Origin of the sequence: Mycobacterium paraense (assembly GCF_002101815.1) — a bacterium.
Lineage (GTDB): Bacteria > Actinomycetota > Actinomycetes > Mycobacteriales > Mycobacteriaceae > Mycobacterium > Mycobacterium paraense.
In genome coordinates this window covers 224,146-272,745 of record NZ_LQPM01000024.1, presented here as the reverse complement: position 1 = coordinate 272,745, position 48,600 = coordinate 224,146, and the positions used below count along the sequence as shown (strand labels likewise).

The window sequence follows — 48,600 nt, the reverse complement described above, 5'->3', positions numbered from 1 at the left end:
CGTTGAAGGAGCCTCCGACGGCGCCTCCGCCGCCCCCGCCGCCGCCGGCACCGCCGCGACCGCCGAGGGCAGCCGCCCCGGACGCACCCTCGCCGCCCGCACCGGGCCAGCCGCCCTGAGCGCTGGCCCCACCGATCCCATTCGTGTCGACCAGCCCTCCGAAGCCGCCGGGACCGCCGAGACCGCCCTGACCGCCGGTGCCGCCGGTCCCGGTGCCGGAACCGGCAGCGCCGCCGGACCCGCCTGCGCCACCGCCGCCGCCACCACCGCCGTAGATGAAGTTTTGCGACGTCACCGGCGTGGAATTTTGACCGCCGTTACCGCCATCCCCGCCGTCGCCGCCCTGGCCGCCGGCACCATTGACGCCGCCTTGGGGCGTGCCGCCCCCCGCACCGCCGTCCCCGCCCCGGCCGCCGGTGCCCCCGTGGCCGCCGGCGCTGAACTGCGCGCCGGAGCCTAGCGCGCCGTTGTCGGCGAAACCGCCTGCACCGCCGTTGCCCCCGGTGCCGCCGTGGCCTGCCTGGCCGGCGAAACCGCTGCCGGCGCCGGCCGCCCCGGCGTCGCCGCCAACCCCGCCCTGGCCGCCGGCGCCGCCGCTGAGGCCGGTGCCGGTGTTGGAGAGGTAGCTGTAACCGGTGCCGCCCTGGCCGCCGTGCCCGCCGTCACCGCCGCTGCCGTTGGTGCCACCGGGACCCGCACTGCCGCCCTGTCCGCCGGCGCCACCGGCGCCGCCACTGAAGCCGGTCCCGCCGGCGGTCACCGCCGCGGTGCCGGCACTACCCGCCCCGCCGGTTCCCCCGGTGCCGCCGACGCCGCCGGGGGCATCGGCGCCGCGGGATCCGAACAACCCGCCGGATCCGCCGGATCCACCCACGCCGGGGCTACCGCCGGTGCCGCCGGTGCCGCCGGAATGACCGTCGCCGCCGAGGACCGAAGTGGTACCGATGCCGCCGGCGCCACCCGTCCCGCCGTGACCACCTGCGCCACCGGCGCCGCCGTTACTGAAGAGCGCCGAACTCGACCCGCCGGCCCCGCCGGCGCCCCCGACCCCGCCGGCGAAACCGGTCTGACCGGATCCCCCGATGACCGGGTTGCCCGACGCGCCGACGTCCCCGACACCACCGGTCCCGCCGGCCCCGCCCGGCCCGGCCGCCCAGCCCAGCAACGCGCCATTGGCGCCACCGACACCACCGTTTCCTCCGTGGCCGCCCGCGATGCCCAGGCCGGCTCCCGAACCGCCGGTGCCACCGACGCCGCCGGCCCCGCCGAATCCGCCCAACAGCCCGCCGACGCCGCCGGTTCCGCCCACCCCGCCGACCGCGCCGGCGCCCCCGGTCCCGCCGGTTCCGCCCACGCCGCCGCTACCGAACAGGCCCGCGGGCCCGCCCACACCACCGGGGCCGCCGGCCACGCCCGGCCCGCTGCCCGCAACCCCGGACCCGCCGTTGCCGCCGTTGCCCCACAGGATGCCGCCCGGCCCGCCGGCCTGCCCGGTTCCCGGCGCGCCATCAGCACCGTTACCGATCAGCGGGCGGCCCAGCAGCGCCTCGGTGGGCGCGTTGATCACGCCCAGCACGTCCTGTTCCAGGGTCTGCAGCGGCGAGGCGTTGGCCGCCTCGGCGAGGGAATACGCGCCCGCCCCGGCGTTCAGGGTCCGCACGAACTGCTCATGGAACGCCGCCGCCTGCGCGCCGAGCGCTTGATAGGCCTGACCGTGCCCGCTGAACAGCGCCGCGATCGCGCCCGAGACCTCGTCGGCGGCCGCCGCCAGCACCCCGGTCGTCGAGCCGGCCGCCGCCGTGTGGGCCGCAGTCAGCGCGGACCCGATGTTTTCCAAATCCGTTGCCGCGGAGGCCAACACCTCCGGCGCGGCCAGCAAGTACGACATTTCTTCCCTCCGCGAACTACGCCGTATTCGGCGCATCCGGGCCGCGTCATAGCCACGGCGGGCCACATCGTGGGGATGTCGCGGTCGGTGCTCGTGTCAGCCGCCCGGAGCGCTCGCCGTCTAGCGTGCGCCGCCGGGTCGGGCCGGTTTATCGGGAATTCTCCCTATTTTTGCCTCACGGCCGGGTGGTGTTGCCGGCCCGCGCCCGCGAGGGTGCAACCACCGACGCGTCCACTCGAGGACGCGTCGGCCGTTGCACCCTCGCGCGACGGTCAGACCGACTGCTGGGCCCCCGCGGCGGCCAGCGTCTCGAACTCCTCGTCGCTCAGCGTGATCTCGGCCGCGGCGACGTTCTCCTCGAGGTGCGCGACGCTGGACGTGCCGGGGATCGGCAGCATCACCGGCGAGCGCTTCAGCAGCCAGGCCAGCGCCAGCTGCGAGGGCGTCGCGTCGTGTTCGGCGGCGATGCGCTGTAGCGGGCCGTCCGGCGCGGCCAGCGGGCCGGCGGCCAAGGGGAACCACGGGATGAAGCCGATGCCCTGGCTGGTCGCGGCGTCCAGCAGCGGTTCGGCCGCCCGCGACGCCAGGTTGTACATGTTCTGCACCGAGACGATCTCGGTGACCTGCTGGGCCTCGGTGAGCTGGTTGACGTCGATCTCGGACAGCCCGATGTGGCGGATCTTGCCCTCGTTCTTCAGCGTGAGCAGCTCCCCCACCTGGTCGGCCAGCGGGAAGTTGCGGTCGATGCGGTGTAGCTGGAACAGGTCGATGGTCTCGACGCCGAGGCGGCGCAGGCTCATCTCGCATTCCTGGCGCAGGTAGCTGGGGTTGCCCAGCGGGACCCACACGTCCGGGCCGGTGCGCAGCAGCCCCGCCTTGGTCGCGATCACCAGGCCGTCGTAGGGGTGCAGCGCCTCGTGGATGATCTCCTCGGAAACGTAGGGGCCGTAGGAATCGGCGGTGTCGATGAAGTTGACGCCGAGTTCGACGGCGCGCCGCAGGACCCGCACGCATTCGGCGCGGTCGGCCGGCGGGCCCCACACGCCCTTGCCGGTGATGCGCATGGCGCCGAAGCCGAGTCGGTGGACGGTCAGGTCGCCGCCGAGGGTGAACGTTCCGGATGCTTGGGCAACAGTCTGAGTGGTCACTCCTGCGACCGTACGCTGAACACGTGGACCTAGCAGCACTCGAAGAGCTTCCGCTGACCTACCGGGAGGTGGGCGCGACCGCGAACGGCGAGCTGCCCGCCGGTTACGACCATCAGCATGTGGAGCGCCAAATCGGCACGGGCCAAGAGCGTTTCGAGCGGGCCGCGGACGCGGTCATGCGCTGGGGCATGCAGCGCGGATCCGGGTTGCGGGTGCAGGCCAGCTCCGAGGTCGCCGTCGTCGACGCGGTGTTGGTGGTGCGGATGGGTTTTCTGCCCGCGCCCTGCCGCGTGGTTTACGTCATCGACGAACCCGACATGCGCGGCTTCGCCTACGGCACCCTGCCCGGGCACCCGGAGTCGGGCGAGGAGCGCTTCGTGGTGCGCCGGGACCCGAACACCTCCGCGGTGTACGCGGAGGTGTCGGCGTTCTCCAGGCCCGCGGCCTGGTGGAGCAAGGCCGGTGGGCCGCTGGTCAGGGCGGCCCAGCGCGTCATCGCCCGGCGCTACCTGCGGGCGGTGTAACCGAAGTCGCGCAGCGCGCTGTCGTAGAAGCCGGGCGTGGTGCTCAGGGCCGGTCCCGATCAGGCGCCCACGCGGTGAGCAAACGCTCCGCGCCGCTGCACATCTGCTCGATGACCTCCCCCACCGACGCGTCGTCGCGGATCATCCCGACGCCCTCGCCGGCGTCGACCGGGGCGACGCGGCGATCGTCGGCGGCGATCGCGGCGGACAGTTCGTCGCACGCCCGCGGATCGAGCGCGTCCTCGTGGCCCGTCCAGCGCTCGACGAATTCGTTGGCCAGCACGCGCGACGGGAACCGCGCCGGCCAGGGCAGCCCCTTGGCGACGTCGAAGGCGCGGGTGACGGCCGTGTCGGTGGCCTGGGCGGCGATCAGCGCGCGGCGGCTGCCGTCACCGGTGAGCGCCTCCGGGCAGGCGGCCAGGCGGGTGCCGACCCACGCCCCGCTGGCGCCGGCGGCCAGGACGGCGGCCAGGCTCCGCGGCGAGGCGATGCCGCCGCCGGCCAGCACCGGCACGGAGACCGCATCCAACACGGCGTCGAGCAACGGCAGCGTGCCGAGCCGCACCTCGCCGTGCCCGCCGCCCTCGGCTCCCCGGGCGACCAGGACGTCGACGCCCGCATCGGCGGCGGCGCGGGCGCCGACGGCGTCGTAAACCTGTGTGACGGTGGGGATTCCGGCGTCATGCGCCTTGGCGACCCACGACCAGTCGGTGCCGAAACTGACCGACAGCAGGGCGGGCCCGGCCGCCAGCGCGTCCTCGAGCAGCCCGTCCTCGTTGCGCATCACCCAGTCCACCAGGCCGATCCCGAACCTGCCGCGCACGTGCCGCAGCTGGGCCCGCAGCAAGTCGCGGCTGCCGTCGCTGCCCATGCCGACCATGCCCAGCCCGCCGGCGGCGGTGACCGCCGCGGCCAGCCGGCCGCCGGCGACCCCGCCCATCGGGGCGTTGAGGATCGGCACCCGCAGCCCGAAGCTCCTCGACCAGGGCGTGGACAGCATGGGATCTAGTGCGCCGCCCCGGGCTGGCTCTTCAGCACGGTCAGCATCACCACCGAGTCCTCGACCGCGTGCAGGGCGTGCCGCTCGGCCGGGATCGCGACATAGTCGCCCGCCTTGCCCTCCCAGGAGTCGCCCCCCGTCGTCAGGCGCACGTGGCCCTGCAACACCTGCAGCGTGGCCTCACCGGGGCTGTCGTGCTCGGAGAGGTCGTGGTCGGCGAGCAGGGCCAGCACGGTCTGCCGTAGCTCGTGGGTGTGGCCGCCGTGGATGGTGTGGGCGGCGCGTCCGCTGTGCGACTTCCCCGCCTCGGCCAGCTTCTCGGCGGCGAGCGCGGTCAACGAGATGGATTCCATAATCGGCCCCTTCGGTATCGAAAGCCCGCAATCAGGCGGTCAATAGCAGTATCCCCGCCACCAGCAGGGCCACGGTTTTGACCGCCTCGAAGCCGACGTAAACGTAGTGGGCATTCGATCGCGGCCCTTCCACCCCGGCGAGCACCTGGTCGGACCGGCGGGTCAACCGGGGACGCACCGCGACCAACTGGATGGCCAGCGCGGCGATGGCGACGGCGAACGCGACGGCGACGCGCGCGGGCGTTTGCCCCGCGGTGCCCACAGAACCCGACGCCACGATCGCCACGATGACGAGCGCGAAGGCCACCTCGACGGTGTTGAGCGCGCGAAAGACCAAGCGCCCGATGCCGAGTCCGATCTGCAGCGTCACGTTGGGCGCGCGGAACTTCAGCGGCGCTTCCACGAACGAGATGGCCAGCACCATGCCGAGCCAGACGAAGGTGAGCGCGACGGCGACGGCCGATCCCGCGCTCACCTGCCGGCCCCGACCGGCTTGAGGTGCGCCAGGCACAGGTCCGGTTCGACGAACGCATCGAGCCGGTCGACGGAAACCGGCGCCGCCATCGTCTCCAGCGCGCCCTGCATCAGCCCCAGGTGGATGGGACACACGACCGCGCCGCGCGTCTCGGCCAGCTCCAGAAACGGGCAGTGCCGCAGGCCGACCAGTTGCTGCCCGTCCGAGGTCCGGCGCTCCGGGGCGAATCCCAGCTCGTCGAGCACGCCGACCAGGTGGTCGATGGCCTCCTCGGCGCCGGTGGGCTTCGCCGACGGCTTCGGTGCCGGCTCCAGGCTGCGTCCCCACGCGCGGCCGGCGGCCATCGCCTTGCCGCGCGGATCGCGGTCGGCGGCCAGCGCCTCGGTCAGGATCTGGGCCAGCAGCTTGTAGTGGCGCGTCCCGCCGCGGTCCATCTGCCGGACCGCGGTAAACATCAGCGGCGGCCGCCCGGGCCCCTTGCGGCCGTGCTCGACCTGCTCCACCCGCCCGTCGGCGACCAGGCTGTCGAGGTGGAAACGCACGGTGTTGGGATGCACGCCGAGTTGCTCGGCGATCGCGACGATGCTCATCGGTCCCGGCGACGAACGCAATAACCGCAGCACCTCGCGGCGGCGGTGACCCGTGGGTTCTGGAACTGACGTAATCCCGCTCACGCTCCTTTGATCTCGTCGACCCTGGGCTGGGCGGCGACCAGCGGTGTGTCGACGCCGAGGGCGCCGACCTTGGCCGCCCCGCCCGGCGACCCCAGCGGCTCGTCCCGGCCGGGCAGCACTTCGGTGAAGAACGCCTCATTATCGGCCAGGTACGGCCTCAGCGCCTCGGGAAGGTCGTCCTCGTAGTAAATCGCCTCCACCGGGCACACCGGTTCGCACGCGCCGCAGTCGACGCATTCGTCGGGGTGAATGTAGAGCGCCCGGCCGCCCTCGTAGATGCAGTCCACCGGGCACTCGTCGACACAGGCCCGGTCCATCACGTCGATGCACGGCTTTCCGATCACGTACGTCATGCGCTACAGTTTACACAAATTTACTTGTAAAAACCAAGGTGTTACGGAGAACCAGTGCCAGACAACGAACTTGACGTGCGCGAGCTGCGCAAGCCGGACAAGCACCCGACGATCTTCTCGACCTTCGGCGCGCTGGCGGTCGGCGAGTCCTTCGTGCTGGTGAACAACCACGACCCCAAGCACCTGCGGGGCGAGTTCGACGCCGACTACCCGGGCAGCTACGGCTGGGAATACCTCGACAAAGGGCCGCGGGTGTGGCGGATCCGGATCACCAAGCTCACCTCCACCCCACTGCCCCGAATCCTGGCCGATACCAACGACTTCCGCGCCGACGCCGAGCCCGACGCGACCGGGGCGGTGTGGCGGCTCGAGGCCAGGGAGCGCGACCTGGATTCGAACGTCATCGCGCTGCCGGCCGGGGGCGGCATCGACGCCCACACCGGGCCGGACCTGGACGTCTTGATCCACGTGCTGTCCGGCGGCGGGAGCCTGAGCACCGAGGCGGGGACCGTCGAGCTCGGCCCCGGCGCCCTGCTCTGGTTGCCGCGGCGTTCCCGCCGGCGGTTCACCGCCGGGCCCGGCGGGCTGCGCTACCTCACCGTGCACCGGTGCCGCCAGGCGCTCGTCCTGGAGCCGGCCGCGAAAACCTCTGCGCCACGGGCGGTCTGACGCGGTTCGATGATCGGCTCGTTTGCGTGAACCACGGCTCGTTCGGCCGACGGCGATGCGCCCCGCGCGCTATCAGGGACTTTGGACCCTATCCGCAACCTGCGCGTGACGGAATAATGACCTCGTCTGACGTAACTTGGCTGCGGCGGTTGCGGCTGAACAAAGGAGCATGACGGTTATGGGTCCCATCCCACCGTTGTTACTGACCGATACTGACGTCGACGCGCTCGCGCGGGAATTCATGCTCTCGCAATACCTCGGCCAAATTTATGCCGACTGGTCACCCGACCGGCGGCTGGACACCTTCCTGCGCCGGCGTGGCCTTGCCCGCGTCGCCGACGACGGCGATCTGTCCATGACCGTGATGGAGCGCATCATGGCCCGCGTGAGCGCCGGCTCCTAGGACCACCCGGGATGAATTGGTCGATAAAAGAACCGTCGATATTAATCGACAATATTGTTGGTTGTAATCAACAATTTCGTTGACATATATCAACGCATCCATAAAGTAACTGACGTGTCCGACCCCAGGCAGGGCGAGTAAATGCACGCCTCCCGAGGCCGCCGCTCGTCGCACTATTCGGGCGACGACCGCGAACAAGCGATCCTCGCCACCGCGGAACGGCTATTGCAGGAACGGCCGCTGGCCGACTTCTCCGTCGACGACCTGGCCAAGGGCGCGGGCATCTCGCGTCCCACCTTCTACTTTTACTTCCAATCGAAGAACGCGGTGTTGCTGTCGCTGCTGGACCAGATGAACAGCAAGGCGCACGCGGCGCTCACGGCGCTGGGCGGCAAGCTGTTCGGCGACCCCGCGACGCATTGGCGGGCGCGCATCGAGGCGTTCTTCGAAGTGTCGGGATCGCACCGGGCCGTGGCGGTGGCCGGCGCCGCGGCGAAGGCCACCAACCCCGAGGTCCGCCAGCTGTGGGCGACGCTCATGCAGAAGTGGATCTCCCACACCACGGCGGCGATCAAGGCCGAACGCCGCCGCGGCGCGGCGCCCGAGACCTACCCGGCCGAGGATCTGTCGGTCGCGCTGAACATGTTGAGCGAGCGGGTGATGGCCGCGACGTTCACCACCGAGGAGCCGGCCATCCCGGAGGACCGGGTGATCGACACGCTGGTGCACATCTGGCTGGCCAGCATTTACGAGGCCGACGGCAGGGCGCTGGCGACTAGCGGTTCTTGAGGACCCGCTCGGCGCGGCCCAGGCTCGCGTCGATCAGGCGGTCGGCGGCGCCGAAGTAGGTCGCCGACGCTTCCTTGCCGGCCAGCTCGGCGATCGCCCGTTGCTCGCCGTAAACGTCCGTCGCACGCAGGTTTTCGGCCATTCGCGCGGAATGCACTTGTAACCCGCCCAACAGCTCGGCGCACTGCGACCCGGCGACGACGGTCCGCCGGACCAGCGTGCGCAGGGTGTCCCACTCGGCGTGCCACGGGCCGTCGGGCCGCTCGTCGTTGGCCAGCGCCGCGGCGGTGTGCAGGGTGGCCGCCAGCGGGGGCGCCGCGATGGCGGCGCGGCGAATCAGTATCGACAACACCGGGTTGCGCTTGTGCGGCATCGACGACGATCCGCCGCGGTGCTCGGCCGCCGGCTCGCCGAGCTCGCCGATCTCCGGGCGGACCAGGGTGACGACGTCCGAGGCGATGCGGCCCCAGGAGTCGGTGCACCCGACGAAGGCGTCGGCGGCCGCGGTGACCGGCGTGCGGGTCGTGTGCCACGGCGACCGGGCGGCCAGGCCCAAAGTGGTTGCGGCGCTGCGCATCAGCCGGTCGGAGACCGCCGGCGGATCGGCGGCTGCGCCGATGAGCGCCGCGAGTTCGGTGGCGGCGGCCCGCGTCCCGACGGCTCCGCCGATCTGAATCGGGGTGACCAGCCCGGCGAGCCGCTCGTAGGCGTCGACGACCCCGTCCAGCCACCCCGCCGCCTTGGCGCCGAACGTGGTGGGCGCCGCGTGCTGGGTGAGGGTGCGCGCCACCATCGGCGTGGCGCGGTGCGCCGCGGCGAGGTCGGAGAGCGTTGAAACCTGTTGCGCGAGTTTCGTTGTCAGGTCATCGACCGCCGAGCGCACGCCGAGCATCAGCGCGCTGTCCAGAACGTCCTGGCTGGTGAGGCCCCGGTGGATCCACGGCGCGACGACCGGGGCGGCTCGCCCGCGCAGCAGGTCGACCAGGCCGATGACGGGGTTGCCGCCGCCCTCGGCGCCGGCGGCGAGCGACTCGCGGTCGCCGTCACCCAGCAGGGCCGCCAGGTCGGCTTCGGCGCATTCGCCGGGCGCCAGGCCGGCGGCGGCCAGGGCCGCCAGCCAGGCGGATTCGACCGCGACCATCGCCTCCAGCAGCGCGGCGTCCGTCATGTGCGCGCCCGCCCGCTGGTCGCCGGGCCACAGCAGGTTGGTCATCGCCGATACTCCAGGAAGACGGTCTCGTGCGGGCCCTGCAGGTGGATGTCGAAACGGTATGCCGCGCAGTCGCTTTCGGGGACGCACACCAGGGCGCCCAGCGCCGGGTCGGCGCGCACCTCGTCGTGGGGCAGGTAGGCCCGGGTGAACAGCCGGTGCAGCAGTCCCCGGGCGAAGACGGCGAGCGCGAAGAACGGGGGCCGCCCGCCGGGGGCAACCGTGACGAACGAGTAACGCCCGCCGGCGTCGGTCGCGCACCTGCCCCAACCGGTGAACGTTCCGTCGCGTCGCAGGGAGCCGGGCCGTTGCGCGATGCGCCCGTCGCCGTCGCGCTGCCACAGTTCGACCAGCGCGTCGGGGACCGGCGCGCCGGCGCCGTCGTACACCGTGCCGTGCAACCGCACGGCGCCCGGGTACCCGTCGGCGACCAGGTCGCTGTCACCGGAATACGGCAGCCCGAGTCCGAGGAATGGGCCCACCGTTTGCCCTGGGGTGCAAGGCAACTCAGCCATCGTCTGCGGTCCAGGTGCGGTGGCCGCCGCATATCACGATGTCCCAGCGGTAGCCGGTCGCGAACTCCGGCTGGGTGAGGCCGTGGTCGTAGCGGGCGATCAGGCGCCCTCGGGCGGCGGGGTCGGGAATCGATTGGAAGATCGGGTCCAGGTCGAACAGCGGGTCGCCGGGGAAGTACATCTGGGTGACCAGCCGCTGCGTGAAAGCCGTTCCGAACACGGAGAAGTGGATGTGCGCCGGACGCCAGGCGTTGTGATGGTTGCGCCACGGATAGGGGCCCGGCTTGACGGTCAGGAAACGATAGGAGCCGTCGGGCCCGGTGAGGCAGCGGCCGGCGCCGACGAAGTTGGGATCCAGCGGGGCCGGGTGCTGGTCGCGTTGGTGCCGGTACCGCCCGCTCGCGTTGGCCTGCCAGATCTCGACCAGCTGACCGGCCACCGGCCGGCCGGCGTCGTCGAGCACCCGCCCGGTCACGATGATCCGCTCCCCCAGCGGCTCACCGGGATGACCGGCCGTCAGGTCGGCGTCGAGCGGGCCGACCTCGTGGCTACCGAAACACGGACCCTCGAGCTCGAGCTCGTCGGGGTCGACGACCAGCGGGGGCCGTTTCGGGTGGCGCAGGGCGGTGCCGCGGTAGGGCGGGTAGTCCAGCCGCGGCCGCGCCGGATCCCCGGCGGCCGCACCGCGCCCCAGGGCGGCCATCTCCGCCGTGATGTCCTCCTGGGACGCGACAACCTCGGCGTTCATCAGCCGTGAGGCTACTCCCGATCGCGCGGCTAACCCCCCGTTAGCCGCGTGATGTCGTCCGCTAAAGACCTCGTACCAAGGCCGCCCGGCCCTTGGTGCGCATCCGGTGCAGCGCGGAGCCGCGGTACTGCTCCATCTTCGCGGCCATCTGGTTGCCCAGCTCCTCGAGCTCGGCGTCGGTGATCTGCACCTCGGGCGGCGCGGGGATCAGGTCGCGTTCCTCCTCGTCGGCGTGGGCCTCCAGCACCGTCTTGAAGGAGTTCCATTCGTCTTCGTAGCCCGGCGAGCTCTGCGGCGTCTTGAGCAGCACGGAAAGCTGGTCGACCACCTGGCGATGTTCGGCGTGCGCGACCGCGATCAGCTTGGTGGCATCCTTGAGCGCCGGGTAGTACAGGTCGTCCTCGATGCGGAAGTGGATGTCGAGTTCGACGAGGAAGTCGTCGAAAAGGGCATGCCGCTCTTCGCTGTTCACCGGCGCCTCGCTGATCTTGCGGCCCAGCCCCTTGATCACGATGTGGTGCTCTTTCAACACGTCATAGGCGTTCACTTCGCTACCTCCTCGGCACGCACCTCAACCATTCCGTCGACCAACCTGGCCTGATAGCGCGGCAACGGGGCCGCCGCGGGGCCCCGCAGGACCTCGCCCGACTCGGCCGCGAACCACGAGCCGTGCCAGGGGCACACCACCCGGCCGCGGTCCACCCAGCCGTCGGCCATCGGCGCCGCCAGGTGCGGGCAGAACTCGCCGAAGGCCGACACCTGCCCCGGGTTGGTCTGGCACACAACCAATCCCACGCCGTCGACCTCGACGCGCACCGGCTTGCCGTTCAGCGAGCTTGCGGGCAGCACGGGCGTCCACTCCGTGGTGCGCAGCCGCTCACCCGACTGGTCGATGCCGATGCCGGACTCGAACACCAGGGCCCCGCCGAGGTAGCTGCCGCCCAGGGTGATGGCGTAGCCGAGCGCGGTCAGGGCGATGCCGCGGCCGTGCCGGCCGTGGCGGCGGTCCCACCACGACTGCGCGTAGAGCGCCGTGGCGGCCAGGTTCACCAGGCCGTGCACCAGCCCCACCCGGCGGTCCTCCTCGTGGGTGTGCTGCCAATCGGTGGTCCCGGTGATCGCCGAGCCGACGCTGGCCAGGATCCCCACCCCCAGCGCGCGGGTCGCGAACCGCGACGCGTCGCGGACCTCGCTGGGGCGCTGCCCGGGCAGCAGGCTCAGCGCGTCCAGCGCCACCGTCGTGCCGAGCGCCCCACTGGTCAGCGACGCCAGCGGCGGATGGACCGGGTGCCCGAGCCAGACGCCGTGCAGCGCGTTGGTGACGGTGTTGCGCGCGCCGCCCAGCGCGTTGTAGCCGAAGCTCAGCAGGTGTTCGAGTCGATAGCTCGGCCGATCCAGCCACTCCTGCCGCCCGATTGCTGAGAGCACCCGCGGTCCGAGTTCCCGCAACCGACCACCGGCCCCCCGGGACCGATTCACCATGACACCGTCCTTCCTCAGATGCAGAGCCAAAACGGCAGCAATGCACGCAAAATCGGCGCTAATCCCGCCGTTGCTGCGCGCTCACATGCGCACGGGACCCGACGTGACCACCGTAGCGGCGCGGCGTGAATCCTCAGTTGTCAGACGCCTGTGAATTAGCCAAAAGGATGCTCCGAGGTCGCTGGCCGTGGGGAGTTGACCAGGCCGGTCGGCTGCGGGATTCTACTTAGCAGAATGTATTTCTGTGCTACAGAGGGCGCCGGTGACGGATCTTCGCAACGTTTTTGACCACGTTCGGCGCGGGCTCATCCCCGCGCACATCTACAACGACCCCGACGTGTTCGCGCTGGAGCGCGAGCGCCTGTTCGGCCGGGCGTGGACATTCGTGGGCCACGAATCGGAGATCCCCCACGACGGTGACTACGTGGTGCGGCGGGTCCTCGACGACTCCTTCATCATCAGCAATTGCGCCGGCGATATCCGGGCCATGTTCAACATGTGCCTCCACCGCGGCATGCAGGTGTGCCGCGCGGAGCTGGGCAACGCCTCCAATTTCCGCTGCCCCTACCATGGTTGGTCGTATCGCAACGACGGCCGGCTCACCGGGCTGCCGTTCCACCGCGAGGCCTACGGCGGCGACGAGGGCCTGGCCCGGAGCGCTCAAAGCCTGCTTCCCCCACCGAATTTCGCGAGCTACAACGGCCTGCTGTTCATCAGCATGGACCCGAAGGCCGAACCGCTGGAGGACTTCCTCGGCGACTTCCGGTTCTATCTGGACTTCTACACCAAGCAGAGCGCCGGCGGGCTGGAAGTGCGGGGCCCGCAGCGCTGGCGGATCAAGGCGAACTGGAAGATCGGCGCCGAAAACTTCGCGGGCGACATGTACCACACCCCGCACACGCACGCGTCGATCGTCGACATCGGCCTGTTCCGCGAGCCAAAGGCCCAGAAGCGCAAGGACGGAGCCACCTACTGGGCGGACCGCGGCGGGGGGACCACCTACAAGCTTCCGCCGGGCGACTTCGACGAGCGGATGCGCTACGTCGGCTACCCCGACGAGATGATCGGCCGGATCAAGGAGGCCTGGACGCCGCGCCAGCAGCGCGTCGTCGGCGAGGACGGGTTCATGATCTCGGCGGCCACCTGCTTTCCGAACCTGAGCTTCGTGCACAACTGGCCCAAATTGCCGGGCGGCGAGCAGGTGCTGCCGTTCATCTCGATCCGGCTGTGGCAGCCCATCAGCGCGGACGAGACCGAGGTGTGCTCGTGGTTTGCGGTGGATTCCGCGGCTCCCCCGCAATACAAACGTGATTCGTACCAGGCATATTTGATGTGCTTCGGGTCCACCGGGATGTTCGAACAAGACGACGTGGAGAACTGGGTGTCGCTGACCACCACCGCGGGCGGTTCGATGGCGCGCCGGCTGCTGCTCAACAGCCGGATGGGGTTGCTGGCCGACGATCGCCCCGTCGTCGAGGCGCTGCCCGCCGAGTCCTTCCACGGGCCGGGCCGCGCCCAGGTCGGCTACAACGAGTACAACCAGCGCGCGCTGCTGAACCTGTGGGCGGATTACCTCGCATGAGAAAGGCCCTGTCCTTCAACGACTTACGCCACCTGAAGGCGCATCAATTCCTGGTGGACGAGGCCTACCTCCTCGACGCCCAGGACTACGACGCGTGGCTGGACACCCTGACCGACGACATCCGCTACGTGATGCCGGTCCGCGTCACCACGGCGCGCGGCGCCGGGTTCGACACGTCACCGGGGATGGCGCACTTCGACGAGGACAAGTACTCGCTGACCCAACGGGTCGCGCGCTTCGCCACCGAGCACGCCTGGACCGAGGACCCGCCGTCGCGGCTGCGGCACTTCATCACCAACGTGCGCACGTTCGTCGAAGACGACATGCACCTGGCCGTCGAATCGGCCGAGCTGCTGTTCCGCAGCCGCGGGGACGTCAACGAGAGCGCGCTGGTGTCCTGCGGCCGCGAGGACCTGCTGCGCCGCTGCGGCGATCGCTGGAAGCTGGCGCGCCGCACCATCCTTGTCGACGAGTCCGTCCTTCGGATGCAGAATTTGGCGGTGTTCCTGTGAACGAATCCATCACGGTGGCAAACGAATTCGCCGAAGTCGAGGTGCGGCGGGTGGACACCCGCAACGGGACGCGGCTGCTGATCAGCGCGCCCAAAACCGGGCGGTCGATCAGCCTGGACGCGCTCGAACTCGAGGCGCTGACCTGGCAGAACGCCCGCACGCTGGCGACCATGGTCGGCATGTGCGGCGCGCCGCTGGTGCCCGACGAAGGTGACGACCCGTGACCGACTGGCTGCACCACAAGCGCGCCCTGGTCGTCGGAGCCGGTTCGGGGATCGGCCGCGCCGTGCTGGACGCGTTTCGCGCCGAGGGCGCCAAAGTCGCCGCCCTGGAACGGGATGGCCGCAAGTGCGAACGGTTGCGGGACGAGTCGCCGGGTGTGCCGGTGGTCGAGGGCGACGCCACCACCCGCGAGGCCAACGACCGCGCCGTCGCCGCCGCGGTCGAGGCGTTCGGCGGCCTGGACACGCTGGTCAACTGCGTCGGGGTCTTCGATTTCTATCGGGGCATCGGCGACATCGACGCCGCGGCGCTCGCGCCCGCGTTCGATGAGATGTTTCGCACCAACGTGCTGAGCCACCTGCAGTCGGTCAAGGCGGCCCTGCCCGCGCTGCGGGCCGGCACCGGGCCGTCGATCGTCTTGTGCGAGTCCACGTCGTCGTACCAGCCCGGCCGCGGCGGCGTGCTCTACGTGTCGTCGAAGTTCGCCGTCCGCGGGCTGGTCGCCACGCTGGCTCACGAACTCGCGCCGGAGATTCGGGTCAACGGTGTGGCGCCGGGCGGCACGCTGGGCACCGACCTGCGCGGCCTGGCCAGTTTGGGGCTCGACGGCGTCCGCCTCGACGACACCCCGGACCGGGCGCGCGACATGGCGGCCCGGACGCCGCTGGGTGCCGCGCTCACCGGCGCGGACCACGCCTGGAGCTTCGTGTTCCTGGCCTCGGACCGATCCCGCGGCATCACCGGCGAAACCGTCCATCCCGACGGCGGATTCGGGTTGGGGGGCGGGCGTGTTTGACCAAGAGCGCGCGTTGGTGGCGCAGGGCTGCCGGGTCGCGGCGGCCCGCGGCCTGGTCGACGGCGTCCTCGGCCACCTGAGCCTGCGCGTCGACGACGAGCGGCTGCTCGTCCGCTGCCGCAGCGACACCGACACCGGGGTGGCGTTCACCCGCCCGGCCGACGTCCGGCTCGTCATGTTCGACGGAACCGCCGGCGCCGCAGGCGAACTCGACGGCTATCGCGTCCCCAACGAGCTGCCCATCCACGTCGAGACCCTGCTGGCCAACCCGGCGCACCGGGCGGTCGCGCACCTGCACCCACCCGCCGTCGTCGCCGCCGACCTCGCGGGCATCACGCTGCGGCCGATCTACGGCGCCTACGACATCCCCGGCGCGTGGCTCGCGCGCGACGGTGTGCCGGTGTACGAACGGGCCGTGCTGATCCGAAACTCCGCGCTGGGCAAGGAAATGGTGGCGGCGATGCGCGGCCGCGCCGTGGTGATCCTGCGCGGGCACGGGATCACCAGCGCCGCGGCGACCGTGCAACAGGCGGTGCTGCAGGCGATCAGCCTCAACGAGCTGGCGCGGATGTCGTTGCGGGTGCGCGCGGCCGGCGGCGCGCTGCGCGACATCGACGACGCCGACTGGGACGACCTGCCGGACCTGGGGCCGGGCTTGAACACCGACGCGGCCTGGCGGCACGAGGTCGCGCGGCTGGACGGCTGAAAGTCAACGTCACAGGTTCATCTCCGGCGCGCGCCACGCGGCGGAGATCACCGGCGCCGGCCTTAACCTGCCGAGGTGAGCGAACTGGACCGGCGGCGCTTCCTGGTCGCCGTGGCCGCGACGGTGGCGGTCACCGGGATTTCGTGGTCGTCCGCCGGTGGACCCAGGGAGACGGTGGCGCGCGCCGAGGTGCCCGCGCCGCGCCCTGACGCGCCCGGGCTGCCGCCGCTGCTGTCCCCGCCGGACCGGGCGTCGCGCGTGCTGCTGCCCGGCGGCACCGTGCTGACCAAGCTGCCCGGCAACGGGGATCACCTGGCGTGGACCGTCGACGACGGCGCCGACAGCGAGGTGGTGCGGCTCTACACGCAATTCGCCAAGGACACCGGCGTGCGGCTCACCTATTTCGTCACCGGCTCCTATCGCTCGTGGACCGAGAATGCCGCCCTGCTGAAGCCGCTGGTGGAATCGGGGCAGATTCAGCTGGCCAACCACACGTGGACGCACCCCGACCTCACCAAACTGTCGGCCGCCCAGGTCGCCGACGAACTGCACCGCACCGACGCGTTCCTGCGCAACACCTACGGCGTGGACGCCGCCCCCTACTTCCGGCCGCCGTACGGGCATCACAACGCCGTGGTGGACAAGGTGGCCGCCGAGTTGGGCTACCAGGTGCCGACCCTGTGGAGCGGCGACCTACGCGATTCCGCGGCGCTGCCCGAGGACCAGATCGTCAGGATGGCGCTGCAGTCCTTCGCCCCGCAGAACATCGTGATCGGCCACCTCAACCACCCGGCGGTCACCCACGTCTACGGCCAGCTGGTCGACATCATCCGGTCGCGAAAGCTGCGCACCGTGACGCTCAACGACGTCTTCCTGCGACCGGAAATCCCGTACCGGACCTCTCACCCGAGCTGATCGCCGATCTCCTTGGCCGCCTTGGCAAGTGCGGCCGCCACGGCCGAGTGTTCAGCGCCGCCCAGCCGATTCTGCGGTGCCGCCGCGTTGAGGGCGAGCCGCAGCCCCGGGACCCGGGTCGGTATGGTCACCGCCACCGACGCGACGCCCTCCTCGCTCTCCTCGCGATTGACGGCGTAACCGCGCTCGCGGATGCGGGACAGCTCGGCCTCCAATTCGGTGCGGCTGCCGATCGAATGGGCGGTGACGCGCTCCAGCTCCTCGTCCGGAAACAGCTGGGCCAGTTCGGCTTCGGCGAGCTGGGCCAACATCACCTTGCCCGTCGAGGTGCAATGCGCCGGCATGGTTCGCCCCAGCCGGGAGGCCACCCGGACCGCGGCCGGGCCCTCGACCGCGGCCACGAAATGGACGTTGGCGCCGTCGAGCATCCCGACGTGAATGGTTTCCCGCAGTTGTTCGCTGAGGCTGCGCATGATCGGCGCGGCGGCTCGCTGAATGTCGAGGCGCGCGAGGATCGCAAACGCCACGCCGGTCAGCGAAGGCCCGGGCAGGTAGGCCTTGGACACCGGGTCTTGGCGGACGAACCCGCGGTAGTGCAGCATCGCCAGGAGCCGATGGGCGGTCGACGGCGCGACACCCAGATACCGCGTGGCCTCCGTCAGCCGGATCTCGGGCCGCTCCCCCAGCAACAAGAGGAGCTTCAGCGCGTTGTCGACCGACTCGATCGGATACTGGGGCGCAAGCGAATCGGCGGCGTCCTGCTGCCTCTTGTTCGCCATGACAGTGACGGTACCGCCACCTACAGCGCGCTCAGCGCCGTCGCGCCGAGCAATCCCGCCGCGATCACCGCCAGCGTCGTGGCCGCGGTGGCCTTCCACCCGAAGCTGCGTGCGACCATCGCGACCCCCGGGGCGCTGACGACGGGCAGAGTGATCAGCAGCGCGCCCAGCGTTCCCGTGGAAACCCCGAGCAGCGCCAGGGCCTGCAGGATCGGGATCTCCCCCGCCGTCGGGATGACGATCAGCGTGCCGACCACCGCGGCGAGGACGACGATGAGCAGGCCGTGGTGCGGCAGCCCGGCGAGTAACCAGCCCCGGAACGCCCCGACCACCAGCACCAGCACCGCGTACTCCGGCAGCAGGACCAGGCCGAGCCGCAGCAGCGCGCGCCCGAAGCCGATGGCCTGCGGGGTCACCGCCTCGGCGGCCGGTGGCGCATCGTCGCGGGTGACCAGGCCGACCGCCGCCGCGACGCCCAGCACGGCGACGACGCCGACGACGGCCCGGGTCAGCGTCCACTGCCACGGGGCCACGAAGAACAAGAAGGCCAGCACCGCCGGATTCAGCAAGGGGTTCCCGAGCCAGTAGGCGATGGCGGCGACGCGACCGACGCCGTTGCGCCGCAACGTGACGGCGACCGGGGCGGCGCAGCACGCGCACATCATCGACGGCATGCCGGCCAGCCCACCGGCCAGCGCGCTCGACAGCACGCCGCGCCGGTTCAACGCGCGCGGCAACCACGATCGCGGCAGCAACGCCTGCACGGACGCGCCGACGAGCAGCGCCACCACCAGCGCCTGCCAGATCGACAAGAAGTAGGCGTGGAAGAACGTCGTGGCGGCGTGCCAGGTCGGGCCGTCCCCGGCGCGCACCCCGCCCACGGTGAGGATGTTCGGCGCCGGCCAGTGATGGGTGCGCTGTGCCTTGAGGGTTTTCCCCGCGTAGGGCAGCCACTTCGCCCACAGCAAGCCGGCCACGAACACGACCACCGTGACGGCGACACCGATCGCGACGGTTCCCCGGCGCGGCGCGCGAATTGCGTTGACACTCAAGGGCGCAGCCACGGTCACCGAGGCTAACTCAATCGTCACACCAGTCACTGGCCGGGGTGGCACCCTTTGTGCCCGCCTCACTGGGGGTACCTCCCGCTTGCGGGGGACGACAACGCGCCCGGGCACCCCAACTTGTCGCTATGAGGCGGGCACAACGTCGCATCCTTCCCCGCAGATACCGCTGTGACGGGTGAGGCGCCGTGAGCTCAACCGCCCTGCGCCACTTGCGCTTTCGCCCAGCGGTAGTCCGCCTTGCCCGACGGCGAGCGCTGCAACCGGTCGCAGAACACGATCGCCTTCGGCAGTTTGTACCGGGCGATATGGCGGCCGGCCTCGGCGATGATGCTGTCCGCGTCGACGGACGAGCCGTTGGCCAACCGGACCAGCGCGACGACCTCGTTGCCCCACCGGGTGCTGGGCCGGCTCGTCACCACGACGTCGTACACGTCGGGGTGCTCGGCGATCGCGGCCTCCACCTCCTCGGCGAAGATCTTCTCTCCGCCGGAGTTGATGGTGACCGAATCGCGGCCGAGCAGCTCGATCTGGCCGTCGCCGTGCCAGCGGGCGCGGTCGCCGGGCACCGAGTGGCGGATGCCCTCGATGACCGGGAACGTGCGCGCCGTCTTGTCGGGATCGCCCAAGTAGCCCAGCGGTATCGGCCCCTGCTGGGCCAGCCAGCCGATCTCCTCGTCGCCCGGCGACAGGATCCGGGTGAGGTCCTCGCTGACCACCACCGCCCCCGGGTTGGGGACGAAGCGGCCGGACGCGCTCTGCAGCCGGCTGGAGGCCTGCATCATCTGCGCGCCGGACTCCGACGCCCCGCCCGCATCCAGAACGGTCAGCTGCGGCAGCAGCTCGACGAACCGCTGCTTGAGCGGGGCGCTCAGCGCGGCCCCGCCGGTCACCAGTGCGAACAACCCGGACAGGTCGTAGTCACCGGCCTCGAGTTCGTCGGCCAGGGGCCGCCCGAAGGCGTCGCCGACCATCGACAGCGACATCACCCGTTCGCGGCTGGCCAGCGCCAGCGCCTCGGCCGGATCGAAGTGGGTGGTCGTCGGCGCCATCACGAACGGCCGGCCGCTGCACAGGCTGATGAAGGCCGCCCACTGGGCCGCGCCGTGCATGAGCGGCGCGAGGGTCATCGAGCCCGGTCCCGCGATCCGCGACCGCTCGACGATCTCCTCCATGCTGCCCACCACCTCGCCGGTGCCCAGCGTCCGCCCGCCCATGGCGTTGACATAGATGTCGTGCTGGCGCCACAGCACCGCCTTGGGCATCCCGGTGGTGCCGCCGGTGTAGAGCACGTACAGGTCGTCGGGCGAGGGCGTGAGGTCGAGCGGCTCATCGGACGTCGAAGCCAGCAGCTCCTCGTAGCGCACCGCCCCGGGCAGCGGGTCGTTGCCCGACCCGTCGTCGACGTGGATCAGCCGCACGGGACGGGGCATCCGGGCCAGCGCCTCGGCCAGCGTCGGCGCGAACCGCGCGTGATACACGACCGCGTCGGCCCCGGCGTTGCCGAGCAGGTACACCAGCTCGTCGGCGACGTAGCGGTAGTTGACGTTGAACGGGGCGACCCGCGCCCCGTACGCACCGAGCATCGCCTCGAGGAATTCGTTGCAGTTCGCCAGGTACAGCCCCAGGTGGCTCTGGCCCGATTCGTGCGGCGCCAGCTCGGCGCGTTCGCGATGCGCGCCCAGCCCCCAGCCGTGCAGCGCGCGGGCGAACCGGCGGGCGCGCTCGGCGGTTTGCGCGTAGGTGAAGCGCCGATCGCCGAACACGATGCAGTCCCGGTCGGGGTTGGCCGCGGCGACCGCCCCGAACACCTGCGCGAGGTTGAATTCCACAGAATCTCCTAAGGGTCGAGCCAGCGCCACGCTACAACGACGAAGACGGACTTACCGGTTAGTCTCGGCATCGTGTACGGGGCTAGTGAGACCGGATACAGCCGATACGTCGCCATCGGGGACAGCCAGACCGAAGGGTTGTGGGACGGCAACGACGCGATCGGCTGCCTCGGGTTCGCCGACCGGCTCGCGGCCATGATCGACGCCCTCTACCCCGGTCTGCACTACGCCAACCTGGCCATCCGCGGCAAGCTGGTGGCCGACGTGCTGCGCGAGCAGGTCCCGCCGGCGCTGGCGATGCAACCCGATCTGATCACCGTCTGCGTCGGCATGAACGATGTGATCCAGCCGGGAAACTCGTTCGGCCGCGCCCTGGCCAACCTCGAGCAGGTGTACGCCGCGCTCGGCGGGTCGGGCGCGACGGTGGTGACCACCACCTTCCCGAACGTCGCGCAATTCCTCCCGCTCGGCCGGCTGGTGTCCGGGCGGCTCGCCCGCATCAACGACGCGATCCGGGCGGCCGCCGACCAGTACGACTTCCGGCTCGTGGACCTCTACAACGCGCCCGCGATGCGCGATCTGGACACGTGGGACATCGACCGCGTGCACGCCTCCACCAAGGGGCACATCCTGTTCGCCGAGGCGGCCGCCGAGGCGCTGAATCTGCCTGGCAGCAACCATGATTGGGCCGAAGCGAGCGGCAGCGCGACGCGCCTGTCGTTCAAGTCCCGCACGTACGGCCAGTTGCGCTGGACGCAGCAGAAATTCATGCCCTGGGTGTGGCGACGGCTGCGCGGCATGTCTTCGGCCGACGGGCGGGTGCCCAAGCGTCCGCGGCTCGAACCCCTCAGCACGCCGAGCGCGGAGATTACGGCGCGGTTCGTTCGCCGGTCAGGCATCCTTGACCCATGAATGTGGAGGCATTGCTGCAGTCCATTCCGCCCCTGTTGGTCTACCTGGTGGTCGGCGGCGTGGTCGGGATGGAAAGCCTCGGCATTCCCCTTCCCGGGGAGATCGTGCTGGTCAGCGCGGCGCTGATGTCGTCGCATCACGACCTGGCCGTCAACCCGGTCGGCGTCGGGGGCGCCGCGGTGATCGGCGCCGTCGTCGGCGACTCGATCGGGTACGCGATCGGCCGGCGGTTCGGCATGCCGCTCTTCGACCGGCTCGGCCGGCGCTTCCCCAAGCACTTCGGGCCCGGGCACGTCGCGCTGGCCGAAAAGCTATTCAACCGCTGGGGAGTTCGGGCGGTGTTCTTCGGCCGGTTCATCGCGTTGCTGCGGATATTCGCCGGGCCGCTGGCCGGCGCGCTGAAGATGCACTACCCGCGGTTCCTGGCGGCCAACGTGTCGGGCGCCATCTGCTGGGCCGGCGGCACCACCGCCCTGGTGTATTTCGCCGGCATGGCCGCCGAACGCTGGATGGAGCGGTTCTCGTGGATCGCGCTGGTCATCGCGATCGTGTGCGGCCTGATCGCCGCCTTCGCGTTGCGCGAGCGCACGTCGCGCATGATCGCCGAGCTCGAGGAAGAGCACTACCGCAAAACAGGGAGTCAGGCCGCCGACGCCGCCTGACCCGATCGCCGCTAGCCCACCGCCTCGCCGATGTCCTCCGGCGCCACCGGCCGGTGCTCCTCGATCAGCGCGCAGGCCATCTTGCGGGCGCGCAGCGCGGCGTCCAGGTCACCGACGGCCGCGAGAATGATGGCGCCCTTCATCAGGATGTGCCACGACGAGGCGAAGTCCTCGACCTCCAGCAGCCCGGCCGCGACGGCGCGCTGACGCACGATGTCGCGGACGTGGTCGATGTGGACGATGCATGCCTGGCCGGCCGGGTGGTCGGCCCCCAACTCCAGCAGCACGTTGATGAACGAGCACCCCTCGAACCCGTCACCCTGCTGAAACCACTCGTGCATGACGTCGAAGATCGCCAGCAACTGCTCCTCGGGAGTCGCGCCCCGCTGCCGCGACTGCTCGTCGATCAGGCCGTAGGTCCAGACTTCCTCGCGGCGCTGCAGCACGGCCAGGACGAGGTCGTTTTTGGTCGCGAAATGACGGTAGAGGGTGGCCTTCGCGACCCCCGCCCGCTCGATCACTTCGTCGGTGCCGACGGCGCGGATACCGCGCCGGCCGAAGAGCTCATAAGCCGCGGTCAGGATGCGTTCGCGGGCCGAATTGACCGGCGGCGGGACATCGTGGCTGGTCATACGGGCCTTACCATACTCTTAACCCCTCGCATGTAGACAGACCGCCCTGTCTCGTTATACAAATGAGATTCGCACGTCGCGAAGAATTCGTCTTAAGTAGCAGGACGGGCACCATCCCGACGCCAGGCGTCGGTTGATTAGGGGGTCCACCATGAGTCCGGTTATCGTTGCGGAACCGATGTCCAGCCCACCACCCCTCATGCTCAGCACGCGGCTGGTCTACGAGCTGGGCGATCCACACAGCACGCTGCGCGCGACCACCGACCGCAACGGCGCCGCGGTGCTGATCAACGCCGGCGGCGAGGTCGACGCCTGCAACGAGCACACCTGGCGCCAGCTGGTCAGCGAGGCCGCCAGCGTGGTCATTCCGCCCGGTCCCTTCGTGGTCGACGTCACCGGGCTGGATTTCATGGGTTGCTGCGCCTTCGCGGCGCTGGCCGACGAGGCGCACCGGTGTCGAGACCGCGGCATCGAGTTGCGCCTGGTGAGCCACCAGCCGATCGTCGCCCGCATCGTCGACGCCTGCGGGCTCAACGGCGTGCTGCCCATCTATCCGACCGCGGACGCCGCGCTCGCCTCGGCCGCCCGCTGGTGAGCTGAGCCGCGCCGCTATTACCGGCCCCACCTTCGGTGCGGAGGAGGAATTCCTCCTCGTCGACCCGCAAACGGGCGAACCGGCCCCCCGCAACGGCGCAGTGGCCGAAGAGGCGAAGCGCCGCGGCGTCGAGCTGCAGCTGGAACTGAGCAGCTGCCAGGTCGAGACCGCCTCGGGCGTGGCGTCGACCAGCGCGGAACTCGAGGAGCAACTCACCCGGCTGCGGCACGCCGCCGCGCAGGCGGCCGAGTCCGCGGGAGTCCGGCTGCTCGCCGCCGGGCTGCCGCCGACCACGCCGCACGAGTTTCCCGTCACCGACACCCCGCGCTACCGGCGAATCGGCGCGGACTACGGGATGGTCGCGCACGAGCAGGGTATCTGCGGATGTCACGTCCACGTCGAGGTGCCCGATCGCGCGGCCGCGATCCGGGTCAGCAATTGGTTGCGCCCGTGGCTGCCGAGTTTGCTTGCGCTGTCGGCGAATTCGCGCATCTACCGCAGCGCCGACAGCGGCTATGCGAGCTGGCGCAGCGTCCTCTGGCGGCGCTGGCCGGTCGCCGGGCCGCCGCCATTCTTCCCTGCGCCCGACGACTACGAGCGCACCGTGCGCATGCTGATCGACAGCGGGATCATTCTCGACCACAAGATGGTCTATTGGGACGTGCGCCCGTCGGAGAATTTCCCGACGATCGAGGTGCGGGTCGCCGACGTGCCGGCCACGGTCGCCGAAACCGTGCTGCTGGCGACGCTGGTCAGGGCCGCGGTGATGACGGCGCTCGACGAGCAGGCCGACGAGCCGGGGCGCCTGGCGCCCGCGGCGCTGCGGGCCGCGTACTGGAAGGCCGCGCACGACGGGCTGTCGGGGAGCTCGCTGGACCTGATCCACGGCCGCGGCGCCGTCCCGGCGCGCGAGCTGCTGGCCGCGTTCGTGCGGCGGCTGCGTCCGGCGCTGGACGCGCTCGGCGAATACGACCGCGTGACAACGGAACTCGACCGCGTCGCCACCGAGGGCAACGGGGCGATGCGGCAGCGACGGGCGTGGGAGAAACGCCGCGATGTGCTGGACGTCGTCGCAGAGGCCACCGTCAAGCCACGGTGAGTAGCCGGTAGAGCCCGATCAGGCCGACCACCACTATGGTCGAGCGCAACGCGGTCGGCGAGAGCCGACGGCCGTAGCGCGCCCCGACCAGCCCACCGATCAGCGAGCCCGCCGCGATCAGCCCGGCCACCGGCCAGCTGATCCGGTGAAACGCCACCAGCGAGTAGCTCACCGCCGCAACGACATTCACCAACAGCGTCAGGAGGTTCTTCGCCGCGTTCATGCGCTGCACGGATTCGGGCAGCAGCGCGCCCATCATGCCGACCAACAGGATCCCCTGCGCGGCGGTGAAGTAGCCGCCGTAGACGCCCACCGCGAACGTCCCGAACACCAGCACGGCCATCCGCGCCGGGCTGATGTGCTCGGGTGAGCGTCCCTCCTCTTCGGCACGCTGGGCGGCCCACGACTGCAGCTTCGGCCCGACCACCACCAGCACCAGCGCGAGCACCAGCAGCGCCGGCACGATCGCGGCGAACACCGTCGCGGGGAGATGCAGCAGCAGGAAGGCGCCCAGCACCGCGCCGGCCAGCGACGCGGGGATCTGCCAGCGCAGCCGGTTCCACTGCCCGGCCAGCTCGGCGCGATAGCCCCAGGTGCCCGACACGCTGCCCGCCACCAGCCCGACCGCGTTCGACATGGTGGCCGTGACCGGCGGGTAGCCCAGGGCGACGAGCGTCGGGAACGTGATGAGGGTGCCCGATCCGACGAGAGCGTTGATGGCGCCGGCGCCGAACCCGGCCAGGGCGATCAAAACCATATGGGAGAACAGCACTTCCGAAGAGCATAATCTCCGTCAGATCGGCGGCGCCTCCCGGCCGCGGTCGACGCCCGTGCGCAGCTTGACCGACGCCGAATACGCCAGGCTGCGGAAGCGCAGCACGGGATCCTCGGAGGGCTCGATGCCGTCGGTCACGCGCATCGGGTCGAACACCACGATGTCGCCGCCGTGCTCGCGTTCGGTGTCCAGGCCGGTGATCTCCAGGGTGCCGGCGGTGACGGTCTGGGTGCTGCGCCACGGCGCGGACGGGTCGACCGTCGAGTCGCCGGGCCCGGCGATCTGCACGCGCAGGTCGAACCGCACCGGCCCGCCGGCCAGCCGCGCGTCCAGCTCCTCGGCGAGAAAGTCGGGGCCACCGACCTCCTGGCCCTGGACGTCGTTGCCGGTCGCGTCGGGAACCCAGTGGTAGCGAACGAATCTGGCGCCGCCGTCGGCGCCGACCCAGCGGAAGGCGTGCAGGCCGTGGTACTCGATGGTGGCGTAGCTGGCCGGGACCTTGTTGGCCTCGCGCAGGATGGGCAACGCGGCGAACAGCTTCGGGTGGGTCAGGAAGTACTTGGCCATGCGCAGCGGCGTCGTCGGGCCGGGCCGCATCGCCTTCAGCAGGTCGACGAACCCGTCCGGCGTGCTGGAGACGAACAGCCGGGCGGTCTGCGCCGACACGTCGGTGGTGGACCCGTCGGGCAGGGTGAACTTCACCGCCATGCCGCGCACCCCGGGCGCGCCGTCACGCTGCTTCGGGTTGCCCGAGCCGTTGGAGAAGCGGATCAGCGCCGGGACTGGCGAGCCGTCGAGGTGCTTGGCGCGCGACAGTCCGGACGCCTCCGGCGTCGCGGTGAACGTCCCGCGGTACAGCGTGCCTTTGGCGTGCAGCGCGCGGGAGCCCGGCTGCGCGCCGCCGGTGCCTCGGATCGCGTCGATCGCCTCGTCGGGAGTGACCATGCGCGAATCTTAAGGCGCTACTCCGGGAAGCCGAAGAGTTTGACGACCCCGTGATCGCGACCCGCGGTGTAGCCGCCGTCGACGGCGATGGCCTGGCCGCTGACGAACGAGGCGTCGGTCGACAGCAGGAACGACGCCATCGCCGCCACCTCCTCGGGCCGGCCCAGCCGTTGCAGAGCGTGCTCCTCGGTGATGGACGCCAGCGGGCCTTCCATCCCCGGCAGGCCGAAAACGTTGTGGGCCATCGGGGTTTCGATGAAGCCGGGGCAGATGGAGTTGGCGCGGATGCCGCTCGGCCCGTAGTCGAGCGCGATGTTCTTGGTGAGCAGGACGACGCCGCCCTTGGCCGCGTTGTAGGAGCTGCCGCCGGCCGTGCCCTCCAGGCCCTCGATGCTGGCGACCGTGACGATCGAACCGCGTTCGCCGTTGACACGGGGTTGCTCGATCATCCTGGCCAGAGCGGCCTTGGCCACCAGGAAGGTGCCGGTGAGGTTGATGCCGATCACCCGGTCCCATTCGGCGCGGTCGAGCAGGTGGACGGGGCCGCCGCCGGCGACGCCCGCCGCGTGGAAGAGGCCGTCGAGGCGGTCGGGCACCGCGGCCAGCACCGCGGCGATGGCGGCCTCGTCGGTGACGTCGGCGGTGACGAAGTGGAAGTCGGCCCCGAGATCGGGCGGGGCGGCCAGGTCGGCGCCGATCACGGTGCCGCCCTCGGCCAGCAGGCGCTTCGCGGTGGCCAGGCCGATGCCCGACGCCGCGCCCGTCACGACGAAGGTCCGGGACCGGGCGCGATCGGCGTTCACCATGGCAGTCATGGTGGCATAGACGCCGCAGGGCACACTCGGAGGGAACGCACTCACACCACACGGAGGGGACATGACACAGACGCTCGCCGGGTTCGTCGAGCGCCACGCCGAGCGGCGGCCCGACGACGTCGCGATGCGCTTCGGCGAACTGCAGTGGACCTGGGCGGAGTGGTCGGAGCGGATCCGCCGCGCGGCCGGGGCCCTGCGCGAGGCCGGCGTGCGGCGCGGCGACTGCGTGGCGTTCCTGGACAAGAATCACCCGGCCTGCCTGGAGATCCTCTTCGCCGCCGCGTCGATCGGCGCGGTGACCACCGTCGTCAACTGGCGCCTGACCGGCGACGAGCTCGCCCACGTGCTCGACGACAGCCGCCCGCGGCTGCTGTTCGTCGGCGCGGAACTGCGCCCCGCCGCCGAGGCGGCCGCGGCCGTGGAGCGGATCGTCGTGGTCGACGACGAGTACGAATCCCTGATCGCCGCGGCAACTCCCGTTGCCCCCGAGGAGATCGGCGAGGACGAGACCGCGCTGATCATCTACAGCAGCGGCACGACCGGGCGGCCCAAGGGTGTGCTGCTGAGCCAGCGTGCGCTGGCCAACCACGCGGCCAACCTCGCACCGGCGTTCCCGTTCGACGACGGCGACGCGAACCTCGTGGCGATGCCCCTCTTTCACGTCGGCGGAATTGGGTACTGCCTCTTCGGAATTCGGGCGGGGGCCCCGACGATCATGACCCGCGAGCCCGACGCCGCATCCTTGGTCGGGGCGGTGCGGGCCGGGGCGACGCACGCGTTCTTCGTGCCGCCGGTGATCGCGCGGTTCCTGGAGGCCGGCGAGGCGGCGAGCGCGGCGATCGCGGGCCTGCGCTACATCGTGTACGGGGCCGCGCCCATGCCCTTGCCGTTGCTGCACCGCGCGCTCGAGACCTGGCCCGAGACGAGCTTCGTCCAGGTGTACGGCCAGACCGAGCTGTGCGGGGCGGTCACCGCGCTCGGCGACGCCGAGCACCGCGACCCCGACCGGCCGCACCTGCAGCTGGCGGCCGGAAAGGCGGTGCTGGGCTGCGAGATTCGCGTCGTGCACCCCGAGACCGGGGACGTGTTGCCCGCCGGGGAGGCGGGCGAGATCTGGGTGCGCAGCAATCAGAACATGACCGGCTACCTGAACCGGCCCGAGGCGACCGCCGAGACGATCACCGCCGACGACTGGGTGCGCACCGGCGACATCGGGCGCCTGGACGCCGACGGCTACGTCTACATCGAGGACCGCCTCAAGGACATGATCATCACCGGCGGCGAGAACGTGTACGGGCCGGAGGTGGAGAGCGTGCTGATCGAGCACCCCGCCGTCGCCGACGCCGCGATCATCGGTGTGCCCGACGACTACTGGGGCGAATCGGTCAAGGCGATCGTCGTTCCCAGCGCCGAGGTCGACGCGAACGACATCATCGCGTTCTGCCGCGGGCACCTGGCCGGCTACAAATGCCCGCGGACGGTGGACTTCGTGCCGTCGCTCCCCCGCAACCCGAGCGGCAAGATCCTGAAAACCGCGCTGCGGGAACCGTTCTGGCGAGGGAGGGCGCGCAATGTTTGACCCGACGCGGCGCGATCGCGCGATCACCGTGCTGGGCGGTCCGACGACGGTCATCGACATCGCGGGCCGCCGGCTGGTGATGGACCCGACGTTCGATCCGCCCGGCGAGCACGGCTACCTGACCAAGCTGACCGGGCCCGTGGTGCGCGCCGACGCGCTGGGGCCGGTGGACGCGGTGTTGATCAGCCACGACCAGCACCCCGACAACCTCGACGACGAAGGCCGGCGGATGGCGCTGGCCGCGCCGCTGGTGCTCACCCATCCGGGCGCCGCAGGCCGGTTGGGGGCACCCGCGGTCGGGGTGTCGCCGTGGGAGTCGTATGACCTGCCCGGCGGGTCGGGACCCCTTGCGGCGCAAGCCGTTCCGGCGGTGCACGGCCCGGCCGACGGGCAACGCGACGCCGGCGGCCACGTCAACTGCGAGGTGACGGGGTTCGTGCTGTCCGGGCCGGGCCTGCCCACCGTGTACCTCAGCGGCGACAACGCCTCGATGAGCGCGGTCAGGGACGTCGCCGATCGGCTCGGCGCGATCGACATCGCCGTGCTGTTCGCGGGCGCGGCGAGGGTGCCGGCCAAGGAGCGGGGCCGGCCGTTGACGCTGACGTCGGCGCGCGCGGCCGCCGCCGCCGAGGTGCTGGGCGCCAAGGTGGTGATACCGGCGCACGTCGACGGCTGGGCCCACTTCAGCGAGGGCGCCGACGAATTCGCCGCGGCGTTCGACGCCGCGGGGATCGGCGACGTGCTGCGCGTCGCCCCCCACGGCGAGTGGATCGACCTATAGCCGTCCCTCGGCGCGCAGCTCCGGGTGCACCCAGTCCGGCGAGCGCCGCTCCTTGAACGCGCGGAAGCCCTCCCGGGCCTCGGCGTCGCCGAGGCTGGCGGTCATGCCGATGCGGTCGTACAGGCCGAGGTAGTTGTCGATGCTGGACTTGATCACGCCGCGGGCGCGCGGCGCCGTGCGGCAGGCCTGCGCAAGCAGGTCTTTGGCCGCGGTGAGCAGGGTCTCGTGCGGCACCACCCTGTTCACCAGGCCCCAGTCGAGGGCCTCGACCGCGGTGAGCACCCGCCCGGTGAACATCAGGTCGCGGGTGCGGACCGGCCCGATGATGCGGGCCAGCATCTGGCTGTAGTAGGTGTCGGCGTAGCCGCGGAACAGCTCGGGCACGCGGAACGTCGCCCGCTCGCTGACCACGGACAGGTCGCTGCACAGCGCGATCTGCATGCCGCCGCCCTGGCACAGCCCGTTGACCGCGGAGACGACCGGCTTGGCCGAGGTCCGCACAGTGTCGAAGGGCGTGACGTCCATGCCCAGGCCGGAACCGAACGTCATCCAGTCGTCGGTGCCGCCCCCGCCGCCCATGTCGCCGCCGGGCGCGAAGATGTCACCCGTCCCGGTGATCAGCAGCCCGGCCAGGTCGGGATCCTCGTTGACTCGCCCTACGGCACAACGGATTCCGAAGTACATCGCCGGCGTGAAGGCGTTCTTGGCCTCCGGGCGATCGATCGTGCACACCGCGATCGGCCCCTGACGCTCGAATCTCAGGTACGGAGTGCCCAGCCAATCGCCCTCGGGGGGGCGGGGGCTGCTGTCCTGCGTGGCCACCGGGCTGGCTCCTGTCGTCGGCGTAACATCTCGCCCCCAGACTGTAACGCCCCCTACGCGTACTGCAGCGTGGCGGTTCCGATGGTCTGGGCGATGTCGTCGACGAGACCGGCGAGCTGGTTCTGCAGGGCGGTCGTGGCCTCGCCTACGGATTTGTCGCAGAAGCGGCAGTGAACCTTGAACTGCGGCTGGTCCCCTTCGTCCGGCCAGAACCGGCGCGTGCCGACCTGGGCGCCGGGGTCGTATTGGACCGCCTGATGGGGGGCCTCCTTGAGGATCCTGCCCACGGGGTGGCGCTGCGGGCATTCGAGTTTCAGCACGCCGATCCCCTCTTGGTTGGCTGCCATCGTCCACCGTCCTTACACGCTGAAGAGTTGTCGGGTTAGGAGTAGTCGATCACGATTTCGCGCGGTGGCGCACGGCGTCGGCTAAACCGCGCCTGACGTGCAAGGATTCCGGTGGTCCCGGCTGGGATCGAACCAGCGACCTTCCGCGTGTGAAGCGGACGCTCTTCCACTGAGCCACGGGACCGGCGCCGAGGGGCGAACGGTGTCGAAGGGTAGCACGAATCGGACCGCGCGGAACTCGCCGCGTGCGTCGCCGGGCGCGCTAGCCTAGAGCGGCAACGTAACCAAGAGATTTGTGCAGGCCCGCTCGGGTGGACTATCGTCGTCCTTCGCAACGGGCGACGATCTCGCCCGTTGCGCGCGGACGTAGCGCAGTTGGTAGCGCATCACCTTGCCAAGGTGAGGGTCGCGGGTTCGAATCCCGTCGTCCGCTCGAAGGTGCAAGTGGCATCAATCCCAGCGGTGGAGTGGCCGAGTGGTGAGGCAACGGCCTGCAAAGCCGTGCACACGGGTTCGATTCCCGTCTCCACCTCCAAATTTGACCCCCCGGCGCGATTAGCTCAGCGGGAGAGCGCTTCCCTGACACGGAAGAGGTCACTGGTTCAATCCCAGTATCGCGCACCAGAGTTCGTGCGGCTAGAACGCCGTACCCAGGCATTCAGGCGCAGGCCCGTGACCTAGATATGACCTGATACTCGGCGTCAGCGACTCCATCCCTGCTGCGAACAGGCATAAACGGTACTCAGCCGCAGTGGCGGAACTCACCGCGCTTAACCTGCGTCTGACAGCGTTGATCGGGCAGCTCCTCTCTCCACGGGGCTGACTTCATGCTTAACACCACATTCGCTGGGTACATGGACGTGGCGAAACTTTGAAGACCCGTCCCCGTGGGAGGTTGTCATATGCCGGGTTCTGCTCGCGAGCGCGAGGCTGCGGGTGATCGAGCAGCGCAACTGAATGAGCAGGTCGCTGAAGGTCATGAATGGGCCGCCGATGCAGAGCACAACAGTAGCGGCGACCTGCATAGCAACGCTGCCAATAAATACCGGCGGGCCGCCGGAAGAGATCGCTCCAAAGCCCAAGCCGCCAGAGATGAAGGCGACGGGCAAACGCAGTAGGGCCGGTATCTGGCGGCCGTCTTGCAGGTGATCCAGCGGCGGAGTTTCCAAGTGAGCTACTACTGCCCTTCCCGTCGGTTCGCGGGCTTTTACCACCGGCTGCGGTCAGGGCGTGGGCAGGAGCTGTCGTCATCGCATTAACAGCGCGAGAAGGTACACGCTAAAACTCTTGCTATTTCGCGAGTTTGAGTATCGCGCACCGTAGTTGGTGCATCAAGGCTTTCAGCCGCCTTTACCAACCCCACTCGTCGTCGTCCAGTACATCGACGGTCAGATCGTTGTCAGCGGGCCCTTTCGTCCCGTAGAGGAACGTGAGCAGGGTCCGCTCCCCGTCAAGGGGTTCGGTCGCTACGACGGTGGCGTGCCCGATCTTCATCCGGATCCGGTCTCCGGCCTTCAGTTCGTCCACGCGTCGTAGGGGCACACCGCACAGTCAACGCCAATGCACCGCCAATGGTGGGCGTTCCTCCTAGTCGGCGCGCCGCCTGTGTCACCCCGCCGCCGGCGGCCTCGGCATCACCGTCAGCCGGGTCCCGTAGCGCGGTATGACGCCCGACGCCCGCGTCAGCGTGCCCGCCGGCATCCCCGGTACGCCGGGCATACCCGCCCCGACCGCCTCCTCGGTTCCCGGGAGCGTGGTCAGGCCGGTGCCCGACAGGGCTGATATATGGCTGACCGCCGGGGTGGCCCAGCTCGCCGGAACCGACATCGGCCCGATCGACTTGGCGCCGGTAAATGTCGCGGACACCGCACCTGCGCCGCCACTGAATGCGGCCGGGCTCGCGCTCGGTAGCAATGTGATAGGAATCGGCTCGGTCAAGCCACTGATGCCATGTGCAATTGTGTCTGCGTCGACGGCGTCTTTGCCGACAAAACTGGCAATGTTGAGCGCGGTCGGTAGCTGGAAGACTCCGCTCGAGGATAGGTCGCCCCAGATGTTGGCGTCAGGTCCGTAGTTTGTCCAAAGGTCTTGAAACCACTGAGGGGTGGTCCCGGTCGCGAGTTTCTGCAGGGGGTTGGGTAGCGACGCGGCTGCCCGAGCGACCGCATCCGCCTGGGCGGCCGCGCCGGCCGGATTGGTGGTCTGGTTCGGCTGGGCGAACGGCGCCAATGCCGACGCGGCCGCGGAAGCGGTGGAGTATCCGTACATCGCGGCGGCGTCCTGGGCCCACATCTCGGCGTACTGCGCCTCGGTTGCCGCGATCGCCGCGGTGTTCTGGCCGAAGAAGTTCGTCGCTATCAGCGAGGCCAGCTGGGTGCGGTTGGCCGCGATCGCTGGCGGGGGCACGGTCATGGCGAACGCCTGCTCGAAGGCCGCCGCGGCGGCCCTGGCCTGCATGGCCGTCTGCTTGGTCTGCTCGGCGGTGGTGTACAGCCAGCCGATGTAGGGGGCCGCGGTGGCCGTCATCGACTCCGCGGCTGGACCGCGCCAGTTCAAGGTGCTCAGGCCGGAAACCACCGATTGGTAGGTCTCGGCGGTGGTGGTCAATTCGGCGGCCAGGGAATCCCAGCTGCCCGCGGCGGCCAGCAGCGAACCGGACCCGGGGCCGGTGTACATCCGGGCGGAGTTGACCTCCGGGGGAAAGATCGCGAAATCCATTGTGTCACAGCTCCTTAACTTGGCTTCGTTGGCAAACCCCCCTGCATTGACGGCGGCAGCGCGCCGGGCGAGATAGGACAAATTGGCGACCGCAGCCGGTCCGGTTTTTCGGGCACCGACGGCTTGGTTGAGTTCTGGGCGGACCACGCGCACTGGACATGCCAGCCACCTTTGATTGCGCTGTCCCGAAACTGGCGAGGCGAAATCCGGGTCAGTTTGCGGCTTCGGTGACTATCTCGTGTAAACCCTATGAATTTCGACTGGAAAAAGATACTGCCGGGCCGCTAAGACGACCCGATCCGATTTAGGCTCGCTACGGGTTCTCCTGGATCACGCACTGCACGATCGCGTCGGCGGCGCGCTGATCGAATCCCATCCCCGCCACCTTCTGCGCTTCCGCGGCGGGGGTGACTCCCGACTTGAGGTCCTGCTGGATCTGCCCGACACGATTCATGTTTTGTGGGTCGGGTTCGGTGATCGGGAGTTGCGAAATGTTTGCCACGCAACGGCGGTACCCGCTGAGGTCAGCGTGCGCGGACGGAACTCCCACCGATGCAAGCGGGGCGATAACCAAGGCGGCGGCGGCCGCGACAGTGCTGAAACGCATGCTCGAATAATATCGCCGGACACGCCCTAGGCATAGGACTTTTCCCAATCACCGTGCCGTGAAAAGCGTTGCTGCGCAGAGTGATCCGCAAGGCCAAATGCGTTGCGGCGCAAGGGCTTGCCAGTCTGCTAACGGCAAGGCCTGTCACACACGGTCGGCCGTCATGTACTCCTCGATCCAGCCCTGACACGCGCCGCTCGAGATGTCGGCGTGCATGACGCCGGACAGCGACCCGTTGGCCTGCGGCGTGTAGCGCACCACGGCGTGGGCCGGATTCCACTGGATGCTGGTGTCGGGCATCATGCAGTCCCACTGGAAGTCGCTCTCCTGCTTCCACGCCGACCCATCCCAGGTGAATTGCACCGGTTGCGGAACCGTCGGGTTGGTCGGGGGCGGGCCGCTGACGATCGTGGCGACGCACTTCCCGTTCGAACAACTCGAGCTGAACCCGTACGTCTGGGTGTGCTGCACCTCGGGGTCGCCGACGGCCATGCTGGTTCCGGACTTCGGCGCGACCATGAATGTGACCGCGTACTGACCATTCCACGACGGATTGTCGGCCGCGACAGTCGGTGCGGCCACGAGGGCGATTGCGAGCGGTGCCGCGCATAGACCACCGAATTTGCTCAGACCATTTCGGGCCATCGGTCTCTCCTCAGGTTCCGCGACAACACGGGACGGAAGCGCCAGCTCGTCGGAGGTATACCCAATCGGCAATTCTATTGCGCGCCCCACCGCGCAAACACAAGAAATTCGCAAGTGCGGGGCGCTAACGTCCGAATGACACGACGTGAGGCAAACCGACACAGACAGGAGCGAGCGTGAGGAACAAGGTGATGCGGGTCGTCGCGGGGGCGCTGCTGTCCGGCGGCGTCGCGGTGGCCGGCGTTGGGCTCTCCGCGGGCACCGCCCAGGCGATCTGCGACCCGATCTGCCACCACCAGTGGTGCCCGGGGCAACCGCTACCGAATTCCGGCGAACCGATCGGTTGGGACAGAAGCGTCTGCCACGACTGGTATTACGCTCCGGCGCCCGGCCTCCATGTCATCGAGGGAGTGCCCGCCCCCGGGCCGGGAGGCACCGGCTTCCCACTTCCGTAAGCCCGTAGGCCCGTAAGCCGGTCAGCCGGCGCGCCCAGAGCGGGCGGCGTCCTCCAACAGGTCGGCGGCGCGGGCGACGCTGTCGGCCGACTTGGTCATCTGGGCTGCCACTTCGCGGGCGCGGGTCGCGTAGTCCGGCGTGAGGATGCGGCGCAGGTCTGCGACCAGCGTCTCCCGGGTGGTGGCGGCGAACTGACGCTCCGAGCCGGCTTTCAGCCGCTCGAGGCCGGCCGCCCAGACCGGCTGGTCGAGCCAGAGCCACAGGGCCAAGGCGGGAATACCGGCCCGCAGGCCCGCGGCCGTGCTGCCGGCGCCGCCGTGGTGGACGACCGCGCGGCAGGCCGGGAGGACGGCCGCGTGGTTCACCGCGCCCACCATCTTGACGTGGTCGAAACGCGCGACTTCGGCGAAGTCGTTGGGGCCGGTGCAGATCAGCGCCCGCTCCCCCAACTCCGCGCAGGCGGCGCCGACCATGGTGACCAGCTCCGCCGGGGACGAGATCGGCGTGCTGCCCAGGCCGAAGCAGATCGGCGGCGTGCCGTCGGCGATCCACGCCAGGACCTCGTCGTCGGCGTCCGTCGGCACCTCGAGCGTCAGCGCGCCGACGAAGGGCCGCCGGCCGTCGGGTTCCACCCATTCGGCGGCGGGTCCGGGCAGGCAGAGCTCGTCGTAGGCCTGGATCTCCAGCGGCACACCGCCGGAAGCCTCAGGCAGGCCGAGCGCACTTCGCTGGGCCGCCGCAACGTCCTTGACCATGCCCGAGTACAGCGCGCCGCTGGACAACAATCGGGCCGGGAAGAAGTGCAGCGCGGCCAGCGGAATGCCGCAGTACTCCGCGACGGCGGTGGCCACTTCCTGCTCATTGATGCCGGACACGAGCAGGTCCGCGCCCTCCGCCAGCGACGTCAGCGTCGCAGTCTTCTCCGTCCAGACCTGCGTCAGATGCTCCATGACCGCCGGCAACGCGTCGAGCGGGTTCACCACCTTGCGTACTAACTGCATGGCCGAGCCCATTTGCTCGCGCGTGTCCGGTCCATAGGAAACCGCGGTGACCCCCGTCGCCTGGACGAAGGCCATCGTGTCAGGCGACACCGCCATCCGTACGTCGTGACCCCGCCGCAGCAGTTCCCGGGCGACGGCGGCGCAGGGCTCGACGTCGCCACGACTCCCGTAGCCGGCCAACACGAGCTTCATCGGCGGAACCGTAGCATTAAAGCCGTTGCCGCACAGCGCTACCCAACGCCGGCTTGAGCCACACCACACTCGCGGGCATATTAGGCGGTATGCATGTGATCAGCGGAGCCCGCGACCCGGCGGCGAGCTTTCCCCTCGATACGGTGGCGGACGATGCGCACGAGCGCCGGCAGGCCAATCGTGCGGTGGCGGTCAGCGCCGTCGGCCTGGCCCTGACCGGGTTCATCGAGTTGTCCATCGCGCTGCTGTCCGGATCGGTGGCCCTGCTCGGCGACGCGCTGCACAACCTGTCCGACGTTTCGACCAGCGCCCTGGTGTTCGTGGGTTTCCGGGCGTCCCGCAAGGTCCCCACCGAGCGCTACCCGTACGGCTACGAACGCGCCGAGGACCTCGCCGGGATCGGTGTGGCCCTGGTCATCTGGGGCAGCGCGCTGGTTGCCGGTTTTGAAAGCGTCACGAAGCTGCTGCGTCACGGCGGCACCGGCCACCTGGGCTGGGGCATCGCCGCCGCGGCGGTGGGCATCGCGGGCAATCAGCTGGTGGCCCGCTACAAGCTGGTGGTGGGCCGGCGGATTCGCTCGGCGACCATGGTGGCCGACGCGAAGCACTCCTGGCTGGACGCGTTGTCCTCGGCCGGGGCGATGCTGGGCCTGATCGGCGTGGCGCTGGGCTGGGCCTGGGCGGACGCGGTCGCCGGAATCGTCGTCACCGCGTTCATCTGCCACGTCGGCTGGGAGGTCACCGCCGACATCGCGCACCGCCTGCTCGACGGCGTCGACCCCGAGATCATCACGACGGCCGAAACGGCGGCCGCCGCGGTTCCCGGCGTCATGCACGCGCACGCCCGCGCCCGCTGGACCGGGCGGACCCTGCGCGTCGAGGTGGAGGGCTTCCTCGACCCGAAAACCCCACTGGCAGAAGCCGATCGCATCGGCCGCCGCGTCGCGTCGGCCCTGGGACCCGAGATCCCCGAGATGCACAGCTTCACCTGGAGTGCGCGCGCGGCGACTCAGTGAAACGATTCGACGACCTCGATCAGCTCGCCGGGGGCTTCCCAATTCAGTAGGTGCCCGGCGTCGGGCACGCTCACCAGCCGCGCGCCGGGGACACCGTCGGCGAGCCGGCGCGAATGGCTTTGCGGCGTAGTGCGATCGGCGGTGCCGACCATGACCACGGTCGGAACCCGTATCTCGCCGAGCCGGGGGTATCGATCCTCCCGGGAGAACGCCCGCACGATCGGAAGCAGGGGCCCGTGTTCGTCCAGGTGCTGGTTGAACGCCTCCATGAAGACCGACACCATCGCCGGCGACGGGCTCCTCCCGCACTGCGCCGCCCCGAACAGTGCCGCGACGGTCTGGTTGCGCATGAGCACTTGCAGGATGCCGAGTTGCAGCAGCGGAATCTGCAGCCGGTTCTGCGGCGCGCCATCCAGGATCCGGCCCGCCCACGTCGCGAACAGCACCAGCCCGCGCAGCCGCCGCGCCACGTCGGCGTGGTCGAGCACCGCGCGGATGCTGACGAACCCGCCCATCGAGTGGCCGACGAGCACCCCGTCACGAACGTCGAAGTGCTCGAGGACCGCCGCGAGGTCGGCCGCCATGGGCTCCGATCCGATTCCGTCGGAGCCAAGCGTGGAGCGCCCGTGGCCGCGCTGATCGAAAGCGATCACGCGAAACCCGCGCGCCTGCAGCTCATCCCAGACCAGGTTCCATTCGAGGACGCGGGCGGTGTACCCGTGGACGAGAATCACCGGCGCCCCCTGCCCCGCGGCCACAGCGCTGAGCACCGTCCCGTCGGGGCGTTCGATGAAGACCTGCTCACCCTCCGGTTCCGCCGTAAGCCGTTCGCGCGGAAAAGGATCCGGGTTGCGCCGTATCCGCGCCGCCACGCCCCGTGCGGCCGCCCAGCCGGCCAGTCCGGCCGCGCCGAGCGCCGTGGCGGCCCTCAGGAGGGCAGTCCGCTCTTGATGGCCGCGTCCTGTTTCTTCGCGAGATCGAGAACGAAGTCCGGTTGCAGCGGATCGGTTGGCGCGCTTTCGAATTCGAGAACCGTGAATACCTTGCCCTCGGTGAACATCACGATCGCCTTCGACTTCGAGCCGTCCGGCGACGGCCCCACGGCCATCTGACCGCCGGTGCCCACGTCGGCCGGCGTCGGGGCGGCCTTGACGCTGAGCTCCTGAATCCCCTTGGCGCTCTGGTCGAGCGCCTGCGACGCCGCGCCGGCGTCCGGATAGACGTAGATGGTGTCGTCCACCTTGCGCGTGCCGCCCTGATTCATGAACACGCCTTCGGTTCCCGCCGGGTTCGGCACCGGCAGCGTCTGCAGCAGGGTGAAGGTGTCGCCGGGCACCACGATGTCGGTGGCCTTGATCAGCAGGTTGCTGTAGTCGGACGGCTGGGCGGCACCGGTGTTCGGCGCCGGTGACGCGGCCGACGACGGCGCCGCGGAGGTCGACGTGGCCGACGGCGTTTGCCTCGGCGGCGACGGCTTTTCGCTACTGCAGCCCGCGACGCCGACTACCAGGGCGCCCGCCGCCAGGCCGGCTGCCATGACCGATACCTTCGTCACCCTGGGCTCCTTCATGCTCGCGACGTCCCGCGCAACATAACGGACCGCCCGCGGAGTTGGCTACCCGAGAAGCGTGCGAGACTCCGCCCATGACTTCACCCGACGCACGAGCCGCTTCCCCGGCGGAGGTAATGCAGGAGCTGATCCTCGCCGCGTGGGTTTCCCAGGGCATCACCGCGGTCGCCGACCTTCGCGTCGCGGACGCGCTGTCCGCGGGACCGCTCCCGATCGACGAATTGGCCGGCCGGGTCGGGGCCGACGCCGACGCGTTGGGCCGGCTGCTGCGGGCCCTGATCAGCAAGGGCATCTTCGCGCAACGCGACGACGGCCGCTACCAGCTGACCCCGATGGCCGAGGTGTTGCGCTCCGACGCCCCGGTGTCGATGGCGCCGATGGCGCGCTTCATCGGCGCGCGGCAACACCGCGAGCACTGGAGCCTGCTGACGGAGGCGATCAAAACCGGCACCTCGGTCGTTCCCGCGTTGCGCGGCAAGGACTTCTTCGACTACCTGGGCGACGAGCCCGAGTTCGGACAGATTTTCAACGACGCCATGACGGGCCTGTCCGGGTTGTCGATCGGGCCCGTCGTCGAGGCGTACGACTTCACCCGGTTCGCCACCATCGTCGACGTCGCCGGCGGCCACGGTCGGCTGCTCGGCGCGATCCTGGCGTCGGCGCCCGACGCCCAAGGGGTGCTGTACGACCTGCCCGAGGTGATCGCCGGAGCACCGACGCTGCTGCAGGAAACCCATGCCGAACGGGTCCGGCTCGCCGAGGGTTCGTTTTTCGACAGCGTCCCGACCGGGGCCGACGCCTACATCCTCAAGCACATCATCCACGACTGGGACGACGACGCGTCGCTGCGGATTTTGCGGAACGTGCGGTCGGCCGCTCCCGCCGGCGCCGCGCTGCTGCTGGTCGAGACCGTCATCCCCGAAGACGACAGCGGGCCGATCGGCAAGTGGACGGACATGGAGATGCTGATCATCAACAACGGCCGCGAACGCACCGCGGGCGAGTACCGCCGCCTGTTCGACGCGGCCGGTTTCGAGATGGTCGGCGTGATCGAGACCGCGTCGCGGTTCAGCATCATCGAGGGCCGCGCGGTTTAGCCGCGGCTAATCGCCGGCCGCGCCCTCGGGCTTGGGGCCTAAGCGTCTTGAGGCAGCTTGGTCAGCGCCTCGAATGCTTCCGCAAAAAGGGCGGCGATCTCGCGGTCGTCGGCGGTGGCGAGGGGTTCTTTTTGGAGCAGGGCGCGCAGGACACCCACTCCGAGGAGTAGGGCGGCGACCAGGTCGGCGCGAAGCCTTGGCTGGTCGGCGGTGATGCGCTCGGACAGGTTGCGGGTCAGGCCGGTTTCGAGCTGAGCGTTCAGGCGCGCGACGACGTCGGGGTCGCCGCTGGAGCGCAGCAGCGCAAACAATGGTGCGTCCACGTCGCGGCGGGCGCGCAACACCCGATCCATCAGGACACCGGATATCGCGCCGTCGGCTGCCTCGTGCACCGCGGCGACATTGTCGGAGACGTCGGTGGCCTCGGCGAACAGCTGCTCCTTTGACCCGAAATAGCGGCGGATCAGCATCACGTCGACGCCCGCCGCCGCGGCGATCGCGCGGAGCGACGTGGCCCGGTACCCCTGACTCAGGAACTGCTCGCGGGCCGCTTGCAGGAGCCGCGCCCGGGTGGCGGCGGCGTTGCGACGCGGCGGGGCGCTCTCCCCGGCGCTCGCCCGGTTGACCGGTGGTGGCATGCCGCCTCCAATCGACTATTTATCTACAGCTGTAGACATCATGCCCTACGAGACCTTACGATGGGCGATGTCTACATCTGTAGACATATGGCACGGCCGAGAAAGGGCGGGCGATGGCACAGCAGGCAAATTCACACCCGACGCCGACGGGCGTCGGCGCCACCTCACTGGGCGTTGCCGCCCTGCGGGCCCGCGAAAGCCGCCGCACCAACCGGCTTTTCAACGATCCGTACGCGCAAGCGTTTGTGGAGCGTGCCGATCCCCGCGGATCGCTCTGGGGCGGCGACGGCAGCGGGCCCGGCTTCCTCGAGCTGATGGCCGACCAAGTTGCGGTGCGGACCCGATTCCTGGATCAAGCGCTTCTGGATTCCGCCGGCGCCGGCATCACCCAGGTGGTGCTGCTGGCCTGCGGCATGGATAGCCGCGCTTTCCGGTTGAACTGGCCGCCCGGCACCGTAGTGCACGAAGTCGACCAGCCGGAGGTTTTGGCTTTCAAGTCCAACGTCCTCGATGAGCTCCACGCGCAGCCCCGCTGCCGGCGTGTCTCCGTGGCGCTGGATTTGCGCTCCGACTGGCCGGCAGAACTGGCGAAATTCGGATTTGATCCCGGAAAGCCGACCGCCTGGCTTGCCGAAGGAATCCTTTACGCTCTCGAACCCGACTCGGCCGACGTTTTCCTTGACCGGATCGGCTCGTGCTCTGCCGTAGGAAGCACCCTGGCCCTTGACCACAACGAGGATTCCGAGCTGCTTCGCGCCGCGCGAGCCGCCATCTCACCCGAACTCGTCTCGCTCTGGCGCGGCGGGCCGTCCGAGGACTTGGCCACCTGGCTAGGCCGACGCGGCTGGAAAGCCGAGATTCGCGACCTTGCACAGGTGGCGCCCGAGTACGGGCGGCCTGTCCCACCCCCGTTCAACCCCAAGCGGGACGGAGCGGTCCGCGCGTGGCTTGCCACCGCCCACAAGACAGCGAAAAACGCGAGTTGACAGGAGGAGTCATGACCGGAGTAATGCTCGTCAAGCAACGGGTCGCCAGCGTCGAGCGGTGGAACACCGTATTCCGCGATCCCGAGCTTGACCGCGTGCGTCGCGAACACGGCCTGGTGGTCACGGGAACCTACATCGATGCCGGCGACCCCGACACCGTCATCGTCGTCATGGATATGCACGACCTCACCAAGGCTCGTGAATTCGCTACCTCCGCCGAACTGGCGGCCGCCCGCGAACGGGCCGGGGCGGTCGGCGCTCCGGACGGCGTTTGGTATGGGGCGCAGCGGATTCAATGACCCGGCCGCCTTCGCGGTGAACAACGAAAGGATCGGTGTGAACGCACAGCCGCGGCGACGGGCTTCCGAGCATGAAGGCGCCGAAATCTTGATTGTGGGTGCCGGGCCCACCGGTTTGGTGCTGGCGGCCGAGCTGGCCCGGCGCGGTGTGATCCCGCGGGTCATCGACGCCGGGAAGGCCGAGGTGAAGGAAAGCCGGGCCGTAGCCGTGGCGGCGCGATCGCTGGAGTTGCTTGATGATCTTGGCATTGCGGCGGCTGCACTCCAACGCGGAATACCGTTGCGAAGACTCAACTTCCACCAGGATTCCACCGCCGTGGCGGAGCTGGACCTCACCGCCCTCGACTCGCCATTCCCGATCGACCTGGTCCTGCCGCAGTGGCAGACGGTCGAACTGCTCCGCGACAAGGTAGAAAAACTGGGTGTCGAAGTCGAGTGGGAAACACGCCTGGCCTCCTTTCGGCCCGATGACGGCGTCGTCACCGCCGAAATCGTCCATCCGGGCGGCCGCAGCGAACGGTTCAGCGCCGGCTGGCTGATCGGCTGCGACGGCGCCCACAGCACCGTGCGCACAGCGGCCGGAATCGGATGGGAGACAGCGGATCTCCGTCGAAACTTTATCCTCGGGGACGTCGCCGCAGACTGGGACATCCCGCGCGACTGCTTCCACGTCTGGTTCGCGAAGACCGGGCTGGTCGCGGTATTCCCGATGCCGGGTGGTTACTGGCGGATCATCACCAACGCCGCTGACGACCACCCGCCCGGGCGGCCCGGGCTGATCGACTTCGCCGCCAACGTCGGCGAGCGCACCCCGCTGGACCCGCGACTGCGCGACCTGCAGTGGAGTTCAGCCTTCGTGGCCCGTGAAGGGCTGGCGATGCAATTCCGCAGCGGCCGAGTGTTATTGGCCGGCGACGCCGCACACAGTCACAGCCCGATCGGCGGCCAGGGCATGAATACCGGTATGCAGGACGCCTATAACCTCGGCTGGAAGCTCGCCCTCGTCGTTGCCGACCGCCGCGATCCCAGGCTTCTCGACAGCTACCAGTCCGAACGCCGGCCGGTCGCAAGCTCGGTCATCAACGCAACATCAACCGCTACCCGCGTCGCGACCGGGAACGCCCTGGTCGCTCGTCGGGTGCGCCGCCACGCCCTGCGTTTGTTCGGCGAGCTCAACACCGCGCAGCAGAAGTTCTCGAATGCCCTCGGCGAGCACCTGGTCAACTACCGCAACAGCGCACTGGTCTACGAGCATTGGGTCAACGCCAAGCCGCGGCCGTGGAGCGACTCCGAAGCCGGTCCGGAGGCCGGTGAAGTCGTTCGGGATGGGTATGTCGAGACCGAATCGGGGCCGGTGGCCCTGCGGCACCTGTTCCGAGCCCTCGGCCATCACCTGTTGCTCTTCGCCGCGGACGAATCGAGGCCCGACGCGTTGACCGAGTGGAAGCTCCACGCCGAACAAGTCATGGCCGGGAATGGACAGGTCCACGTGATCACCCGGTGCCATGTGGCCTCTGGGTCCACCCCCGGCGTCTACGCCGATCTACGCAGCGACGTGCACAACCGGTACGGGGTCCGGCGCCCCAGCCTGTATCTGATCCGACCGGACAAGTATGTCGGCTATCGCAATGACGCCATGGATTTCGACCGCGTGCGCGACTACTTCCATCGGCTCGATACATGACGCCGCTGAGGTCGAGTCCCAGGCCAGCCGCGGCTAGTCGCCGGCCGCGCCCTCGGGCTTGGGGCCGCGACCCTCGCCGGTGAGGTACTTCGGGCAGTAGGCGCCGACCGCGATCACGGTGAACTTGGCCGCGCCGTTTCCGCTGAACCCGTTGCGCTGCTGAAGGTTTCCGATGATCTCGTCCTCGGACGATCCCGAGTCCTCCAACTGGCACAGCGTCTTGGCGGTCGATATCGCGGCGTTGGGGTCCTGGTAGGTGATGCCGGCGAACCTGAGCGCGGCGAGGAAGTCGGCGTCTGTCGCCGGGTCGGCGTTGGGGTCCGGGTCGGCATGGGCCGGCGCGGCCAGGCCGATCGCGGCGACGGCGATCGCCACCCCCCACAGAAGTCTCATGGCCTGGCCAGCTTAACGGCGCCGGAACCGCTCGCGCAGCTCGGGATCGTTCTCCCACCACAATCCGGACGGCGCGGCGGTGTCGCCCTGGTCGGCTTCGACGGCGTCCAGCTCGGCGTCGACCTCAACCGCGCGCGCCTTGTCGTCGCGGGACAGCGCGCGCATCAGCAGCAGCACGAACGGCCAGCCGACCAGGTCCCCGAGGATCCACAAGACGCCCGCGCCGATCGTCTGGTCGAGCCGCTGATCCGGCCCCCACGATCGGTGCAACGCCGCGTAATACGCCGCGCCGATCAACGGGCCCTGCCAGATCACCAATCCCAGCACGCCGTCGCCGAGCGCCTCGGCGACGGTGATGAGCAACGAAATCCCCTGGGGGTACCTGCGGGGCACGGGATCCGCCTGCAGCCGGGCGTAGAAATAGCCAAAACCGATGGCCACCAACAGGATACGCGTGGGCGCGCCGATCCATTCGTTGTCGAGGGACGCGGTGTACCAGGGCGTCAGGTACAGCAGCCACGGCGTACCCAGCATCGCCAGCGACGTGGTCAACGGGTGGGCGAGCACCCGCGCGGACCGGGTCGCCAGCAGCCGGTCGATGCGCTCGCGCCCGGATGCGCCGAGCGCGTCGCGCACGACGGTGACCGGCTTACCCTGCGCCAGGAAAAACGGCACGAGGTAGAGCAGCATCAGCACCTGCAGCGCGCGCATCCAGAACAGGGCGTTGGCGTAGGCGCCGACCGAGCTCATCGTCGCCAGCGCCCACAGCGCGACGCCGGCCCCGAAGCAGCCGGCCTGGGCGGGCCCGACCGTGCGGTCCACGCTGCGGCCGCGCCGGTAACACCACGCATATGCGGTGGCCACCACCACAATGACCGCCGCGGAGACCAAGTCCAGACGCCAGGTCTGGACCAGGGCGGCCCACGTCAGCGGCCCCAAATCGACGCGCATAGCCGTTAGCCTATTGCCGCGTGCGCGGTCGCCCGCGAGGCTCGCGTGTAGGTTGGGTGGTAAGCCGTTCGCGTTGGGCCTGCCGCCTGGACATTTTGTCTAGCAGACGCGCAGCTCAGAACCGATCGTCTTCTCTCGACAGATCAACCCAGACCCGACCAATTTAAGGACCCCGCCCGATGAATTCATCGGATCTCTTTTCGCATCGCTACGAGCCCGAGGTCGTGTCCGACAACGGTCGTGACCCGGAGCCGGTTCAACTTCCCATTTTTTCCGACCGCCCCGGGAGCGATTCCTCGGCTAAGCCGCCGGGCGGCTGAGCCGCAACGACTCGGGCAGGGCGCCGAGCTGGCGGCGCTCGGGGATCTCCCAGATGTCGCCGTCGAGAGCGCCGGGCAGCCCGGCCGCGCTGGCGACGAAGACCGGCCGGACGCCCCGGGCGGACTGGCGATGAAAGTCGCGCACCGCCGCGAACGCCCACTTGCCCAGCAGGCAGATCGCGACCAGGTTGGCGATGGCCATCAGCGCCATCGCGAGGTCGGCGAGCGCCCACACCACGGTGAGCTGAGACATCGCGCCGAAGACGATGGCCAGCAGCGTCACGGCTTTCAGGGCGTTGACCGCCAGATGGCGGCCGCCCAGGAAGAACAGGTTGGCCTCGGCGCAGACGTAATTGCTGAGCACCGAGGCGAACGCGAAGACGAAGACGACGGTCGTCATCAGCACGGTGGTCCACGATCCGAGGCCGACGGCGATCGCCGACTCGGTCAGGCTCGCGCCCGCCACCGAACCGGTGCGCGCCGGATCGTAGACGCCGGGCCCCGACATCAGCACGATGAACGCGGTGGCCGTGCAGATCACCATGGTGTCGACGAACACGGCGAGCGACTGAATCAGCCCCTGCTCCACCGGATGTGACACCGTCGCCGCGCCCGCGATGTTGGGCGAACTGCCCATGCCCGCCTCGCAGGCGAACAGCCCGCGCTTGACCCCGGTCAGCATGGCCGTCGCGATGCCGCCGGCGAAACCGCCTGCCAGCTGGCGGATTCCGAACGCGCCGCCGACGATCTCCTCGATGACGGCCGGCAGCGCCGTGATGTTGACCGCCACGATCGTCAGCGCCAGCAGCGCATACATCACTGCGACGACCGGGATGACCAGCTCGGCGACCTTGGCCACCCGCCGCACCCCGCCGAAGAGCACGGACCCCGCCAGCACGGCCAAAGCCGCTGTCGTCCAACCGACGTCGACGCCGTGCGACGACTTCAACACGCCGCTGATCGCGTTGGTCTCCACCATGTTGAACGCGGTGGAGAACGCGACCACCAGCAGCACGGCGAACAGGACGCCGCCCGTCCGCGAGCGCAGACCGCGCTGGATGTAAAACGCCGGGCCGCCGCGGAATGCGCCGTCGCCGGAGCGGACCTTGAAGATCTGGGCGAGGGTGGCCTCGATCAGCGCCGTGGCCATGCCGACCGCGGCCACCACCCACATCCAGAAGATCGCGCCGGGGCCGCCGACGGTGAGCGCGATCGCGACGCCGGCGATGTTGCCGGTGCCCACCCGCGATGCGAGGCCGACGCAGAAGGCCTGAAAAGAGGAGATCCCACCGTCTTGGCGGTGGGATCTGCGGAGCTGGCGAAGCATGCGGGGGAAGTAGCGGATCTGAATGAATCGGGTGCGGACCGTGAAATAGACGCCGACGCCGAGCAGCAGGTAAACGAGGACGTGGCCATTCAGGGCATTGCTCAGTGGATTGATCAACTGCGCCTGGACGAAGTCCAAATTGCATCCTTAGCTGGGCCGTTGTTTCCCAGGAGCGTAAAGGCGAAATGTTGACGACAGGTTTCGTTAACCGCGTGTTCGCGAACGCGAATGTAAAAAACCAATGACGGGGGTTATGCGCCGCCGTCGATCTTCGTGCTGGTGACCGTCAGGGATTGCGGGCAGTACACGTTGGCCGCGATCGCGGTGAACCTGGCGGCGTTGTCGCCGTGCAGGCCGGGGTTCTGGGACTGGACGGTCTTGACGACGTCCGCCATCTGCGTCCCCTTGCCCACGGCCTCGCAGACCCATCTTCCGGCCCCGATGGCCGGGCCCGGGTCCGGAAAGGTGATGCCCGCCGCGCGCAGCGAGGCGAGGAACGCGTCGTCGGTGCCGTCGGCCCGCGCCGGACCGGCCACGCCGACCAGGGCGGCGAGGCTCAGCATCGTCAGGAGCAGCGGTTTCACAGCCCACTGATCGTCGCAGAACGAAAGCCGTTTCGCAGCCCAAATGGTCGTCAACCTGAGGTTGACAGAATCCGCGTCGTCAACCTAATGTTGACGGCATGTCCGAACCGATGCCCATCGCCTACCCCGTCCGCCTCGACGAGCTGATCAACGCGATCAAACGGGTCCACCCGGACGTGCTGGACCAGCTCGCGGACGCCGTCCTGGCCGCCGAACACCTGGGCGAGGTCGCCGACCACCTGATCGGGCATTTCGTCGATCAGGCCCGCCGCTCGGGGGCCTCGTGGACCGACATCGGCAAGAGCATGGGCGTCACCAAACAGGCCGCCCAGAAGCGGTTCGTCCCGCGGGCCGAGGCCACCACGCTGGACCCCGAACAGGGCTTCGGGCGCTTCACGCCGCGGGCGCGCAGCGCGGTGGTGGCGGCCCAGAACGCCGCGCACGAAGCCGGCAACGGCGAGATCACGCCGGACCACCTGCTGCTCGGCGTGCTCAGCGACCCGGCCGCGCTGGCCACGGTGCTGCTGCAGCTGCAGAAGGTGGACGCCGAGACGATTCGCGCCGCCGTCACCCTGCCGCCCTCCGCCGGCGAACCGCCCGAGCTCATCCCGTTCAGCGGGCCCGCGCGCAAGGCGCTCGAGCTGACCTTCCGTGAGGCACTCCGGCTGGGCCACAACTACATCGGCACCGAGCACCTGCTGCTGGCGCTGCTCGAGCTCGAGGACGGGGCCGGGCCGCTGCACCGGTCCGGCGTGGACAAGGACCGCGTCGAGGCCGATCTGGTGGACGCGCTCGAATCGCTGAGCGCCGGCAAGAACCCCTCCCCCTCGCCGTAGCGCGTGTGCGATCATGCGAGGATGCACCGCTGGCTGATCGCCCTGTCAATCCTGCTGGTTGCGGCCGCGAACCTCGCGGCGCCGCGCGCGTGGGCCGGCGACGCGCCGATCGGCCACATCGGTGACACCCTGCGGGTGGACACCGGCGACTACGTCGCCGACATCACCGTGAGCGGCGTGACCCCTTGCGACCCGCCGCCGGGGTTCGGCTACACGCGCAGCGGCGTGCCGATCAAAAGCTTCCCCGGCAGCACCCCGAACCGCGCCGACGTGACGGTCCGCGCCGTCCGGGTGCCCAACCCCTACATCATGGCGACCGTGTTCAGCTTCGACGGCGTGACGCCGTTCGCCGACGCCTACAAACAGCGCGCCACCGACGCGCCCGACGAGCTGTCCAACGTGCTCGGCAACGCGCCGAACGGGGCGATCGTGCGCGGCGGGGCGTATTGGGACGCCTACCGCGACCCGGTGTCCACCGTCGTCCTGCTGGACCGGAAGACGGGCTATCACCTCGCGCAGTGGAATCTCTGACGCTATCGACGGGTTCGGTCGACGCCGGCGAGCTGGCTGCCGTTGCGGCCCAAACCTTTCCGCTGGCCTGCCCGCCGTCGACCGCTGCTGAGGACATCGCGTCGTTCGTCGAGGCCAACCTGTCGGCGGAGCGCTTCGCGGAATAC

General features: G+C 69.8%; 57 protein-coding genes, 4 tRNA genes and 1 pseudogene (1 of these 62 only partly in view). 28 read left to right on the top strand and 34 right to left on the bottom strand.

The window, feature by feature from the left end; genetic code table 11:
• Both AWB89_RS20005 and AWB89_RS20000 read right to left on the bottom strand, forming a co-directional pair.
• Window positions 1–1,888, bottom strand: a 1,888-nt coding sequence (locus tag AWB89_RS20005) for a PE family protein (protein WP_142282582.1), incomplete at its 3' end; no start/stop codon positions are given.
• A gap of 272 nt (window positions 1,889–2,160) precedes the next feature.
• On the bottom strand, window positions 2,161–3,036 hold the full coding sequence (locus AWB89_RS20000; RefSeq protein ID WP_085175965.1) for an aldo/keto reductase: 876 nt from the start codon (window positions 3,034–3,036) through the stop codon (window positions 2,161–2,163).
• 23 nt (window positions 3,037–3,059) lie between these two features.
• Here AWB89_RS20000 and AWB89_RS19995 point away from each other — a divergent pair, with 23 nt between their 5' ends.
• A complete protein-coding gene (locus AWB89_RS19995; RefSeq protein ID WP_085103057.1) occupies window positions 3,060–3,560 on the top strand; it encodes a DUF1990 family protein in 501 nt (166 codons plus the stop codon).
• A gap of 43 nt (window positions 3,561–3,603) precedes the next feature.
• Here the strand turns inward: AWB89_RS19995 and AWB89_RS19990 are convergent, their stop codons facing one another.
• From AWB89_RS19990 to fdxA, 5 genes are read right to left on the bottom strand one after another with little or no spacing between them, the layout of a single operon-like run.
• Window positions 3,604–4,560, bottom strand: coding sequence for an NAD(P)H-dependent flavin oxidoreductase (locus tag AWB89_RS19990; protein WP_085175963.1), 957 nt, complete (start codon window positions 4,558–4,560; stop codon window positions 3,604–3,606).
• A gap of 5 nt (window positions 4,561–4,565) precedes the next feature.
• The gene (locus AWB89_RS19985; protein ID WP_085103053.1) at window positions 4,566–4,913 is read right to left on the bottom strand and encodes a cupin domain-containing protein; all 348 of its coding nucleotides are present in this window, start codon (window positions 4,911–4,913) and stop codon (window positions 4,566–4,568) included.
• Between the two features lie 31 nt (window positions 4,914–4,944).
• Window positions 4,945–5,388, bottom strand: coding sequence for a hypothetical protein (locus AWB89_RS19980; protein ID WP_085103050.1), 444 nt, complete (start codon window positions 5,386–5,388; stop codon window positions 4,945–4,947).
• Window positions 5,385–6,062: a helix-turn-helix transcriptional regulator gene (locus tag AWB89_RS19975; protein WP_085175961.1), complete on the bottom strand. Its 678-nt coding sequence runs from the start codon at window positions 6,060–6,062 to the stop codon at window positions 5,385–5,387. Before AWB89_RS19975 ends, AWB89_RS19980 begins: the two co-directional genes overlap by 4 nt.
• The gene (gene fdxA / locus AWB89_RS19970; protein WP_085103046.1) at window positions 6,059–6,415 is read right to left on the bottom strand and encodes a ferredoxin; all 357 of its coding nucleotides are present in this window, start codon (window positions 6,413–6,415) and stop codon (window positions 6,059–6,061) included. Before fdxA ends, AWB89_RS19975 begins: the two co-directional genes overlap by 4 nt.
• A gap of 54 nt (window positions 6,416–6,469) precedes the next feature.
• On the opposite strand from fdxA, the gene AWB89_RS19965 reads away from it, so the two are divergent.
• The 3 genes from AWB89_RS19965 (at window position 6,470) to AWB89_RS19955 (ending at window position 8,276) form a co-directional block, all read left to right on the top strand.
• On the top strand, window positions 6,470–7,084 hold the full coding sequence (locus AWB89_RS19965) for a DUF2249 domain-containing protein (protein ID WP_085175959.1): 615 nt from the start codon (window positions 6,470–6,472) through the stop codon (window positions 7,082–7,084).
• Between the two features lie 178 nt (window positions 7,085–7,262).
• Window positions 7,263–7,487, top strand: coding sequence for a hypothetical protein (locus AWB89_RS19960; protein WP_085175996.1), 225 nt, complete (start codon window positions 7,263–7,265; stop codon window positions 7,485–7,487).
• Window positions 7,488–7,628: 141 nt separating this feature from the next.
• The gene (locus AWB89_RS19955) at window positions 7,629–8,276 is read left to right on the top strand and encodes a TetR/AcrR family transcriptional regulator (RefSeq protein ID WP_085103022.1); all 648 of its coding nucleotides are present in this window, start codon (window positions 7,629–7,631) and stop codon (window positions 8,274–8,276) included.
• Here AWB89_RS19955 and AWB89_RS19950 read toward each other — a convergent pair.
• The 5 genes from AWB89_RS19950 to AWB89_RS19930 form a co-directional block, all read right to left on the bottom strand.
• Window positions 8,263–9,489, bottom strand: coding sequence for a lyase family protein (locus tag AWB89_RS19950; RefSeq protein WP_085175957.1), 1,227 nt, complete (start codon window positions 9,487–9,489; stop codon window positions 8,263–8,265). The genes AWB89_RS19955 and AWB89_RS19950 overlap by 14 nt on opposite strands.
• Window positions 9,486–10,001 carry a protocatechuate 3,4-dioxygenase subunit alpha gene (gene pcaG / locus AWB89_RS19945; protein ID WP_085175955.1) on the bottom strand — a complete coding sequence of 172 codons (516 nt, stop codon included), beginning with the start codon at window positions 9,999–10,001 and terminating at the stop codon, window positions 9,486–9,488. Before pcaG ends, AWB89_RS19950 begins: the two co-directional genes overlap by 4 nt.
• The gene (gene pcaH, locus AWB89_RS19940) at window positions 9,994–10,749 is read right to left on the bottom strand and encodes a protocatechuate 3,4-dioxygenase subunit beta (protein WP_085175953.1); all 756 of its coding nucleotides are present in this window, start codon (window positions 10,747–10,749) and stop codon (window positions 9,994–9,996) included. The genes pcaG and pcaH overlap by 8 nt, the downstream gene beginning before the upstream one ends.
• Window positions 10,750–10,810: 61 nt before the next feature.
• Window positions 10,811–11,296: a hemerythrin domain-containing protein gene (locus AWB89_RS19935; protein WP_085175951.1), complete on the bottom strand. Its 486-nt coding sequence runs from the start codon at window positions 11,294–11,296 to the stop codon at window positions 10,811–10,813.
• The gene (locus AWB89_RS19930; protein WP_085175949.1) at window positions 11,293–12,231 is read right to left on the bottom strand and encodes a Rieske (2Fe-2S) protein; all 939 of its coding nucleotides are present in this window, start codon (window positions 12,229–12,231) and stop codon (window positions 11,293–11,295) included. The genes AWB89_RS19935 and AWB89_RS19930 overlap by 4 nt, the downstream gene beginning before the upstream one ends.
• A 262-nt stretch (window positions 12,232–12,493) precedes the next feature.
• Here AWB89_RS19930 and AWB89_RS19925 point away from each other — a divergent pair, with 262 nt between their 5' ends.
• From AWB89_RS19925 to AWB89_RS19900, 6 genes are all read left to right on the top strand, one after another.
• Entirely contained in the window at window positions 12,494–13,813 is a 1,320-nt protein-coding gene (locus tag AWB89_RS19925; RefSeq protein WP_085175947.1) for an aromatic ring-hydroxylating dioxygenase subunit alpha, read from the top strand.
• On the top strand, window positions 13,810–14,325 hold the full coding sequence (locus tag AWB89_RS19920; RefSeq protein ID WP_085175945.1) for a 3-phenylpropionate/cinnamic acid dioxygenase subunit beta: 516 nt from the start codon (window positions 13,810–13,812) through the stop codon (window positions 14,323–14,325). Before AWB89_RS19925 ends, AWB89_RS19920 begins: the two co-directional genes overlap by 4 nt.
• Window positions 14,322–14,549 (top strand): dihydrodiol dehydrogenase, encoded by a 228-nt coding sequence (locus AWB89_RS19915; RefSeq protein ID WP_085103006.1) that lies wholly within the window; start codon window positions 14,322–14,324, stop codon window positions 14,547–14,549. The genes AWB89_RS19920 and AWB89_RS19915 overlap by 4 nt, the downstream gene beginning before the upstream one ends.
• Entirely contained in the window at window positions 14,546–15,343 is a 798-nt protein-coding gene (gene hcaB / locus AWB89_RS19910) for a 3-(cis-5,6-dihydroxycyclohexa-1,3-dien-1-yl)propanoate dehydrogenase (RefSeq protein ID WP_085175943.1), read from the top strand. Before AWB89_RS19915 ends, hcaB begins: the two co-directional genes overlap by 4 nt.
• Entirely contained in the window at window positions 15,336–16,049 is a 714-nt protein-coding gene (gene phtC, locus AWB89_RS19905) for a 3,4-dihydroxyphthalate decarboxylase (protein WP_085175941.1), read from the top strand. The genes hcaB and phtC overlap by 8 nt, the downstream gene beginning before the upstream one ends.
• An 84-nt stretch (window positions 16,050–16,133) precedes the next feature.
• Complete coding sequence (locus tag AWB89_RS19900) at window positions 16,134–16,964, top strand: polysaccharide deacetylase family protein (RefSeq protein WP_085103156.1); 831 nt, start codon at window positions 16,134–16,136, stop codon at window positions 16,962–16,964.
• Here the strand turns inward: AWB89_RS19900 and AWB89_RS19895 are convergent.
• The 3 genes from AWB89_RS19895 to AWB89_RS19885 all read right to left on the bottom strand — a co-directional run bounded on the left by AWB89_RS19895 (window position 16,952) and on the right by AWB89_RS19885 (window position 20,639).
• Window positions 16,952–17,743 (bottom strand): IclR family transcriptional regulator, encoded by a 792-nt coding sequence (locus AWB89_RS19895; RefSeq protein ID WP_085103000.1) that lies wholly within the window; start codon window positions 17,741–17,743, stop codon window positions 16,952–16,954. The two genes, AWB89_RS19900 and AWB89_RS19895, sit on opposite strands and share 13 nt — an antisense overlap.
• Before the next feature lie 20 nt (window positions 17,744–17,763).
• On the bottom strand, window positions 17,764–18,807 hold the full coding sequence (locus AWB89_RS19890; RefSeq protein ID WP_085175994.1) for a permease: 1,044 nt from the start codon (window positions 18,805–18,807) through the stop codon (window positions 17,764–17,766).
• Window positions 18,808–19,001: 194 nt separating this feature from the next.
• Window positions 19,002–20,639: an acyl-CoA synthetase gene (locus AWB89_RS19885; RefSeq protein WP_085175939.1), complete on the bottom strand. Its 1,638-nt coding sequence runs from the start codon at window positions 20,637–20,639 to the stop codon at window positions 19,002–19,004.
• Window positions 20,640–20,711: 72 nt separating this feature from the next.
• Between AWB89_RS19885 and AWB89_RS19880 the strand changes: the two genes are divergently transcribed.
• Together AWB89_RS19880 and AWB89_RS19875 are read left to right on the top strand one after the other, a co-directional pair.
• Window positions 20,712–21,551: an SGNH/GDSL hydrolase family protein gene (locus AWB89_RS19880; protein WP_085175936.1), complete on the top strand. Its 840-nt coding sequence runs from the start codon at window positions 20,712–20,714 to the stop codon at window positions 21,549–21,551.
• Window positions 21,548–22,213 (top strand): DedA family protein, encoded by a 666-nt coding sequence (locus AWB89_RS19875; RefSeq protein WP_085102996.1) that lies wholly within the window; start codon window positions 21,548–21,550, stop codon window positions 22,211–22,213. The genes AWB89_RS19880 and AWB89_RS19875 overlap by 4 nt, the downstream gene beginning before the upstream one ends.
• Window positions 22,214–22,224: 11 nt before the next feature.
• Here AWB89_RS19875 and AWB89_RS19870 read toward each other — a convergent pair whose 3' ends face one another.
• The gene (locus tag AWB89_RS19870; protein WP_085102994.1) at window positions 22,225–22,845 is read right to left on the bottom strand and encodes a TetR/AcrR family transcriptional regulator; all 621 of its coding nucleotides are present in this window, start codon (window positions 22,843–22,845) and stop codon (window positions 22,225–22,227) included.
• Window positions 22,846–22,996: 151 nt separating this feature from the next.
• On the opposite strand from AWB89_RS19870, the gene AWB89_RS19865 reads away from it, so the two are divergent.
• The gene (locus AWB89_RS19865) at window positions 22,997–23,440 is read left to right on the top strand and encodes an anti-sigma factor antagonist (RefSeq protein WP_170929208.1); all 444 of its coding nucleotides are present in this window, start codon (window positions 22,997–22,999) and stop codon (window positions 23,438–23,440) included.
• A 16-nt stretch (window positions 23,441–23,456) separates the two neighbouring features.
• Complete coding sequence (locus AWB89_RS19860; protein ID WP_085175935.1) at window positions 23,457–24,539, top strand: glutamate--cysteine ligase; 1,083 nt, start codon at window positions 23,457–23,459, stop codon at window positions 24,537–24,539.
• Here the strand turns inward: AWB89_RS19860 and AWB89_RS19855 are convergent.
• Genes AWB89_RS19855 through AWB89_RS19845 form a run of 3 tightly spaced genes read right to left on the bottom strand, consistent with a single transcriptional unit; the run spans window position 24,526 to window position 27,074 of the window.
• Window positions 24,526–25,296: a sulfite exporter TauE/SafE family protein gene (locus tag AWB89_RS19855; RefSeq protein ID WP_085102988.1), complete on the bottom strand. Its 771-nt coding sequence runs from the start codon at window positions 25,294–25,296 to the stop codon at window positions 24,526–24,528. The two genes, AWB89_RS19860 and AWB89_RS19855, sit on opposite strands and share 14 nt — an antisense overlap.
• A 36-nt stretch (window positions 25,297–25,332) precedes the next feature.
• On the bottom strand, window positions 25,333–26,259 hold the full coding sequence (locus tag AWB89_RS19850) for a catalase family peroxidase (protein WP_085175933.1): 927 nt from the start codon (window positions 26,257–26,259) through the stop codon (window positions 25,333–25,335).
• 17 nt (window positions 26,260–26,276) lie between these two features.
• Window positions 26,277–27,074 carry an SDR family NAD(P)-dependent oxidoreductase gene (locus AWB89_RS19845; RefSeq protein WP_172405586.1) on the bottom strand — a complete coding sequence of 266 codons (798 nt, stop codon included), beginning with the start codon at window positions 27,072–27,074 and terminating at the stop codon, window positions 26,277–26,279.
• Window positions 27,075–27,135: 61 nt separating this feature from the next.
• Here AWB89_RS19845 and AWB89_RS19840 point away from each other — a divergent pair, with 61 nt between their 5' ends.
• Together AWB89_RS19840 and AWB89_RS19835 are read left to right on the top strand one after the other, a co-directional pair.
• The gene (locus AWB89_RS19840) at window positions 27,136–28,653 is read left to right on the top strand and encodes a long-chain-fatty-acid--CoA ligase (RefSeq protein WP_085102982.1); all 1,518 of its coding nucleotides are present in this window, start codon (window positions 27,136–27,138) and stop codon (window positions 28,651–28,653) included.
• Window positions 28,646–29,434 (top strand): MBL fold metallo-hydrolase, encoded by a 789-nt coding sequence (locus AWB89_RS19835; RefSeq protein WP_085175929.1) that lies wholly within the window; start codon window positions 28,646–28,648, stop codon window positions 29,432–29,434. Before AWB89_RS19840 ends, AWB89_RS19835 begins: the two co-directional genes overlap by 8 nt.
• Here AWB89_RS19835 and AWB89_RS19830 read toward each other — a convergent pair.
• From AWB89_RS19830 to AWB89_RS19820, 3 genes are all read right to left on the bottom strand, one after another.
• Window positions 29,429–30,256: an enoyl-CoA hydratase/isomerase family protein gene (locus tag AWB89_RS19830; protein WP_085102978.1), complete on the bottom strand. Its 828-nt coding sequence runs from the start codon at window positions 30,254–30,256 to the stop codon at window positions 29,429–29,431. The two genes, AWB89_RS19835 and AWB89_RS19830, sit on opposite strands and share 6 nt — an antisense overlap.
• Before the next feature lie 53 nt (window positions 30,257–30,309).
• On the bottom strand, window positions 30,310–30,603 hold the full coding sequence (locus tag AWB89_RS19825; protein WP_085102976.1) for a hypothetical protein: 294 nt from the start codon (window positions 30,601–30,603) through the stop codon (window positions 30,310–30,312).
• 112 nt (window positions 30,604–30,715) lie between these two features.
• Window positions 30,716–30,787: transfer RNA gene (locus AWB89_RS19820), tRNA-Val, on the bottom strand.
• 176 nt (window positions 30,788–30,963) lie between these two features.
• On the opposite strand from AWB89_RS19820, the gene AWB89_RS19815 reads away from it, so the two are divergent.
• The 3 genes from AWB89_RS19815 to AWB89_RS19805 all read left to right on the top strand — a co-directional run bounded on the left by AWB89_RS19815 (window position 30,964) and on the right by AWB89_RS19805 (window position 31,227).
• Window positions 30,964–31,036, top strand: a tRNA-Gly gene (locus tag AWB89_RS19815).
• A gap of 28 nt (window positions 31,037–31,064) precedes the next feature.
• Window positions 31,065–31,138 (top strand) — tRNA-Cys (locus tag AWB89_RS19810).
• A 14-nt stretch (window positions 31,139–31,152) separates the two neighbouring features.
• Window positions 31,153–31,227: transfer RNA gene (locus AWB89_RS19805), tRNA-Val, on the top strand.
• 726 nt (window positions 31,228–31,953) lie between these two features.
• Here the strand turns inward: AWB89_RS19805 and AWB89_RS27325 are convergent.
• The 4 genes from AWB89_RS27325 to AWB89_RS19790 all read right to left on the bottom strand — a co-directional run bounded on the left by AWB89_RS27325 (window position 31,954) and on the right by AWB89_RS19790 (window position 34,573).
• On the bottom strand, window positions 31,954–32,130 hold the full coding sequence (locus AWB89_RS27325) for a hypothetical protein (protein ID WP_158089837.1): 177 nt from the start codon (window positions 32,128–32,130) through the stop codon (window positions 31,954–31,956).
• Between the two features lie 81 nt (window positions 32,131–32,211).
• A complete protein-coding gene (locus AWB89_RS19800; RefSeq protein WP_085175927.1) occupies window positions 32,212–33,321 on the bottom strand; it encodes a PPE family protein in 1,110 nt (369 codons plus the stop codon).
• Between the two features lie 313 nt (window positions 33,322–33,634).
• Window positions 33,635–33,775: a hypothetical protein gene (locus AWB89_RS27320; protein ID WP_158089836.1), complete on the bottom strand. Its 141-nt coding sequence runs from the start codon at window positions 33,773–33,775 to the stop codon at window positions 33,635–33,637.
• A 297-nt stretch (window positions 33,776–34,072) separates the two neighbouring features.
• The gene (locus AWB89_RS19790; RefSeq protein ID WP_085175925.1) at window positions 34,073–34,573 is read right to left on the bottom strand and encodes an Rv2253 family sensor-like surface protein; all 501 of its coding nucleotides are present in this window, start codon (window positions 34,571–34,573) and stop codon (window positions 34,073–34,075) included.
• A gap of 176 nt (window positions 34,574–34,749) precedes the next feature.
• On the opposite strand from AWB89_RS19790, the gene AWB89_RS19785 reads away from it, so the two are divergent.
• Window positions 34,750–35,028 (top strand): hypothetical protein, encoded by a 279-nt coding sequence (locus tag AWB89_RS19785; protein WP_085175923.1) that lies wholly within the window; start codon window positions 34,750–34,752, stop codon window positions 35,026–35,028.
• A 21-nt stretch (window positions 35,029–35,049) separates the two neighbouring features.
• Here AWB89_RS19785 and AWB89_RS19780 read toward each other — a convergent pair whose 3' ends face one another.
• On the bottom strand, window positions 35,050–36,222 hold the full coding sequence (locus tag AWB89_RS19780; RefSeq protein ID WP_085175921.1) for a glycosyltransferase: 1,173 nt from the start codon (window positions 36,220–36,222) through the stop codon (window positions 35,050–35,052).
• An 89-nt stretch (window positions 36,223–36,311) separates the two neighbouring features.
• On the opposite strand from AWB89_RS19780, the gene AWB89_RS19775 reads away from it, so the two are divergent.
• Window positions 36,312–37,238, top strand: a complete 927-nt coding sequence (locus AWB89_RS19775; protein ID WP_085175919.1) for a cation diffusion facilitator family transporter — start codon at window positions 36,312–36,314, stop codon at window positions 37,236–37,238.
• Here AWB89_RS19775 and AWB89_RS19770 read toward each other — a convergent pair.
• Window positions 37,232–38,110: an alpha/beta fold hydrolase gene (locus AWB89_RS19770; RefSeq protein WP_241520540.1), complete on the bottom strand. Its 879-nt coding sequence runs from the start codon at window positions 38,108–38,110 to the stop codon at window positions 37,232–37,234. The genes AWB89_RS19775 and AWB89_RS19770 overlap by 7 nt on opposite strands.
• Before the next feature lie 56 nt (window positions 38,111–38,166).
• Window positions 38,167–38,793, bottom strand: a complete 627-nt coding sequence (locus tag AWB89_RS19765) for a hypothetical protein (protein ID WP_241520539.1) — start codon at window positions 38,791–38,793, stop codon at window positions 38,167–38,169.
• Between the two features lie 89 nt (window positions 38,794–38,882).
• Here AWB89_RS19765 and AWB89_RS19760 point away from each other — a divergent pair, with 89 nt between their 5' ends.
• Entirely contained in the window at window positions 38,883–39,905 is a 1,023-nt protein-coding gene (locus AWB89_RS19760) for a methyltransferase (RefSeq protein WP_085175913.1), read from the top strand.
• 38 nt (window positions 39,906–39,943) lie between these two features.
• Here AWB89_RS19760 and AWB89_RS19755 read toward each other — a convergent pair whose 3' ends face one another.
• Window positions 39,944–40,543, bottom strand: a complete 600-nt coding sequence (locus AWB89_RS19755; protein WP_085102956.1) for a TetR/AcrR family transcriptional regulator — start codon at window positions 40,541–40,543, stop codon at window positions 39,944–39,946.
• Window positions 40,544–40,656: 113 nt separating this feature from the next.
• Here AWB89_RS19755 and AWB89_RS19750 point away from each other — a divergent pair, with 113 nt between their 5' ends.
• From AWB89_RS19750 to AWB89_RS19740, 3 genes are read left to right on the top strand one after another with little or no spacing between them, the layout of a single operon-like run.
• Window positions 40,657–41,529, top strand: a complete 873-nt coding sequence (locus tag AWB89_RS19750) for an SAM-dependent methyltransferase (protein WP_085175911.1) — start codon at window positions 40,657–40,659, stop codon at window positions 41,527–41,529.
• A gap of 11 nt (window positions 41,530–41,540) precedes the next feature.
• Window positions 41,541–41,828 carry a hypothetical protein gene (locus tag AWB89_RS19745; RefSeq protein WP_241520538.1) on the top strand — a complete coding sequence of 96 codons (288 nt, stop codon included), beginning with the start codon at window positions 41,541–41,543 and terminating at the stop codon, window positions 41,826–41,828.
• Window positions 41,806–43,512 carry an FAD-dependent monooxygenase gene (locus AWB89_RS19740; RefSeq protein ID WP_085175907.1) on the top strand — a complete coding sequence of 569 codons (1,707 nt, stop codon included), beginning with the start codon at window positions 41,806–41,808 and terminating at the stop codon, window positions 43,510–43,512. Before AWB89_RS19745 ends, AWB89_RS19740 begins: the two co-directional genes overlap by 23 nt.
• Before the next feature lie 33 nt (window positions 43,513–43,545).
• Here AWB89_RS19740 and AWB89_RS19735 read toward each other — a convergent pair whose 3' ends face one another.
• The 4 genes from AWB89_RS19735 to AWB89_RS19720 all read right to left on the bottom strand — a co-directional run bounded on the left by AWB89_RS19735 (window position 43,546) and on the right by AWB89_RS19720 (window position 47,087).
• Window positions 43,546–43,905 (bottom strand): DUF732 domain-containing protein, encoded by a 360-nt coding sequence (locus AWB89_RS19735; protein ID WP_085175905.1) that lies wholly within the window; start codon window positions 43,903–43,905, stop codon window positions 43,546–43,548.
• Between the two features lie 12 nt (window positions 43,906–43,917).
• On the bottom strand, window positions 43,918–44,856 hold the full coding sequence (locus AWB89_RS19730) for a cytochrome c oxidase assembly protein (RefSeq protein WP_085175903.1): 939 nt from the start codon (window positions 44,854–44,856) through the stop codon (window positions 43,918–43,920).
• A gap of 300 nt (window positions 44,857–45,156) precedes the next feature.
• Entirely contained in the window at window positions 45,157–46,641 is a 1,485-nt protein-coding gene (locus tag AWB89_RS19725) for an alanine/glycine:cation symporter family protein (protein ID WP_085175901.1), read from the bottom strand.
• Window positions 46,642–46,754: 113 nt separating this feature from the next.
• A complete protein-coding gene (locus tag AWB89_RS19720) occupies window positions 46,755–47,087 on the bottom strand; it encodes a DUF732 domain-containing protein (RefSeq protein ID WP_308206583.1) in 333 nt (110 codons plus the stop codon).
• Between the two features lie 98 nt (window positions 47,088–47,185).
• Between AWB89_RS19720 and AWB89_RS19715 the strand changes: the two genes are divergently transcribed.
• The 3 genes and pseudogenes from AWB89_RS19715 to AWB89_RS19705 all read left to right on the top strand — a co-directional run.
• A complete protein-coding gene (locus AWB89_RS19715; protein ID WP_085102940.1) occupies window positions 47,186–47,923 on the top strand; it encodes a Clp protease N-terminal domain-containing protein in 738 nt (245 codons plus the stop codon).
• Window positions 47,924–47,944: 21 nt separating this feature from the next.
• Window positions 47,945–48,454 carry a hypothetical protein gene (locus AWB89_RS19710; protein WP_085175899.1) on the top strand — a complete coding sequence of 170 codons (510 nt, stop codon included), beginning with the start codon at window positions 47,945–47,947 and terminating at the stop codon, window positions 48,452–48,454.
• Window positions 48,442–48,600 (top strand): annotated as a pseudogene (locus tag AWB89_RS19705) (GNAT family N-acetyltransferase) (its annotated part continues 333 nt past the right edge of the window); the annotation flags it as partial. The gene AWB89_RS19710 and the pseudogene AWB89_RS19705, both read left to right, overlap by 13 nt.

Bases quoted from the DNA above. Each gene is read 5' to 3' on its own strand.
- AWB89_RS19740 (WP_085175907.1), top strand. From the start codon at position 41,806: ATGGGGCGCAGCGGATTCAATGACCCGGCCGCCTTCGCGGTGAACAAC.
- fdxA (WP_085103046.1), bottom strand. From the start codon at position 6,415: ATGACGTACGTGATCGGAAAGCCGTGCATCGACGTGATGGACCGGGCC.
- AWB89_RS19790 (WP_085175925.1), bottom strand. From the start codon at position 34,573: ATGGCCCGAAATGGTCTGAGCAAATTCGGTGGTCTATGCGCGGCACCG.
- AWB89_RS19960 (WP_085175996.1), top strand. From the start codon at position 7,263: ATGGGTCCCATCCCACCGTTGTTACTGACCGATACTGACGTCGACGCG.
- AWB89_RS19950 (WP_085175957.1), bottom strand. From the start codon at position 9,489: ATGACCAACCTGCTGTGGCCCGGCGACCAGCGGGCGGGCGCGCACATG.
- AWB89_RS19835 (WP_085175929.1), top strand. From the start codon at position 28,646: ATGTTTGACCCGACGCGGCGCGATCGCGCGATCACCGTGCTGGGCGGT.
- AWB89_RS19775 (WP_085175919.1), top strand. From the start codon at position 36,312: ATGCATGTGATCAGCGGAGCCCGCGACCCGGCGGCGAGCTTTCCCCTC.
- AWB89_RS19730 (WP_085175903.1), bottom strand. From the start codon at position 44,856: ATGCGCGTCGATTTGGGGCCGCTGACGTGGGCCGCCCTGGTCCAGACC.
- AWB89_RS19715 (WP_085102940.1), top strand. From the start codon at position 47,186: ATGTCCGAACCGATGCCCATCGCCTACCCCGTCCGCCTCGACGAGCTG.
- AWB89_RS19920 (WP_085175945.1), top strand. From the start codon at position 13,810: ATGAGAAAGGCCCTGTCCTTCAACGACTTACGCCACCTGAAGGCGCAT.
- AWB89_RS19845 (WP_172405586.1), bottom strand. From the start codon at position 27,074: ATGACTGCCATGGTGAACGCCGATCGCGCCCGGTCCCGGACCTTCGTC.
- AWB89_RS19990 (WP_085175963.1), bottom strand. From the start codon at position 4,560: ATGCTGTCCACGCCCTGGTCGAGGAGCTTCGGGCTGCGGGTGCCGATC.
- AWB89_RS19930 (WP_085175949.1), bottom strand. From the start codon at position 12,231: ATGGTGAATCGGTCCCGGGGGGCCGGTGGTCGGTTGCGGGAACTCGGA.
- AWB89_RS19840 (WP_085102982.1), top strand. From the start codon at position 27,136: ATGACACAGACGCTCGCCGGGTTCGTCGAGCGCCACGCCGAGCGGCGG.
- AWB89_RS19755 (WP_085102956.1), bottom strand. From the start codon at position 40,543: ATGCCACCACCGGTCAACCGGGCGAGCGCCGGGGAGAGCGCCCCGCCG.
- AWB89_RS19745 (WP_241520538.1), top strand. From the start codon at position 41,541: ATGACCGGAGTAATGCTCGTCAAGCAACGGGTCGCCAGCGTCGAGCGG.
- pcaH (WP_085175953.1), bottom strand. From the start codon at position 10,749: ATGAACGCCGAGGTTGTCGCGTCCCAGGAGGACATCACGGCGGAGATG.
- AWB89_RS19955 (WP_085103022.1), top strand. From the start codon at position 7,629: ATGCACGCCTCCCGAGGCCGCCGCTCGTCGCACTATTCGGGCGACGAC.
- AWB89_RS19710 (WP_085175899.1), top strand. From the start codon at position 47,945: ATGCACCGCTGGCTGATCGCCCTGTCAATCCTGCTGGTTGCGGCCGCG.
- AWB89_RS19985 (WP_085103053.1), bottom strand. From the start codon at position 4,913: ATGGAATCCATCTCGTTGACCGCGCTCGCCGCCGAGAAGCTGGCCGAG.
- AWB89_RS19870 (WP_085102994.1), bottom strand. From the start codon at position 22,845: ATGACCAGCCACGATGTCCCGCCGCCGGTCAATTCGGCCCGCGAACGC.
- AWB89_RS19865 (WP_170929208.1), top strand. From the start codon at position 22,997: ATGAGTCCGGTTATCGTTGCGGAACCGATGTCCAGCCCACCACCCCTC.
- AWB89_RS19825 (WP_085102976.1), bottom strand. From the start codon at position 30,603: ATGGCAGCCAACCAAGAGGGGATCGGCGTGCTGAAACTCGAATGCCCG.
- pcaG (WP_085175955.1), bottom strand. From the start codon at position 10,001: ATGGCTGAGTTGCCTTGCACCCCAGGGCAAACGGTGGGCCCATTCCTC.
- AWB89_RS19850 (WP_085175933.1), bottom strand. From the start codon at position 26,259: ATGGTCACTCCCGACGAGGCGATCGACGCGATCCGAGGCACCGGCGGC.
- AWB89_RS19735 (WP_085175905.1), bottom strand. From the start codon at position 43,905: ATGAGACTTCTGTGGGGGGTGGCGATCGCCGTCGCCGCGATCGGCCTG.
- AWB89_RS19875 (WP_085102996.1), top strand. From the start codon at position 21,548: ATGAATGTGGAGGCATTGCTGCAGTCCATTCCGCCCCTGTTGGTCTAC.
- AWB89_RS19895 (WP_085103000.1), bottom strand. From the start codon at position 17,743: ATGGCGAACAAGAGGCAGCAGGACGCCGCCGATTCGCTTGCGCCCCAG.
- AWB89_RS27320 (WP_158089836.1), bottom strand. From the start codon at position 33,775: ATGAATCGTGTCGGGCAGATCCAGCAGGACCTCAAGTCGGGAGTCACC.
- AWB89_RS19760 (WP_085175913.1), top strand. From the start codon at position 38,883: ATGACTTCACCCGACGCACGAGCCGCTTCCCCGGCGGAGGTAATGCAG.
- AWB89_RS19780 (WP_085175921.1), bottom strand. From the start codon at position 36,222: ATGAAGCTCGTGTTGGCCGGCTACGGGAGTCGTGGCGACGTCGAGCCC.
- AWB89_RS19800 (WP_085175927.1), bottom strand. From the start codon at position 33,321: ATGGATTTCGCGATCTTTCCCCCGGAGGTCAACTCCGCCCGGATGTAC.
- AWB89_RS19855 (WP_085102988.1), bottom strand. From the start codon at position 25,296: ATGGTTTTGATCGCCCTGGCCGGGTTCGGCGCCGGCGCCATCAACGCT.
- AWB89_RS19750 (WP_085175911.1), top strand. From the start codon at position 40,657: ATGGCACAGCAGGCAAATTCACACCCGACGCCGACGGGCGTCGGCGCC.